This is a genomic window from Delftia sp. 60 (assembly GCF_002754395.1).
Taxonomy (GTDB): domain Bacteria; phylum Pseudomonadota; class Gammaproteobacteria; order Burkholderiales; family Burkholderiaceae_C; genus Comamonas; species Comamonas acidovorans.
In genome coordinates this window covers 4410470-4466201 of record NZ_PEFD01000001.1, presented here as the reverse complement: position 1 = coordinate 4466201, position 55732 = coordinate 4410470, and the positions used below count along the sequence as shown (strand labels likewise).

The 55732-nt window shown below is 66.3% G+C and carries 52 protein-coding genes, 2 pseudogenes and 2 riboswitches (2 of these 56 cut by a window edge); of the genes and pseudogenes, 21 read left to right on the top strand and 33 right to left on the bottom strand.

The features are described 5' to 3' along the window. From ligD to gcvT, 14 genes are all read right to left on the bottom strand, one after another. A protein-coding gene (gene ligD, locus CLV01_RS20250; protein WP_099733369.1) for a DNA ligase D crosses the window boundary here: on the bottom strand, positions 1–2056 show its 5' portion. 572 nt of this gene lie to the left of the window's left edge; only the first 2056 of its 2628 coding nucleotides appear in the window; the start codon lies at positions 2054–2056; the stop codon falls past the left edge of the window. A 141-nt stretch (positions 2057–2197) separates the two neighbouring features. Then, complete coding sequence (locus CLV01_RS20245; RefSeq protein WP_063325598.1) at positions 2198–3196, bottom strand: hypothetical protein; 999 nt, start codon at positions 3194–3196, stop codon at positions 2198–2200. Between the two features lie 290 nt (positions 3197–3486). Beyond that, positions 3487–4263: an SDR family NAD(P)-dependent oxidoreductase gene (locus CLV01_RS20240; RefSeq protein ID WP_099733370.1), complete on the bottom strand. Its 777-nt coding sequence runs from the start codon at positions 4261–4263 to the stop codon at positions 3487–3489. After that, on the bottom strand, positions 4260–5171 hold the full coding sequence (pdxK, locus tag CLV01_RS20235) for a pyridoxine/pyridoxal/pyridoxamine kinase (protein WP_099733371.1): 912 nt from the start codon (positions 5169–5171) through the stop codon (positions 4260–4262). The genes CLV01_RS20240 and pdxK overlap by 4 nt, the downstream gene beginning before the upstream one ends. Positions 5172–5338: 167 nt before the next feature. Further along, on the bottom strand, positions 5339–6040 hold the full coding sequence (locus CLV01_RS20230; RefSeq protein WP_034398706.1) for an ABC transporter ATP-binding protein: 702 nt from the start codon (positions 6038–6040) through the stop codon (positions 5339–5341). Between the two features lie 8 nt (positions 6041–6048). Beyond that, on the bottom strand, positions 6049–6816 hold the full coding sequence (livG, locus tag CLV01_RS20225; protein ID WP_012206137.1) for a high-affinity branched-chain amino acid ABC transporter ATP-binding protein LivG: 768 nt from the start codon (positions 6814–6816) through the stop codon (positions 6049–6051). A gap of 52 nt (positions 6817–6868) precedes the next feature. Beyond that, entirely contained in the window at positions 6869–8107 is a 1239-nt protein-coding gene (locus CLV01_RS20220; RefSeq protein ID WP_043824703.1) for a high-affinity branched-chain amino acid ABC transporter permease LivM, read from the bottom strand. Further along, a complete protein-coding gene (gene livH / locus CLV01_RS20215) occupies positions 8107–9033 on the bottom strand; it encodes a high-affinity branched-chain amino acid ABC transporter permease LivH (protein ID WP_012206135.1) in 927 nt (308 codons plus the stop codon). Before livH ends, CLV01_RS20220 begins: the two co-directional genes overlap by 1 nt. A gap of 97 nt (positions 9034–9130) precedes the next feature. Beyond that, complete coding sequence (locus tag CLV01_RS20210; protein ID WP_012206134.1) at positions 9131–10252, bottom strand: branched-chain amino acid ABC transporter substrate-binding protein; 1122 nt, start codon at positions 10250–10252, stop codon at positions 9131–9133. 340 nt (positions 10253–10592) lie between these two features. Then, positions 10593–11291: an RluA family pseudouridine synthase gene (locus CLV01_RS20205; RefSeq protein WP_099735089.1), complete on the bottom strand. Its 699-nt coding sequence runs from the start codon at positions 11289–11291 to the stop codon at positions 10593–10595. Between the two features lie 32 nt (positions 11292–11323). Beyond that, on the bottom strand, positions 11324–13543 hold the full coding sequence (locus CLV01_RS20200) for a PAS domain-containing hybrid sensor histidine kinase/response regulator (RefSeq protein ID WP_097205113.1): 2220 nt from the start codon (positions 13541–13543) through the stop codon (positions 11324–11326). Positions 13544–13697: 154 nt separating this feature from the next. After that, positions 13698–16589, bottom strand: coding sequence for an aminomethyl-transferring glycine dehydrogenase (gene gcvP / locus CLV01_RS20195; RefSeq protein ID WP_099733372.1), 2892 nt, complete (start codon positions 16587–16589; stop codon positions 13698–13700). Between the two features lie 71 nt (positions 16590–16660). After that, on the bottom strand, positions 16661–17035 hold the full coding sequence (gene gcvH, locus CLV01_RS20190) for a glycine cleavage system protein GcvH (protein WP_012206130.1): 375 nt from the start codon (positions 17033–17035) through the stop codon (positions 16661–16663). A 136-nt stretch (positions 17036–17171) separates the two neighbouring features. Further along, positions 17172–18305 carry a glycine cleavage system aminomethyltransferase GcvT gene (gene gcvT / locus CLV01_RS20185; RefSeq protein ID WP_441306980.1) on the bottom strand — a complete coding sequence of 378 codons (1134 nt, stop codon included), beginning with the start codon at positions 18303–18305 and terminating at the stop codon, positions 17172–17174. A 59-nt stretch (positions 18306–18364) separates the two neighbouring features. Continuing rightward, positions 18365–18483, bottom strand: a riboswitch (glycine riboswitch). A gap of 15 nt (positions 18484–18498) precedes the next feature. Then, positions 18499–18610: riboswitch (glycine riboswitch) on the bottom strand. 169 nt (positions 18611–18779) lie between these two features. Between gcvT and CLV01_RS20180 the strand changes: the two genes are divergently transcribed. From CLV01_RS20180 to CLV01_RS29710, 4 genes are all read left to right on the top strand, one after another. Beyond that, entirely contained in the window at positions 18780–20381 is a 1602-nt protein-coding gene (locus CLV01_RS20180) for a fatty acid--CoA ligase (RefSeq protein WP_099735090.1), read from the top strand. Positions 20382–20544: 163 nt separating this feature from the next. Then, positions 20545–21114: a hypothetical protein gene (locus CLV01_RS20175; protein WP_097202085.1), complete on the top strand. Its 570-nt coding sequence runs from the start codon at positions 20545–20547 to the stop codon at positions 21112–21114. 32 nt (positions 21115–21146) lie between these two features. Beyond that, positions 21147–21425 (top strand): hypothetical protein, encoded by a 279-nt coding sequence (locus tag CLV01_RS29715; RefSeq protein WP_257221422.1) that lies wholly within the window; start codon positions 21147–21149, stop codon positions 21423–21425. Then, on the top strand, positions 21422–21739 hold the full coding sequence (locus CLV01_RS29710; protein ID WP_257221420.1) for a hypothetical protein: 318 nt from the start codon (positions 21422–21424) through the stop codon (positions 21737–21739). The genes CLV01_RS29715 and CLV01_RS29710 overlap by 4 nt, the downstream gene beginning before the upstream one ends. A 130-nt stretch (positions 21740–21869) precedes the next feature. Here the strand turns inward: CLV01_RS29710 and CLV01_RS20165 are convergent, their stop codons facing one another. Next, positions 21870–22787 carry a LysR family transcriptional regulator gene (locus tag CLV01_RS20165; protein ID WP_099733375.1) on the bottom strand — a complete coding sequence of 306 codons (918 nt, stop codon included), beginning with the start codon at positions 22785–22787 and terminating at the stop codon, positions 21870–21872. 98 nt (positions 22788–22885) lie between these two features. Here CLV01_RS20165 and CLV01_RS20160 point away from each other — a divergent pair, with 98 nt between their 5' ends. Then, positions 22886–23377 (top strand): DMT family transporter, encoded by a 492-nt coding sequence (locus CLV01_RS20160; RefSeq protein WP_046985421.1) that lies wholly within the window; start codon positions 22886–22888, stop codon positions 23375–23377. Positions 23378–23428: 51 nt separating this feature from the next. On the opposite strand, the gene CLV01_RS20155 is transcribed toward CLV01_RS20160, so the two are convergent. Next, complete coding sequence (locus tag CLV01_RS20155; protein WP_257221419.1) at positions 23429–25150, bottom strand: sensor histidine kinase; 1722 nt, start codon at positions 25148–25150, stop codon at positions 23429–23431. Positions 25151–25518: 368 nt separating this feature from the next. On the opposite strand from CLV01_RS20155, the gene CLV01_RS20150 reads away from it, so the two are divergent. From CLV01_RS20150 to CLV01_RS20140, 3 genes are all read left to right on the top strand, one after another. Continuing rightward, complete coding sequence (locus CLV01_RS20150; RefSeq protein ID WP_099733377.1) at positions 25519–25974, top strand: Lrp/AsnC family transcriptional regulator; 456 nt, start codon at positions 25519–25521, stop codon at positions 25972–25974. A 5-nt stretch (positions 25975–25979) separates the two neighbouring features. Beyond that, positions 25980–26747 (top strand): DUF6597 domain-containing transcriptional factor, encoded by a 768-nt coding sequence (locus CLV01_RS20145; protein WP_099733378.1) that lies wholly within the window; start codon positions 25980–25982, stop codon positions 26745–26747. Between the two features lie 84 nt (positions 26748–26831). After that, entirely contained in the window at positions 26832–27194 is a 363-nt protein-coding gene (locus CLV01_RS20140) for a VOC family protein (protein WP_063325944.1), read from the top strand. Positions 27195–27246: 52 nt separating this feature from the next. On the opposite strand, the gene CLV01_RS20135 is transcribed toward CLV01_RS20140, so the two are convergent. Next, complete coding sequence (locus CLV01_RS20135) at positions 27247–28728, bottom strand: amino acid permease (RefSeq protein WP_013801947.1); 1482 nt, start codon at positions 28726–28728, stop codon at positions 27247–27249. Between the two features lie 255 nt (positions 28729–28983). Further along, on the bottom strand, positions 28984–29874 hold the full coding sequence (locus CLV01_RS20130) for a LysR family transcriptional regulator (RefSeq protein ID WP_099733379.1): 891 nt from the start codon (positions 29872–29874) through the stop codon (positions 28984–28986). Between the two features lie 99 nt (positions 29875–29973). Between CLV01_RS20130 and CLV01_RS20125 the strand changes: the two genes are divergently transcribed. From CLV01_RS20125 to CLV01_RS20115, 3 genes and pseudogenes are all read left to right on the top strand, one after another. After that, entirely contained in the window at positions 29974–31332 is a 1359-nt protein-coding gene (locus CLV01_RS20125) for an MFS transporter (protein WP_257221417.1), read from the top strand. 155 nt (positions 31333–31487) lie between these two features. After that, a pseudogene (locus CLV01_RS20120) lies at positions 31488–32299 on the top strand (AraC family transcriptional regulator). 76 nt (positions 32300–32375) lie between these two features. Then, positions 32376–32762 carry a cupin domain-containing protein gene (locus tag CLV01_RS20115; protein WP_099733381.1) on the top strand — a complete coding sequence of 129 codons (387 nt, stop codon included), beginning with the start codon at positions 32376–32378 and terminating at the stop codon, positions 32760–32762. A gap of 38 nt (positions 32763–32800) precedes the next feature. Here CLV01_RS20115 and CLV01_RS20110 read toward each other — a convergent pair whose 3' ends face one another. The 5 genes and pseudogenes from CLV01_RS20110 to CLV01_RS20090 form a co-directional block, all read right to left on the bottom strand. Then, positions 32801–33733, bottom strand: coding sequence for an ankyrin repeat domain-containing protein (locus CLV01_RS20110; RefSeq protein WP_099733382.1), 933 nt, complete (start codon positions 33731–33733; stop codon positions 32801–32803). A 102-nt stretch (positions 33734–33835) separates the two neighbouring features. Then, complete coding sequence (locus tag CLV01_RS20105; protein ID WP_012206116.1) at positions 33836–34630, bottom strand: ABC transporter ATP-binding protein; 795 nt, start codon at positions 34628–34630, stop codon at positions 33836–33838. A 169-nt stretch (positions 34631–34799) separates the two neighbouring features. Beyond that, positions 34800–35684, bottom strand: a complete 885-nt coding sequence (locus CLV01_RS20100) for an ABC transporter permease (protein ID WP_012206115.1) — start codon at positions 35682–35684, stop codon at positions 34800–34802. Between the two features lie 123 nt (positions 35685–35807). After that, positions 35808–36779, bottom strand: a complete 972-nt coding sequence (locus CLV01_RS20095; RefSeq protein WP_012206114.1) for an ABC transporter substrate-binding protein — start codon at positions 36777–36779, stop codon at positions 35808–35810. Between the two features lie 404 nt (positions 36780–37183). Further along, positions 37184–38883: pseudogene (locus CLV01_RS20090) on the bottom strand (electron transfer flavoprotein-ubiquinone oxidoreductase). A 218-nt stretch (positions 38884–39101) separates the two neighbouring features. Between CLV01_RS20090 and CLV01_RS20085 the strand changes: the two are divergent. Continuing rightward, the gene (locus CLV01_RS20085) at positions 39102–39539 is read left to right on the top strand and encodes an acyl-CoA thioesterase (protein WP_099735091.1); all 438 of its coding nucleotides are present in this window, start codon (positions 39102–39104) and stop codon (positions 39537–39539) included. A gap of 148 nt (positions 39540–39687) precedes the next feature. Here CLV01_RS20085 and argC read toward each other — a convergent pair whose 3' ends face one another. Then, positions 39688–40674, bottom strand: coding sequence for an N-acetyl-gamma-glutamyl-phosphate reductase (gene argC, locus CLV01_RS20080; RefSeq protein WP_099735092.1), 987 nt, complete (start codon positions 40672–40674; stop codon positions 39688–39690). Positions 40675–40793: 119 nt separating this feature from the next. Between argC and CLV01_RS20075 the strand changes: the two genes are divergently transcribed. After that, on the top strand, positions 40794–41678 hold the full coding sequence (locus CLV01_RS20075; RefSeq protein WP_065346636.1) for a LysR family transcriptional regulator: 885 nt from the start codon (positions 40794–40796) through the stop codon (positions 41676–41678). A gap of 54 nt (positions 41679–41732) precedes the next feature. On the opposite strand, the gene CLV01_RS20070 is transcribed toward CLV01_RS20075, so the two are convergent. Next, on the bottom strand, positions 41733–42692 hold the full coding sequence (locus CLV01_RS20070; RefSeq protein ID WP_099735093.1) for a LysR family transcriptional regulator: 960 nt from the start codon (positions 42690–42692) through the stop codon (positions 41733–41735). Between the two features lie 125 nt (positions 42693–42817). Between CLV01_RS20070 and CLV01_RS20065 the strand changes: the two genes are divergently transcribed. The 7 genes from CLV01_RS20065 to CLV01_RS20035 all read left to right on the top strand — a co-directional run bounded on the left by CLV01_RS20065 (position 42818) and on the right by CLV01_RS20035 (position 50529). Continuing rightward, positions 42818–43669 carry an aldo/keto reductase gene (locus CLV01_RS20065; protein ID WP_099733383.1) on the top strand — a complete coding sequence of 284 codons (852 nt, stop codon included), beginning with the start codon at positions 42818–42820 and terminating at the stop codon, positions 43667–43669. A 9-nt stretch (positions 43670–43678) separates the two neighbouring features. Then, complete coding sequence (locus tag CLV01_RS20060) at positions 43679–45109, top strand: MFS transporter (protein WP_099733384.1); 1431 nt, start codon at positions 43679–43681, stop codon at positions 45107–45109. Further along, complete coding sequence (locus tag CLV01_RS20055; RefSeq protein ID WP_099733385.1) at positions 45106–46323, top strand: (R)-mandelonitrile lyase; 1218 nt, start codon at positions 45106–45108, stop codon at positions 46321–46323. Before CLV01_RS20060 ends, CLV01_RS20055 begins: the two co-directional genes overlap by 4 nt. Beyond that, a complete protein-coding gene (locus CLV01_RS20050; RefSeq protein WP_373681070.1) occupies positions 46323–47402 on the top strand; it encodes an alpha/beta hydrolase in 1080 nt (359 codons plus the stop codon). Before CLV01_RS20055 ends, CLV01_RS20050 begins: the two co-directional genes overlap by 1 nt. Positions 47403–47457: 55 nt before the next feature. Beyond that, positions 47458–48558: an alpha/beta hydrolase gene (locus CLV01_RS20045; protein ID WP_099733386.1), complete on the top strand. Its 1101-nt coding sequence runs from the start codon at positions 47458–47460 to the stop codon at positions 48556–48558. A 352-nt stretch (positions 48559–48910) separates the two neighbouring features. After that, positions 48911–49837 (top strand): NAD-dependent epimerase/dehydratase family protein, encoded by a 927-nt coding sequence (locus CLV01_RS20040; protein WP_099733387.1) that lies wholly within the window; start codon positions 48911–48913, stop codon positions 49835–49837. Continuing rightward, the gene (locus CLV01_RS20035) at positions 49834–50529 is read left to right on the top strand and encodes a type 1 glutamine amidotransferase domain-containing protein (protein ID WP_099733388.1); all 696 of its coding nucleotides are present in this window, start codon (positions 49834–49836) and stop codon (positions 50527–50529) included. Before CLV01_RS20040 ends, CLV01_RS20035 begins: the two co-directional genes overlap by 4 nt. Before the next feature lie 25 nt (positions 50530–50554). On the opposite strand, the gene CLV01_RS20030 is transcribed toward CLV01_RS20035, so the two are convergent. The 3 genes from CLV01_RS20030 to CLV01_RS20015 all read right to left on the bottom strand — a co-directional run bounded on the left by CLV01_RS20030 (position 50555) and on the right by CLV01_RS20015 (position 52336). Beyond that, complete coding sequence (locus CLV01_RS20030) at positions 50555–51049, bottom strand: MerR family transcriptional regulator (protein ID WP_099733389.1); 495 nt, start codon at positions 51047–51049, stop codon at positions 50555–50557. 391 nt (positions 51050–51440) lie between these two features. After that, complete coding sequence (locus CLV01_RS20020) at positions 51441–51848, bottom strand: VOC family protein (RefSeq protein WP_013801980.1); 408 nt, start codon at positions 51846–51848, stop codon at positions 51441–51443. After that, a complete protein-coding gene (locus tag CLV01_RS20015; RefSeq protein WP_088165458.1) occupies positions 51845–52336 on the bottom strand; it encodes a helix-turn-helix domain-containing protein in 492 nt (163 codons plus the stop codon). Before CLV01_RS20015 ends, CLV01_RS20020 begins: the two co-directional genes overlap by 4 nt. Positions 52337–52472: 136 nt before the next feature. Here CLV01_RS20015 and CLV01_RS20010 point away from each other — a divergent pair, with 136 nt between their 5' ends. Further along, complete coding sequence (locus CLV01_RS20010; protein ID WP_012206106.1) at positions 52473–52964, top strand: hypothetical protein; 492 nt, start codon at positions 52473–52475, stop codon at positions 52962–52964. An 86-nt stretch (positions 52965–53050) separates the two neighbouring features. On the opposite strand, the gene CLV01_RS20005 is transcribed toward CLV01_RS20010, so the two are convergent. From CLV01_RS20005 to CLV01_RS19985, 5 genes are all read right to left on the bottom strand, one after another. After that, positions 53051–53659 carry a DUF4337 domain-containing protein gene (locus CLV01_RS20005; protein WP_012206105.1) on the bottom strand — a complete coding sequence of 203 codons (609 nt, stop codon included), beginning with the start codon at positions 53657–53659 and terminating at the stop codon, positions 53051–53053. A 100-nt stretch (positions 53660–53759) separates the two neighbouring features. Beyond that, the gene (locus CLV01_RS20000) at positions 53760–53939 is read right to left on the bottom strand and encodes a DUF2256 domain-containing protein (RefSeq protein ID WP_013801983.1); all 180 of its coding nucleotides are present in this window, start codon (positions 53937–53939) and stop codon (positions 53760–53762) included. A gap of 20 nt (positions 53940–53959) precedes the next feature. Beyond that, positions 53960–55030: an NAD(P)/FAD-dependent oxidoreductase gene (locus CLV01_RS19995; RefSeq protein WP_099733391.1), complete on the bottom strand. Its 1071-nt coding sequence runs from the start codon at positions 55028–55030 to the stop codon at positions 53960–53962. Beyond that, the gene (locus CLV01_RS19990; protein WP_099733392.1) at positions 55027–55659 is read right to left on the bottom strand and encodes a lipocalin family protein; all 633 of its coding nucleotides are present in this window, start codon (positions 55657–55659) and stop codon (positions 55027–55029) included. The genes CLV01_RS19995 and CLV01_RS19990 overlap by 4 nt, the downstream gene beginning before the upstream one ends. Next, positions 55620–55732 carry the 3' portion of a MerR family transcriptional regulator gene (locus CLV01_RS19985; protein ID WP_099733393.1) on the bottom strand. The gene runs 871 nt beyond the window's last position, so only the last 113 of its 984 coding nucleotides appear in the window; its start codon lies off the right edge, out of view; its stop codon occupies positions 55620–55622. Before CLV01_RS19985 ends, CLV01_RS19990 begins: the two co-directional genes overlap by 40 nt.

Sequence of the window (55732 nt, the reverse complement as noted above, 5' to 3'; positions counted from 1 at the left end):
GCCATTCGATGGTGTTCATCTGCGCCGCCGCCACCAGGCCTTCGCGCCGGGACACCTCCATCAGCGGGGCATGGCCGGGGTCCAGTTGCGGCGTCAGGGCGGCGATGCCCTGCAGCGGCGCCTGGTCGAGGTGCTTCTGGAAGAACAGCTCGCCCTCGATGCCGTCCGGCGCCCGCACCATGGCCACGGGCCGGGACTTGAGGTGGGTGATCATGAAGGGCGCCACCGTGGCGTAGTAGCGCGCCAGATCCATCTTGGTGATGCCGGTGGAGGGATCGATGACCCGCTCGGGATGGGTGATGGTCATCGAGGCGGGCAGTCGCGCCGCCCTGGCGTTGCGGGTTTGCGTTCGTGCGGCGCCAGGCGTGGCTGCAGCGCTGGCGGAAGATGCGGTCGATGGCACGTGCTGTGGCTCCTCTTTGACAATGCTGCGTGCAGGCTTGTCCGCACGCAGGCCCTGGAATACGGCATGGCGGACCTGGCCGTCCTCGGTCCACTGCGCGAACGAGACCTCGGCCAGCAGCGTGGGGCGCACCCAGTGCACCCCGCTGCCAAGGCCCCGGCTGTCCGCCAGCGGCGAGGTGCCGGTGGCAAGGCGCCCCAGGCGCTGGCGCAGATCGGCCAGGGTGCGCCTGTTGAACCCCGTGCCCACCTTGCCTGCCGCGCGCAGCTGGCCGTCCTCGCCATGCACGGCCAGGACCAGGGCGCCCAGGCCCGTGCGCGTGCCCTGGGGATCGGTGTAGCCCGCGATCACGAATTCCTGGCGCAGGCCGCACTTGAGCTTGATCCAGTCCGCGCTGCGCCGCGAGGCATAGGCGCTGCCGCGCCGCTTGCCGATCACGCCCTCCAGGCCCAGCTGGCAGGCGGCGGCCACCAGGTCGGCGGGCGGGGCGTCAAAGGCCTCGCTGAAGCGAAGGCGGTCCGAAGGCGCCTTGTGCAGCAGGGCCTGCAACTGCTGGCGTCGCTGCTCCACGGGCTGGGGCCGCAGGTCCTGGCCGTCCTGCCACAGCAGGTCGAACGCGAAGAACACCAGGTGGTCGGTGCGCTCGCCGTCAAAGGCGTTTTGCAGGGCCTGGAAGTCAGGGCGGCTGTCGCTGTCCAGCATCAGCACCTCGCCATCCACCCAGCCCGATTGCAGGGGCAGCGCGGCAAAGGCGCGGGCCAGGGCGGGCATTTTGGTGGTCCAGTCCTTGCCGTTGCGCGTGAAAAGGCGAACGGCGCCGTCCTCGATGCGCGCCAGCAGCCGGTAGCCGTCGAACTTGCTCTCGAAGATCCATTGCTCGGCATCTGCAGGTGCATGGTCCACCAAGGTTGCCAGCTGCGGGGCGATGCTCTGCGGCATGGGCGCGGTGACGTGCGTAGCGACGGGCGTGGTGACGGGTGTGGTGATGGGCGCTGTGGCGGTGGGCAGGGGAAGGCCGGCCACGCTGTCGGGCATGTCCTCGACCACGTTGAATTCGCTGGCAGCACGTTCCAGGCCGTCGTGCTCCTTGATCAGCAGCCAGGCGGGCTTTTTGGCGTCGTCCTTGCCGCGCATGCGCACCAGGGTCCAGCGGCCCTGCAGCTTGTGGCCGCGCAGTTCGAACTTGAGCTTGCCCTTGCGATAGCCTTCGGCCGCATCGCCCTCGGGCAGCCAGATGCCACGGTCCCAGATGATGACCTTGCCCGCGCCGTACTGTCCCGGTGGAATCTGGCCCTCGAAGCGGTTGTAGGCCATGGGGTGGTCTTCCACCTGGACGGCCATGCGCTTGTCGGCCGGGTCGTAGCTGGGACCCTTGGGCACGGCCCAGCTTTTCATGCTGCCGTCCAGCTCCAGCCGAAAGTCGTAGTGCAGGTGGCTGGCCCAGTGCTTTTGAATGACGAATTGCAGGGCGCCCGCGCCGGGCTGCCCTGCAATCGTCTCACTGGAAGGTTCTGCCGAAGGTTCCGGTGTGCGCGTGAAGTCGCGCTTTTGCCGGTACAGCGCGAGCGAGGCCTGGGGTGTCGCCGCCTTGGCCGCCCCTTTGGTGGGGCGGGCCGGGCGGGATGCCTGGGACTTGCTGCGCGTGGCCGGCATGGCGGCATCCGTCAGTGGATGAGCGCAATCAGGATGATGATGGGAATGGGAACGCCCAGGAGAAAAAGCAGTATGGATCGCATGGCAAGCCTCCGTTGAATGGATTGAATTGGATTGATTGGGTTTCAGTGCCGGGGATTATCAAAAGGCATCGCGTTGACGACCACCCCAGGTGGCGCACAGGCTGCCCACAAAAGCGCCCAGCATCAGCGAAACAAACAGCCAGAGCATGGAATGGGCCGTGGCCTTGCGTGCCTCTTCGGCAGCCTGCTTGGCCTTTTGCTTGGCTTCTTCAGCCTTTTGCTCGGCCTGCTTTATCTGCATTTGCACGGAATCAAAGGTGCTACGCACTTTCTTTTGCGCATCTTCCACGGACATATCGGAGTTGCGCGCAATCAGCTGGGCCAGGTATTGCTCGTCGGCGGGAGACAGCTGGCCGGTGCGCAGCGACTGGGCAAAGATCACGCCGGCCTCGCGGGTGGCGCTGGCCAGGTCGGCGGGGGTGGCATTGCTGGTGGAGGTAGCGGCGCCGGAGTTGCGGAACAGGCTGCCGGTCCAGTAGGCCAGGCCCTGGGGCGAGGCGTCGGCGCCCGAGGCACCGGCCATGGCTGCGGCACCGCCAGCAGCCGCACCGCCCGCGGCGCCGATCGCGCCGCCCACCACGCTGGAGGCGCTGGTGGCCACGGTCTGCGCGGCCTTGAAGGCGCCGGAGACGGCACCGCCTGCAGCGGCGCCCATCAGGGCCACCATGGCCAGCGTGGCCAGTGCCCAGGACAGAAAGCCATGGGCCGTGTCGCGGAAGTAGACCTCGTCCGTGTGCACGCCTTGCCAGCGTGTGCGCAGCCGCCCGGCCAGATAGCCGCCCACGCCGGCCGAGGCCAGCTGGGTGAAGGCGATCCAGGCCACGGCCGTCAGGCCCAGGGCGCCGGCATCCAGGCCTTCACCGGACCATACCGACACCGACGACAGGCCCAGGCCGGTGCCCAGAATGAACAGCAGCAGCGACAGCGATGCCGCCGCCATGGCGCCGGCAAATATCGCGGCCCATGAAACGCCGCTGCGTGAGGTATCTACGGTGGCGACCGTGTTGACCACTGGCGCTTCAGCCAGGGGCGCGGATTCGGAATAGGCAATGGACATGGCCGACTTTCTTGGAGTTGAGTGCCCCATTCTTGCCAGTCGCAATAGACGCCGCTGTAGGAGGATTGGAAATGCAGGACTGGCAAACGCAGATGAAAAACGTCATCCTTTGCCAGATGACGATTTTCGAGCGAATGCGCAGGATGGATATGGAAAATGCTGCCTGCAATCGGTAATTCTTGCAGAACATTTTCCAGGGCGGATATTCGGATTATTCAGGTCAGTGCGGCGATGCCTTTTTCCATTGCCGGATATTCATCGCCGCATTGAAGCTGCCCTCCGGAAAATGCTCAGGGCTGGCGCACGTCGGCCACCACCTGCTCGCCAAAATCGGCACGCTGCAGCCAGCCCAGCACCTGGGCTGCCGCCTGCTCGGGCGTGGACAGCTTGCCGCCCTCCTTGAGCTGGGCGAAGTTGCCTGCATCGGGGAAGGCGGCGGTATCCGCGCTGCGCAGCTGCACCTGCATGTCGGTGTCGATGACGCCGGGCGCCAGCGAGCAGATGCGCGCGCCGTGGGGCTTGAGCGCCTCGTCCAGCGCCACGCTGCGGCTGAAATGGTCCATGCCGGCCTTGGCCGCGCAGTAGGAGGCCTGCGAGGCAATGGCGCGCCGGCCCAGGCCCGAAGAAATGTTGAGCACCTTGCGCGGCACGGCCGTCCAGCCCTCGGTGGCGGCCAGGAAGGCGGCCGTCAGCAGCATGGGCGCCTCCAGCCCCACGCGCATGGCCTGGGCAATGTCGGCGGGCTGCAGCTGCGACAGCGGCGCAATCTGCGGAATCACGCCCGCGTTGTTGATCAGGGTGACGCTGGCGTAGCGCGCGGCGTCCAGGCCGGCCAGCCAGTCGCCCAGCCTGCGGGCCGCGGCCTCGGGCTCGCCCAGGTCCACGCTCCACTGCTGCAGCGGCGCGCCCGCCGTGGCGGCCGCCTGGGCCAGGTCTTCGCTGGTGGAGCGCGACAGCGTGACCAGTTCATGGCCGGCATCCAGCAGTTGCCGGGCCATGGCCAGGCCCATGCCGCGCGAGGCGCCGGTAAGAATCGTCAGGGAAAGAAGAGGCGATGCATTGTTCATGCGGGCGATGGTATCGCTTGTGCCCGTGCTGCCGGCCCGGCCGCTGCCTGGGCGGCGACAGGGTCCGATGGCAGCAGCAGCTCGGCGCTGTGCGCCTGCCGGGTGCGCTCCAGCGCCTGCACGATGCGTTCGCAGGCACGCTCGGCCGCCTCGTGAAGGCTGGCGCCCTGCAGCCAGTGGCCGGTGAGCGCGGCACTGAACAGATCGCCCGTTCCCTTGGGCACCGCATCCACCCGCGCGTGGGTGATCACATGCACGTCATCGCGCGTGACCAGGGCCACGCGCATGCGCTGGGCAGGGTCGCCGTCCAGCTCGGGCGATGCGCTGGTCACGGCCACCCACTGCGTGCGGCCGGTCAGCAGGCTGCGCGCGGCCTGGACCACATCGTCCATGCCGCGCACAGGGCGCGCGGTCAGCCGCTCCAGCTCGAAATGGTTGGGCGTCAGCCCGTCGGCCAGCGGCAGCAGGTGGCGCTGGTAGGCCTCGACCATGGCGGGGTCCACATAGATGCCGCTGTCGTGGTCGCCGATCACCGGGTCCACCACCACGCGCAGGCCGGGCCGCTGCGCCAGCAGGCCGGCAACCCAGTCCGCCAGCAGCGTGGCCTGGGCCGGCCCGCCCAGGTAGCCGGCCAGCACGGCCTGCAACTGCCGCAGCCCGCCGCGCGCGCCCAGGTCCTGCAGATAGCCAGCAAACCACTCGGCGGCAATCGCCCCGCCGTGGATGCTGGGATAGTGCGGCGTGTTGCTGAACACCACCGTGGGCACGGCCGCCGCCGCCAGCCCCAGCGCCTGCAGCGTGGGCATGGCCACGTTGTTGCCAACGCGGCCGTAGACGACCTGGGACTGCACGGACACCACGTCGATGGCCAGGGGTTGCAGCATGTCTTGGGGGGCGCAGGCGTTCATGGGCGTGGGGAAGCAATGAGAGGCAGGGACGTGTTTTATAACGCCTGCGCCCAGGCCGCAGACCCCACAATCGGCCGCGCATGACCAGACCACTGTGCGATCTGCGCGTGAAAAGAAAAAGGCCCGCCGAAGGGCGGGCCCGTGGGGCGCCAGGCGCCTGTGCGTTGTCAGGCGCCCAGGTAGGCGCGGCGCACGGCGTCGTTGGTCAGCAGGTTGGCGCCGGTGTCTTCCAGCACCACCTTGCCGGTTTCCAGCACATAGCCGCGGTCGGCGATCTGCAGGGCGCGGTTGGCGTTCTGCTCGACCAGGAAGACCGTGACGCCGGCCGTGCGGATGGTCTGGATGATCTCGAAGATCTGCGCAATGATCAGCGGCGCCAGGCCCAGCGTGGGCTCGTCCAGCAGCAGCAGGCGGGGCTTGCTCATCAGCGCGCGGCCGATGGCCAGCATCTGCTGCTCGCCGCCCGACATGGTGCCGGCGCGCTGGTGGGCGCGCTCACGCAGGCGCGGGAAGAGGCCGAACACATGTTCGATGCCGGCCTCGATCTGCGGCTTGTCCAGGAAGAATCCGCCCATCTTCAGGTTGTCCGTGACCGTGAGGTCCGAGAAGATGCGCCGTCCCTCGGGCGAGACCGCGATGCCCTTGCGCATGATGTGGTGCGAGGGCAGCTGGGTGATGTCCTCGCCCTCGAACGAGATGCGGCCCGAGCTGGCGCGCGGGTTGCCGCACACCGTCATCAGCAGCGAGGTCTTGCCGGCGCCGTTGGAGCCGATCAGCGAGACGATCTCGCCCTGGTTGACGTGCAGGCTCACGCTGTCGACCGCGCAGATGGCGCCGTAGTGGGTGGAGATGTTCTCCAGTTGCAGCATGGCAGGCATCAGGCTTCTCCCAGGTAGGCCTTGATGACCCGTTCATCGTTGCGGATGGCGTCCGGCAGGCCCATGGCGATGGGCTTGCCGTACTCCATGACGAGGATGCGCTCGGACACGCCCATGACCAGGCCCATGTCGTGCTCGATCAGCAGCACGGCAATGCCGTACTGGCGCCGCAGCTGGTCGATCAGGCCCTGCAGGTCCTTCTTCTCCTGCGGGTTCAGGCCGGCGGCGGGTTCGTCGAGCATGAGCACGCGCGGCTTGGTGATCATGCAGCGCGCGATCTCCAGGCGGCGCTGGTGGCCGTAGGCCAGGTTGCCGGCCTCGCGGTTGACGAACTCGCGCAGGCCCATGACGTCCAGCCAGTGCAGGGCGCTCTCGATCTTTTCCTCTTCGCTGCGGCGGTAGCTTGCCGTGTTGAACAGGCCCGACAGCAGGTTGACGCCCGAGCGGCGGTGCTGTGCCACCAGCAGGTTTTCCAGCACCGTCATGGACTTGAACAGCCGCACGTTCTGGAAGGTGCGCACCACGCCGTGGTTGGCCACGTGGTGGCTGCTGCGGCCCTCGATGGCGCTGCCGTCCAGCGTGACGGAGCCGCTGCTGGGCTGGTAGAAACCGCTGATGCAGTTGAACACCGTGGTCTTGCCGGCGCCGTTGGGGCCGATGATGGCAAACACTTCCTGCGGGCGCACGTTGAAGCCCACATGGTCCACGGCCAGCAGGCCGCCGAAGCGCATGCACAGGTCTTTGACTTCTAGCAAATACTCGCTCATTGCCGGCCCTTGCTGCTATCTGTTGTCCCAAAAATCATGGTGTCGGCATGCCTCATGAGCGCACCTCCACATGGTGGCGGCGCATGGGCAGCAGGCCCTGCGGGCGCCAGATCATCATCAGCACCATCACCAGGCCGAAGATCAGCATGCGGTACTCGGAGAACTCGCGCGCCAGCTCGGGCAGCACCGTCAGCAAGATGGCCGCGATGATCACGCCCAGCTGCGAGCCCATGCCGCCCAGCACCACGATGGACAGGATCAGCGCCGATTCGATGAAGGTGAACGATTCGGGGTTGACGATGCCCTGGCGCGCCGCGAAGAAGGCGCCGCCCAGGCCGGCGAACATGGCGCCCAGCGTGAAGGCGGACAGCTTGATCTTCATGGGGTTCAGGCCCAGGGAGCGGCAGGCGATCTCGTCCTCGCGCAGCGCCTCCCAGGCGCGACCTATGGGCATGCGCACCAGGCGGTTGGAGATGCACAGCGTGATCACGGCCAGCAGCAGCGCCATCAGGTACAGGAAGATCACCATGTGCAGCGAGCTGAACTCCAGCCCCAGGAACTGGTGGAAGGTCGTGCCGCCCTCGGTGGAGGGATTGCGCGTCATCTCCAGGCCCAGCACCGTGGGCTTGGGGATGCTGGAGATGCCGTCCGGCCCGCCCGTGATGCTGGTCAGGTTGACCAGCATCAGGCGGATGATTTCGCCGAAGCCCAGCGTCACGATGGCCAGGTAGTCACCGCGCAGCCGCAGCACCGGAAAGCCGAGCACGAAGCCGAACATCGCGGCAGCGGCGCCGGCCAGCGGCAGCGCTTCCCAGAAGGACCAGCCGGCCCAGTGGAACAGCAGCGCATAGGTGTAGGCGCCCACGGCGTAGAAGCCCACGAAGCCCAGGTCCAGCAGGCCGGCAAAGCCCACGACGATGTTCAGGCCCAGACCCAGCATCACGTAGATCATGGCCAGCGTGGCGATGTCCACCGCGTTGCGGCCCGCGAAGAAGGGCCAGGACACGGCGATCAGCAGGGCGGCCAGGATCAGGCCGTTGCGGTGGCTGGGGCGTGCGTGTGGCAGCGAGGGCAGCGAGACCTTGGGCATCTTCGCCGCGATCAGCGGGCGCAGCAGCTGCACCAGGAAGACCAGGGCGCAGGCCCAGGCCACCACCGTCCAGTCGGGGTTGATGATGGTGCGGGTGCCGGCGCGCTCCAGGTGCAGGCCGAAGATGGGCGTGACGACCACGGCCGTCATCACCGTGGCGATCAGGGCGTCGCGCAGGTTCAAGGTGGGTTTGGCTTTCATCAGACCTTCTCCACTTCAGGCTTGCCCAGCAGGCCCGTGGGGCGGAACAGCAGGATCAGCACCAGCAGGCCGAAGGCCACGATGTCCTTGTACTCGGACGAGATGTAGGCTGCCGCAAAGGTCTCGGCCACGCCCAGCAGCACGCCGCCCAGCATGGCGCCGGGAATGGAGCCGATGCCGCCCAGCACCGCCGCCGTGAAGGCCTTGATGCCGGCCAGAAAGCCGATGAACGGGTTGAGCTTGCCCACGGCCAGCGCGATCAGCACGCCGCCCACGGCCGCCAGCATGGCGCCCAGCACGAAGGTGAACGAGATCACGCGGTTGGTGTCGATGCCCAGCAGGCTGGCCATGTGCATGTCCTGGGCGCAGGCGCGCGAGGCGCGGCCCATGCGGGAATGGCGGATGTACAGCGTCAGCAGCACCATGAGCACGATGGCGACCACGATGATCAGGATGCGCGAGTAGGGCACATAGATCTCGAAGCCACCTTCGGCGCCGAAACGCAGCGCGCCCGGCAGCAGCGAGGGCACGGCCATGTCGCGCGCGCCCTGGCCCAGGGCCACCCAGTTCTGCAGGAAGATGGACATGCCGATGGCCGAGATCAGGGCCACCAGGCGCGGGCTGCGGCGCAGCGGCTTGTAGGCCACCTGTTCCACCACCAGGCCGTAGACGCCGGTGACGAAGACCGACACCACTAGCATCAGGCCGATGATGGCCCACACGGGCAGGCCGCTTGTCGTGCCGATGGCCGACAGCGTGACCAGGCCGATGTAGGCGCCGATCATGTAGATGTCGCCGTGGGCGAAGTTGATCATCCCGATGATGCCGTAGACCATTGTGTAGCCGATGGCGATCAGGGCATAGATGGCGCCCAGGGACAGTCCGTTGAACAGCTGCTGTATCAGCTGAGGTAAGAGTTCTGACATGGTGTAATGCCGCCCCAAAACAGGAAAAGGCCTAAAAGGCCAGGATGCAGACAACCGGGACACGCGCAAGCGTGCCCCGGCCAGTCAACGAGGGGGATTACTTGGCAGCGACCGACTTGCTGCCGTCCTTGTGCCATTCGAACACCTGGAAGTCGAAGGACTTCAGGTCGCCCTGCTTGTTCCAGCCCACCGAGCCCAGAACGGTCTCGAAGTTGGACTTGTGCAGGTGGTCAGCCACCTTGGCGGGGCTGTCGCCCACGGCCTTGATGCTGTCCAGCAGCACTTGCGTGGCGGCAAATGCGGTCAGCTGGAAGGCGCCCGAGGGATTGCGCTTCTTGTCCTTGAAGGCCTTGACCACGGCGGCGTTCTTGGGGTTGGCCGAGAAGTCTGCGGGCAGGGTCACCAGCATGCCTTCGACGGCGTTGCCGGCGATGGCATTGACTTCGGGGTTGCCCACGCCTTCGGGGCCCATCATGCGGACCTTCAGGCCCTGCTCGGAAGCCTGGCGCAGCAGCAGGCCCATTTCAGGGTGGTAGCCACCGTAGTAGACGAAGTCCACACCGGCGCTCTTGAGCTTGGTGATGACGGCGGAGTAGTCGCTGTCGCCGGCGTTGATGCCTTCGAACAGGGCCACTTCCACGCCGGCCTTCTTCAGGTCGTCACGCACGGAGGAGGCAATGCCCTGGCCATACGACTGCTTGTCGTGCAGCACGGCAACCTTCTTGGGCTTGGCCTTGTCCAGGATGAACTTGGCGGCGGCCGGGCCCTGCTGGTCATCGCGGCCGATGGTGCGGAAGATGAAGTGGTAGTTCTTGCCGTCGGTCAGCGCCGGGGAAGTGGCCGAGGGGGTCACGACGACCACGCCTTCGTTGTTGTAGATCGGGGCGGCGGCAATCGATGCGCCCGAGCAGACGGGGCCGATCACGTAGCCGATCTTGGCGTTGACCACGCGGTTGGCGGCCACGGGGCCTTGCTTGGGTTCGCAGGCGTCATCGACGGACACCAGCTCGATCTTCTTGCCATTGACGCCGCCAGCCGCATTGGCCATTTCCACGGCGGTGTTCACGCCTTCCTTGACCATGTCGCCGTACTGCGTCAGCGGGCCGGTGGTGGGAACCACCATGGCGATCTTGATTTGCGCATGCGCTGTGGAGAACAAGGCGGCACCAGCCAAACCCAGGGCGGCGACGACGGTGTGCATGCGGAACGGAATGCTCATGAGTACTTCCTTCAACTTTGGGTAAAGCGTTCTGAAAAACGCGGTGGCTCCTGTAGGGGCGATCCGCGCAAAGAAGCACAGATTAATCTCCTGGTTACCAATGGCAACAGGGTATCCCGGGGCTGGCGCGCATGCAGGCTTTTCGCTAAGGGCTGGATGCCATCGCAGGCCGCTTGTCAACGCCGGTTTTGGGCGACGAAAACGCCTGATGCCGACGGTGCACCCGGACGGTGCTGCATGAAACCAATATGACCGACTGCAAGAAGGGGAAACACGTACACGGAATGTTGCATTGCAGCAACGCACCAGAGGGCGCCGGTTTGCGTGTTTCTGCGGTGGATCAAAACGGCACGGCGGATTCGAAACGCAGCGTTTGGCCCGACAGGGGATGGGCCAGCTCCAGCTGGTGCGCATGCAGCAGCAGGCGCGGCGACAGGGCCTGCACGGCGGCATCGGCGTAGAGCGCATCGCCCAGGATGGGATGGCCCAGCGCCGCCATGTGCACGCGCAACTGGTGGGTGCGGCCCGTCACGGGCTGCAACTGCACCCGCGTGGTGGGTGTGCCCTGGCCTTCGGTGGCTGCGGGCATGGCGCGCCACAGAGTCTGGCTGGGCTTGCCCTGCAGGGCGTCGATGATGCGCAGGGGGCGCCGCTCCCAGTCGGCGGCTATCGGCAGGTCGATGCTTTGCCAGGCGTCGGCCTGCTGCGCGGCAGGGCGGCCGGCGACCACGGCCACATAGCGCTTGTGCACGCGGCGCTGCGCAAAGGCTTCGCTCAGGAGGCGCTGGCTGGCCAGGCTGCGCGCCATGACCACCAGGCCCGAGGTGGCCTGGTCCAGCCGGTGCACGACCAGCGCATCGGGCCAGCGCTGCAAGGCGCGGCCGCTCAGGCAGTCCTGCTTGTCGGGACCGCGCCCGGGCACGCACAGCAGGCCGGAGGGCTTGTCCAGCACCAGCAGCTCGGCGTCCTCGTACAGGCAGGAGACACCTGCATTGGTATCTGCATCTGCATCGGCATCGGCAGCAGTACCAGCACCGATGCACTCCTGCGGCGTTTCAGTGTTCAAGCCGCTCACCGTTCATTGAGGAGCCTGTGCACGGTGGCGCACAGCTCCTCCACGTCATTGGGCTTGTGCACCAGGGCCCTGGCGCCAGCGGCCATGGCGGCCTGCTCGATCTCGGCGGTGATGTAGCCCGAGGCCAGGGCGATGGGCAGCAGGGGCTGGATGGACAGCGCCTCGTACACCAGGTCGATGCCGCTGTAGCCGGGCATGTTGTAGTCGGTGACCAGCAGGTCGTAGTCCTGGGGGGCGGCGCGCAGCGCCTCGGTGGCCTCGTGCGGATCGGTGAAGCCGCTGACCTGGTAGCCACGACGGCGCAGCAGGCGCTGCACGAGGAAGACCAGGGCCTGGTCGTCGTCCACGTACATCACATGCTGCTGTGCGGCCTGCGGGTCGGGCAGCAGGGCGAACTGCGGGCCGGTCGGGGTTTCTGCGGCTGCCAGCGGCTCCGGCAGGCTGGGCGGCGTTTCGGCTGCGGGCGCCTGGGGTGGTGCGTGCTCGGCGGGCGCCAGGGCGTCGGCCGGGGGAAAGTACAGCGTGAAGCGGCTGCCTTGCCCTGGAATGCTGTACACGTCCACGGCGCCGCCGTGGTTGCGCATGACGCCGTGCACCACGGGCAGGCCCAGGCCCGTTCCCTGGCCCACGGGCTTGGTGGTGAAGAAGGGCTCGAAGATGCGCTGCAGCGTGCGCGCATCCATGCCGGGGCCGTTGTCCTGCACCGACAGCGCCACGTAGCTGACGGGCGGCAGGCCCAGGCGCTCGCACAGGCGCTGGTCGGGGCGCACCAGGTCGGCGTCCATCTGGATCAGGCCGCGCCGCTCACCCAGGGCGTGCATGGCGTTGGTGCACAGGTTGAACAGGGCCTGCTCCACCTGCATGGCGTCGGCCAGCATGGGGGGCAGCTGCGGCGGCACATGCACCTGCAGCTCCACGGCGGGCGGCAGGGTCACGCGCAGCAGCCGCGCCGTGTCGCCCATGACTTCGCGCGCCTGCACGGGCTTGCGCTGTGGCGGCTCGTTGCGGCTGAAGGTCAGGATCTGGCGCACCAGGTCGCGCGCGCGGCGGCCGGCCTTTTCGATCTCCTGCAGGCTTTCGATGGCCGCGGCATTGCCGCCGCAGTCGGCCTTGGCCAGCTCCACGTTGCCCAGGATGGCGCCCACGATGTTGTTGAAGTCGTGCGCAATGCCTCCGGCCATGGTGCCCAGGGCCTGCATCTTGTGCGATTCGCGCAGCTGGTCTTCCAGTTCGTTGCGCTGGGCCTCGGCCTTCTTGCGGCTGGTGAGGTCGCGCGCGAACACGGTGGTGGTCTCGCCGCCGCTGTGGTGCTCGAAGGAGACACTGACCTCGACCGGAATCTCGCGGCCGCTGGCCGTGCGCGCCGTCATCTCGCCCAGCACGGCCTGCGTGGTCAGCGGTGCAAAGGACAGGGCCTGTGCCGCATCGGGCAGGAAACGCTCCAGCGGGCTGCCCAGCGCGTCGTGCGGCGGGCACAGGAACAGGGCGGCTGCCGTGGGATTGAAGACGGTGATGCGCTGGTCCGAGTCCAGGCAGATGATGGCGTCCAGCGCCGAGTTGATGACCGATTCCAGCCGCCGCTCGCTCAGGAACAGCTGGTGGTTGCGCTGCTGCAGCGCCAGGCGCTCGGCCAGCAGCGGGCCCTGGTCCACCACGGCGCACAGGTACTGGGCAATGGGCGGGCCGCTTTGCTGGGGGATGGCGATGCAGGCCACGTGCAGGTCGGCGCGCAGCTGGTGCTGCTCGGTGATCTCGAAGCAGACCTCGTGGGCCTCGGTGCGGCCCAGCTCGCGTGCGGCGGAGAAGGTCTCGCGCACGCGCTCGGCGTCGTCCGGGTGCACGAAGGGCGCGAAATTGACCAGCAGCCGGTCATGCTCGGAGGGCTGGAAGGCGCTGTGCGCCATGGCGTTGGCCTGCACCACCATGTCGTGCTCGTCCACCACCAGCAGGGGCAGGGGAATGCTGGCGAACAGGGCCTCGAAGCGCTCGGAGGCGCTTTCGGCCACGGCCTGGCTGTAGTCCAGCACGCGGTTCTGGATTTCCAGTTCGCGCTGGTAGTTGCGCAGCTCGGCCACCAGGGCCTGCAGCGGGTCGTCTTCGGGCTGGAAGAGGGGGAAGCGTTCGACGGGGGGCAGGTCGGCGCCGGGCGCCAGCAGCGCATGCAGGGGCAGGTGCTCGTCGTCGCGAGGCGGATCGGAATGGTCTGGGCTGCTCATCGCGGGCTGGCGCTGGGGAAAGCGGCACATGCCGCACAAATCCTGGTGGCCCGCGCCCGGCGTCCGGCAGATTACCGGAGCCCGGCGCGGGCAGGGCCGCAGTGTACGCGCGCCAGGCGGGGCGCCACAAGCGCCCCTTTCGGTGGCAGGTGCTTCAGCTCAGGTAAGCGTCCACGGGGATGCAGCTGCAGTACAGGTTGCGGTCGCCGTAGACGTTGTCCACGCGGCCCACCGGGCACCAGTACTTGGACTGGCGCAGGGCGGCCACCGGGTAGGCAGCGGCCTCGCGGCTGTAGGGGTGGGCCCATTCCGAGGCCAGCAGCGTCTCGGCCGTGTGCGGCGCGTTCTTGAGCGGGTTGTCGTCCTGGGGCAGGCGGCCCTGCTCGATGGCGCGGATTTCCTCGCGGATGGCGATCATCGCGTCCACGAAGCGGTCCAGCTCGTACAGGCTTTCGCTTTCGGTGGGCTCCACCATCAGCGTGTTGGGCACGGGGAAGGACAGCGTGGGCGCATGGAAGCCGTAGTCGATCAGGCGCTTGGCCACGTCCTCGGCCATGACGCCCGTGCTTTCCTTGAACTGGCGCAGGTCCAGGATGCACTCGTGCGCCACATGGCCGTGCTCGCCCGCGTACAGCGTCGGGTAGTGGTCGCGCAGCCGGGCGCTGATGTAGTTGGCGCTGAGGATGGCGGTCTCGGTGGCCAGGGTCAGGCCCTGGGCGCCCATCATGCGGATGTACATCCAGCTGATGGGCAGCACGGCCGCATTGCCCAGCGGTGCGGCACTGATCGCACCCGTGCCGCCCGCAAGGCCCGCCGTGGCATGGCCGGGCAGGAACGGAACGAGGTCCTCGACCACGCAGACGGGGCCCACGCCTGGGCCGCCGCCGCCGTGCGGAATGCAGAAGGTCTTGTGCAGGTTCAGATGGCTGACATCGCCGCCGAAGCTGCCCGGCGCGGCCAGGCCCACCAGGGCGTTCATGTTGGCGCCGTCCACGTAGACGCGCCCGCCGTGGTCATGCACCAGCTTGCACAGCTCCTTGACCTGGGTCTCGAACACGCCGTGCGTGCTGGGGTAGGTGATCATGATGCAGGCCAGGTTGGCACTGTGCTGCTCGCACTTGGCCGCCAGGTCCGCCATGTCGACGTTGCCGTTGGCATCGCAGGCGGTGACCACCACCTGCATGCCCACCATCTGCGCGCTGGCGGGGTTGGTGCCGTGGGCGCTGCTGGGAATCAGGCAGACGTTGCGGTGCGACTGGCCCCGGCTCGCATGCCAGCCCTTGATGGCCAGCAGGCCCGCGTACTCGCCCTGGCTGCCGGCATTGGGCTGCAGGCTGATGCCGGCGTAGCCCGTGGCCTGGCACAGCCAGTCGCGCAGCTGCTTGTCCAGTTCCGCATAGCCTTGCTGCTGGTCGGCCGGGGCAAAGGGGTGCACCTGGGCGAACTCGGGCCAGGTGATGGGAATCATCTCGCTGGTGGCGTTGAGCTTCATGGTGCAGGAGCCCAGCGGGATCATGCTGCGGTCCAGCGCCAGGTCCTTGTCCGACAGCTGGCGGATGTAGCGCAGCATGGCGGTCTCGGAGCGGTGGGTGTTGAACACCGGGTGCGTGAGGAAATCGCTGCTGCGGCGCAGGCCGTCAGGGATCAGCGGCTCCACGCCCTTTTCGAAGGCGGCGAAGCTGGGCAGGGCCTGGCCGTCCCGGGCGAAGATCTTCCACAGCAGCTCGACATCGGCGCGCGTGGTGGTCTCGTCCAGCGAGATGCACAGGTATTCCTTGAAATACACGCGCAGGTTGGCGCCCAGGGACACGGCACGCTCCACGATGGCCTGGGTGGCCGCACCCGTGTGCAGGCTCAGCGTGTCGAAGCTGGGCACCTCGCGCAGCGGCGCGCCCAGCTCGGCCAGGCCGCGCGCCAGGATGGCCGTGTACGAGGCCACGCGGCGGGCGATGCGCTCCAGGCCCTCGGGACCGTGGTAAACGGCGTACATGCTGGCCACGACGGCGGGCAGCACCTGGGCCGTGCAGATGTTGGAGGTGGCCTTTTCGCGGCGGATGTGTTGCTCGCGCGTCTGCAGTGCCAGGCGGTAGGCGGGCTTGCCATGCACGTCCACGCTCACGCCGACCAGGCGGCCGGGCAGGGAGCGCTTGAACTCGTCGCGGCAGGCCATGAAGGCAGCGTGCGGGCCGCCCGCGCCCATGGGCATGCCAAAGCGCTGGGTGGTGCCCACCACGATGTCGGCACCCCATTCGCCGGGCGGCGTGATCAGGGTCAGCGCCAGCAGGTCGGTGGCCACGATGAAGGCGGCCTGCTTGCAATGGGCCTTGTCCACGTCGGCGCGCAGATCGTCGATGCGGCCGCTTGTGGCGGGGTACTGGGCCAGCACGGCGAAGTAGTCGCCCTCCATCAGCTGGTTCCATTCTTCCAGCGAGTTGGCCAGCAGCACCTCGATGCCCAGCGGCGCGGCGCGCGTCTGGATGACTTCGATGGTCTGCGGGTGGGCATCGCCGGCCACCACGAAACGGTTGCTCTTGTTCTTGACGGAGCGCTTGGCCAGCGTCATGGCCTCGGCGGCCGCCGTGGCCTCGTCCAGCATGGAGGCGTTGGCAATCGGCATGGCCGTCAGGTCGCAGACCATGGTCTGGAAGTTGACCAGGGCCTCCATGCGGCCTTGCGAGATCTCGGCCTGGTAGGGCGTGTAGGCCGTGTACCAGGCGGGGTTCTCCAGAATGTTGCGCAGGATGACGCCGGGCGTGTGCGTGCCGTAGTAGCCCTGGCCGATGAAGCTTTTGAGCAGCTGGTTGCGGCCTGCCAGCGCCTTGAGCTCGGCCAGCGCCTGTGCCTCGGTGGCCGCTGGCGGCAGCGCCATGGGCTGGTGGCGCCGGATGGAGGGCGGGACGATGGCGTCGATCAGCGCATCGCGCGATGCCGCGCCAATGGCGCTGAGCATGTGGGCCTCGTCTTCGGGCGCAATGCCGATATGGCGGGCCACGAATTCGGTGGCGTTCTCGAGGGCGGCAAGGGGCTGGGTGGAGGACATCAGCATGGAGGGACCTGTCTCAAAAGCTGAAAAGCGCCAGGGCGGGCCCTGGCGCCCGTCCTGGCCGGAAAGTGGCGTCAGTTGCTCTGTGCGAAGGCCGTGTAGGCGGCTTCGTCGAGCAGCGCGGCCAGCTGGCCTGCGTCGCTGAGCTTGACCTTGAAGAACCAGCCTTCGCCCAGCGGGTCGCTGTTGGCCAGGGAGGGGTCGTCGCGCAGGGCTTCGTTGACTTCGACGATCTCGCCGCTGACGGGCATGTAGACATCGGCGGCGGCCTTGACGGACTCGACCACGCCGGCCACATCGCCCTGGTTGAAGCTGGTGCCCACGGCGGGCAGATCGACGAACACCACGTCGCCCAGCGCATCCTGCGCGTGGAGGGTGATGCCGACGATGGCCGCGTCAGGGTTGGCGGCGTTGATCCATTCGTGGTCCTTGGAATACTGGATGCTCATGGCTTGCTCCGATAGAAACTGAAAAAGAAACCTGTGAAAGGCGGTTTGAGAAAGGTCAGTGCGCACTGTAGCGGCATGCGATGGCAGGAAAAACGAATCCGCCGAACTCGATCCACGCCAAGCGCGCAGGCTGTCCTCAACCGCGGTGATAGCGGGGCGCCAAGAAGGGCGTGGCCTGCACCTGCATGGGCACGGCCTTGCCGCGCACCATGGCCTGCAGCGTGGTGCCGATGGCGGCGCTGCCCGGCTCCACATAGGCCAGTGCCACGGGCTGGTTCAGCGTGGGCGACAGCAGGCCGCTGGTGACCTGGCCGACCTTGCGGCCGCTGGCATCCAGCAGCTCCGTGCCTTCGCGCACGGGTACGCGCTCCAGGGCCACCAGGCCCACGCGCTTGCGCGTGAGCAGCTCGGGCGACTGCAGCTGGGCCAGCACGGTGGCCGCGCCGGGAAAGCCGCCTTCGCGCTCGCCACCAATGCGGCGGACCTTCTGCACGGCCCAGTTCAGGGCGGCCTCGGCCGGGGTGGTGGTCGTGTCCAGATCGTTGCCGTACAGGCACAGGCCGGCTTCCAGGCGCAGCGAATTGCGCGCGCCCAGGCCCACGGGCCTGACTTCGGGCTGGGCCAGCAGGGCACGGGCAAAGGCTTCGGCGTGGCTGGCGGGCAAGGAGATCTCGAAGCCGTCCTCGCCGGTATAGCCGCTGCGCGTGATGTACAGCTCGGCGCCTTCCCAGTCGAAGTAGCCGCCCGTCATGAACACCAGCCCGGCCGTGTCGGGCAGCAGGCGCTCCATGGCGGCTGCTGCCTGCGGGCCCTGCAGCGCCAGCAGGCCCCGGTCGAACTGGGGCTCGATTTCACAGCGCTGGCCGATGCGGGCTTCTATGTGCGCCAGGTCTTCGTGCTTGCAGGCGCCGTTGACGATCAGGAACAGGTCTTCCTCGCGGCGAACGAACATCAGGTCGTCCAGAATGCCGCCCGCGTCGTTGAGCAGCAGGCCGTAGCGCTGGCGGTGTTCGCCCAGGCCCAGCACGTCCATGGGCAGCAGCGATTCCAGCGCCGCGCCGGCATCCGGGCCGCGCAGGCTGATCTGGCCCATGTGCGAGACATCGAACAGGCCTGCCGCCTCGCGGGTGTGCAGGTGCTCGGCCATCAGCCCCTGCGGGTATTGCACGGGCATGGAGTAGCCGGCAAACGGCACCATGCGCGCGCCCAGTTCCTGGTGCAGGTCGAACAGCGGGGTCTTGAGCAGATCGGTGGTGGAGGCAGCGGTCAAGGAGGGACTCTCTTTTCGGCAAGGGGCAAGGCACAACGCCATCCCGGAATCCCGGGATGTCCTGCCCTGCTGTCCGCTTTACCTGAGAGATTCACCCGCACCTTCCATGCGTGGGGCTTGCTCCTTCGGTGGATGGGGCACACCGCCGTGCCCTGCATCTCTCTCCAGCTAGGAACGCCTGCGGCCGTGGCGGCAGGCGGTGCCAGTCCTTTTGCCTGAGCGTTCGGGACGAACCCTGCGCCTTCGGCGGTGCCGCTGCCTGTGACCATTGCGGCCGGGCGGGCACTCTCTCCTGACCGGCGCATTCTAGCTGCGGCCAGCGTCCGCGCGGCTTCGGGATTTCCGCGGGCCGGCCGCAACTCCATGCGCTTGCCTGCATGGATGCATTTGCAAATCGCATAACTGTCTAAAAAATCTCCTACATTGAGATGCATCGATATATGAAATCTCGTGAGCGAGAAGGAAGAAGCGCACATGCAGCAGACGCTGGGAGACACATTGGCCTGGCCGGCACGTTACCTGCCGAACAAGGAAGCCCTGGTCGCTTGGGAGGGCGGCGAGCGCCGCGCCTGGACCTACGCCCAGCTCGATGCCGAAGTCAACCGCCACGCCCACGGCCTGGCCGAGCTGGGCATAGGCCATGGCGACGTGGTCGCGGCCTTTCTCTACAACACGCCGGCCTTTGTCTTCACCATGCTGGCGGCCGCGCGCCTGGGCGCCATCTTCAACCCCATCAACTACCGGCTGGCGGCGCAGGAGCTGGCCTTCATCCTCAAGGACGGCGCAGCGCGCGCCCTGGTGTTCGAGCACGAGGGCGGCGAGGTGGCCGCACGCGCCCAGGCCCTGCTCAAGGCCGAAGGCGGGGGTGGCACTGGCGCAGGCACCGAGCACTGGATCTTTGCCGACGATGCCCCGGCCGACCCGCTGCCGATCTGGGCCACGCAGCGCCTGTCCGCCCTGGCCAGGGGCCGCAGCAGCGCGCCGCCCCATGCCCATGTGCGCGAGAGCGACCCCTGCATCCTCATGTACACCAGCGGCACCACGGGCCGGCCCAAGGGCGTGCTGCATACGCACCGCAGCAAGCTGGCGCACAACGCCCTCATGCACCAGACCATGCAGTTCACGCGCGACGACGTGGGCCTGGCCATGGCGCCGCTCAACCACACGGCCGAGCTGCACACCAGCTTTTTGCCGCGCCTGCAGGCCGGTGCCACCCAGGTGCTGCTGCGCCGCTTTGACGTGACCGAGGCCTGGCGCCTGATCCGCGAAGAGCGCGTGAGCTTCTTCTTCGCGGCGCCCACCATGGTCACCATGCTGCTGGCCGACCCCATTGCCTCGCCTGAGCAGGCGCCCGCGCTGCGGCTGGTGGAGTACGGCGGCGCCTCCATGGCGCCGCACCTGATCCGCGAATGGACGCGCAAGGTCGGCAGCGACCTGGTCCAGGTCTACGGCACCACCGAGATGGGGCCCTGCATGTCCATCCTCCTGCCGCGCGAGCAACTCTCGCACGCGGGCTCGGCGGGACTGCCCTCCATGGGCCATGACCTCATCGTGGCCCGCCTGCGCGAAGACAACGCCCCCACCGATCCGGCCGAGGCCTGCCTGCCAGGCGAGGTGGGCGAAATCCTGGTGCGCGGCCCCTGCATGATGGCCGGCTACCTCAACCGCTCCGACGCCAACACCCGCGCCCTGGCGCACGGCTGGTACCACACGGGCGACCTGGGCCACATCGACGACGACGGCTACCTCTGGATCCGCGACCGCATCGACTACATGATCAATTCGGGTGCCGAGAACGTCTATCCGCGCGAAGTGGAAGACGCGCTGGTCGAGCATGCCGACGTGCTCGAAGTCGCCGTCATCGGCGAGGCCGACGAGCGCTGGGGCCAGATCGTCGCCGCCCACGTGGTCGCCAAGCCTGGTGCCACGCCCACGGCCGAGGCGCTGGACGCCTTCCTGGTCCACGGCGACCGCCTGGCTGCCTACAAGCGCCCGCGCCGCTACCACTTCCGCCAGGCCCTGCCCAAGACGGCCAGCGGGAAGATACAGAAGCAGTTGCTGCGGGTGGTGGACTGAGAAGGCTTCGATCCAGCATGCTGACTGCATGACGATGCGCGGTCCGGCCCTACCCCTTCATCGGACTCATCCGAAAGCAGCCTTTCCTTAGGAAATTTTGAATTGAAGCGGTTACTTTGCATTACATTTGCTTCCTTCAAATAATCTTCGGGGAGAGAGAGAAATGATCGCGTCTTACGTTCGCGCCTTGGCAATCTGCGCGGTGACGGTTCTGGCTACGGGATGTGCCCAACTGAAAGCTCCGCCTTACGGGGCAGACTACGCAGCGCTGGAGCAATTGAAGGCGGCCAAGCCGGGATCCGCCAATGTTCTGAAGGTGGAGCCGACAGATCCTGCTGCTCCGGTCAACAACCTCTCCTTGCGTGGAACGCCTCTTAATTCGGCGAGCGGCACCTTTTCCAAGTATCTGGAAGAGGCGCTGGTTCAGGACTTGAAGGAGATCTCCGCCTACGATCCCCAGTCGCACACCCAGATTGACGCGAAGATTCTTGCCAACGATATCGATATTCGCGGTTTCAGCACGGGCTCGGGTGTGATGGAGATTGAGCTTCGGGTCTTGCGCAGCGGAGAGCAGCGGCTCAAGAAGACCTACAAGGCAGAGACTAGCTTCGAGTCCAGCTTCATGGGCGCTGTAGCCATTCCTGCAGGACAGGCTGCCTATCCTCAGCTTGTTCGGGAATTGCTGCGCAAGGTGTACGCCGATCCTCAATTCCTTGCCGCGTTGGCTCCCTGACGGCTTCACAGTGAGTCGCCGAGGATAAAACCATGCGCTTTTTTTCCGCAATCATTCGAGCGGTTCTGGCATCCGTCACTTTGGCAACGTTGGTGGGATGTGCCCATCCCATCAACATCGGTGGCGATACACGACCTGAGCGTATCGAGTCGGAGTTGATCCAGAAGAAGGTTGCCTACGCCATCAGCGAGACTCAGCGAAATACCGCCTTCGTTTCACCTGCGGGAGGGGGGACAGTGTTAGATACTTCCCTTATCGCGACCTCGAAAAAACAATTCGGGACGCATTGCGCTCTGTTTACCAGGATGTGACGCTGATTGCAGCGCCAAGCGATACGCAGGCCGTAGAGGCGGCCCGTGCGGCCTTGATTTTCATCCCCGAGATCAAAACCGATTCGGGATCGCCATCGGCGCTTACGTGGCCCCCGACCTACTTCGTTACAGAGATCGCGTGTGTGGTCACTGATGCCAACGGCAACGAAATTGGAAGAGTGAAGGCTTCTGCGCGGGGCGAAGCGGAGTTCAGCGAGTTTCTGGATGACTTCGGCTTGGCCGCCAAGCGTGCAGCCACGCAAGTAGCTCAGCAGTTGAGCAGTGAAATTCGCAAGAACGAAAAGCTGCGTTAAGGCGGCCGCGGCTGTTCGAGGCCACGGGGCTGCCTTCAAGCTTTCGCTCCAATGCCAGCCTGTCCACATGCAGGCTGGCATTTTTCATGGCCGGTTCGGTGCCGGTAGAAGTCGGCTCAGACATCAGCGACTACTGTACGGTACGACAACTCCTGGCTACCGCCTGCCGCAGCCACCGATGCATGGCATCCCCCTGCTTGCGCACATGCCAGGCCTGCTGGTAGGCGAACTCGGGCAGTTCCAGCGGAGGAGCGAAACGGCGCAGCGTTTTGTGGCGGCGCAGGTCGCCAATGGCGCGGCTGCCCACGGTCAGCACGAGGTCGGTGCCTGCCAGCACCTCCAGCGCCGCGCTCCAGTGGGGCAGGGCCAGCACCACGCGGCGGCTCAGGCCTTGGGCGGCCAGCGCCTTCTCGATTTCTTCGCTGGCGTCGGGCCGCATGGCCAGCATGACGTGCGGGCGCTGCAGCCAGTCCTGCAGTGACAGCCCGCCGCGTGCAGGCAGCACGGCCTGGTCGGCCACGCTCACGAACTGTTCCTGGAACAGATCCTGCACCTCGATGCCTTCGGGCAGGTCGGGTGCGTCGGGGAAGGGCCCCAGGGCCAGGTCCAGTTCGCCATCGGCCAGCTGGGCCAGCATCACCTCGCGCGTGGACTGGCTGATGGCCAGGTCCAGCCCGGGTGCGTGCTGGCGCAGATGCCGCATCAGCGGCGGCAGCACGATGCGCGATGCGTAGTCCGACAGCGCCAGCCGCAGCCGTCCGCGTGCGTGGGCCGGGTCGAACTCCGCCTGTGCCAGCAAGCCGTTGAGGCTGCCCAGCGCATCCGCCAGCGGTTGCACCAGGCCTTGCGCGCGTGCCGTCAGCGCCATGCGGCCACCGCGCCGCACCAGCAACGGGTCGCCCAGATGCTCGCGCAGCTGCGCCAGCGAATGGCTCATGGCCGGCTGGCTCTTGTGCAGGCGCAGGGCCGCGCGCGTCACATGTTTTTCGGCCAGCAGGGCGTGCAGGGCCAGCAGCAGGTTGAGGTCGATCCGGCGCAGTTCATCCATGCCATGAATATAGACCGTGCACACAAACGATTTCCATCAACAAGCTGGATGCGAGAGCATGCAGGCATCGATTGACAGAAGAAGAAAGGTCTTGCTGCATGACAGGTAAAAGCACATTCACCGCCCTTGCTCCCGTGGCCCTGGCGCTGCTGGCGGGGGCCATCCTGCCATTCCAGGCCGCCAGCAATGCCCTGGTGGGCCGCCTGCTGGGCCACCCGCTGTGGGGCGCGCTGGTCTCGCTGGCCGTGAGCGTCATGGTCGTGGTGCCTGCACTGTGGGTGCTGCGCGCGCCCGCTCCGGCCATGGCCCAGGCGGCAGCGGGGCCATGGTGGCTATGGATAGGCGGTGTGCTGGGGGCCATCTATGTGGCCAGCGCGGCCGCCGTCACGCCCAGGCTGGGTGCAGGCGGCTTCCTCGTTTGCGTGGTGGCGGGGCAGATCGTGGTCTCGGTGCTGGTGGACCACTTCGGCCTGATGGGCCTGGGCGCACGGCCGGTCAATGCGACGCGCCTGGCCGGCGTGGCCTTGATCCTGGGTGGCGTGCTGCTGGTGGTGCAGGGCGGGACGGCCCGTGCAGCGGCGGCCCCATGAGCGCCGCGAGCACGCCCTGCTTCAGCGGTGAAGGCCCCGGCCTTGCCCGCGTCAGGCGGGCATGCCCGGCGGCACGGCGGCCGGCCTTGCCGCTGGCGGACGTTCCTGGCGGGCATCTGCCGTGCCGGGCAGGAGCCGGCCCAGCCGGATGACAAAGCAGGCCCCGCCTCCGGCAGCCGGCTGGAAGAACGCGTCGCCTGCGTGCAGCCTGGCAATGCGCCTGACCACGGACAGGCCCAGGCCATGCCCGTTGACGTGCCGGGTGGCGCTTGCGCGTTCATAGGGCTCGAAAACCTGTCCTGCCGCTTCGGGCGCAAGGCCCGGTCCCTGGTCGCTGACGGAAATCAGCAGGTCACCGGACGCATCGCAGCGGGCGGCCAGTGTGATGTCGCCCGCCTTGGCATATTTGATGGCGTTGCCGACAAGGTTGGAGATGGCGATGCGCACCAGGACAGGGTCGCATTGCCATTGCTGCGGGCCGTGTTCCAGATCCAGTTTCAGGCGATGCCGCCGGGACCAGCCGACGAGCTCTGCAGACTCCTCCAGGAGTTCATCCAATGGCGTCTGCTCCAGTTGCAGCCGGAACGCGCCCGCGTCCAGCCGGTCGTTGATCAGGCAGGTGTCCACCAGGGTCATCAGCCGGCGCGAAGCCCTGCGTATCTGCGACGCCTGCTCGATGAGGGAATCCGCGTCTGTCGTCGGGAACGTCTGCAGCTCGGTCGCGGCGCCGTCCACGATGGTGAGCGGGGTGCGGAACTCGTGGTTGATCATGTTGAAGAACTGGCGCTGCTCCAGCCGCATCTCGCGCTCGCTGTGCAAGGCGGTCTGCAAGGCCTGCTGGGCCGTTTGCAGTTGTGCGGTGCGCTGCAGGACCTTGGATTCCAGCTCGCGCTCGGCCGCCTGGGCGCGTGACAGGGCCTGCATCCGCTCACTGCGCAGGGCGCGCTCCGCCACCCGCGTGCGGTTGGTCACCGCCATTCCCAGCAGGATGGCCTCGGACACACGCCCGGCAAACCAGAGCATCTGGGCCGATGGCAGCGCAAGATCCGGCAGCAGGCCCTGGGTTCTCAGCAGGTTCAGGATGCCCAGGGCGGAAGGCACCGCAAACGCCAGCGCGCCCGGCAGGTATTGCCACTGCCTTCGGACCACCAGCAGGTACAGCACGAAGACCGCACCGAACGATGTGGACACCAGGGCCGTGAACACCACGGCACGCGAGATCTGCGGATAGCCACCCAACAGTGCCAGGCCCAGTGCGATGGCATTCAGCCAGGCCACCACGCTGAAGAGGTGCGCAGCCCAGATCCAATGGCGGCGGAACTCGAACAATTGGCTGAAAAACACCGTCGCCACCACACAGAAGCTGCAGTAGGCGATGGACAGCGCATGCTGGGGCTGGTCGGCGCCGGGCAGCCACAGGCCTTCGGGCCGGTAACGGAAGGCGGCGTAGGCAAAGCCGGCTGCCAGGAGCGCGGCGCAAAGAATGTAGAGCCTTTCCCTGAGCCAGCACCACAGGATCAGGCTCATCAGCGTGATGGCCAGGGCCGAGCCCATGTACGCGTAAAGCAGCATGGCGGCCGGCGCCATGCTTCTGCCGGGAAAGACCGCAATGCCCTGGTCTGCCTGGGGGTTGGGCAGCAAGCGGGCGAGCAGCGCCAGAAGCGCTGCAGCTGCCAGGGCCTGCACCAGGACCTGCATCAGCCATTGCGCTGCAGCACCCGTTGGCCAGTGCCTCCGGCGGCCTTCAGTGGGATTGTCTTGGGTGTGGATCAAGGGTCCGATGGGTTGAAGTGGCGTGCGCCCGTATATGTCCGCCGTGCAGGCTTGCGGGGGGGCCATTGTGCACCGGCGGCCATTGCGGGAAAGCGCTGTCTGCCGTCTGCCAGGTGCCCCAATGCAACAGGCCGCCCCGCTGCGGATAAGCGGGGCGGCCTGTAACGGGCTCCTGGTCTGGATCACGCATCCGGGCGCTGGCGGTAGTCGGCGGGGCTGGGTGAATGGTTTTGCTGCGCCGGTAAGCGTGCTCCCATGCAGACAAGTGTGCGCGTTTGGTCTCAGAAAATGCTGCTTTATTTCTTCAAAACAGGCGTTGCTACAGAAAATTATTCTGCGCCTGCCTGTTTTGCAGTAGATTGCCGGCCATGGACATCCTCGACAGAAAGATTCTTTCCGCTCTGCAGGCCAACGCGCGCGTCAGCCTGCAGGAAATCGGCGCGGCCGTGGGCCTGAGCGCCTCGCCCTGCTGGGCACGCATCAAGAAGCTGGAAGAGGCGGGGGTGATCGAGGGCTATACCGTGCGCCTGAACCCGCTGGCGCTGGGCCTGGGCGATACGGTGCTGGTGCAGGTCACTCTGGACAGCCATTCGGACAACACGCTGGAGAAATTCGGCGAGATGCTGGCGACCATTCCCGAGGTGGTGGAGGCGCATCTGGTCTCGGGCGAGTACGACTACCTGCTGCGCGTCGTCGTCAAGGACACGCGCGACTACGAGCGCCTGCTGCGCGAGAAGCTGTACAAGATCAAGGGCATACGCCACAGCCAGTCCAGCTTTGTGCTGCGCACGCTGAAGAAGGCCGACCTGCCGCTGGGGGTCTGAAATCCATGCCCTCTGGCCAGGCGCCGCCGCCCGCCCCCTACCGCGAACACTCCCCGCCGCCCGCCCTGCAGCCGCACTTCCAGTGCCTGTGGAGCAGCACCGTGGCCCCGGACTATGCCGGCGGCTTTCTCGTGGTGCCCGATGGCTGCGTGGACATCGTCTGCAAGGGCGGGCGGCTGCTGGCCGTGGGGCCTGACAGGGTGGCTGCGCGGCCCGCGCTGGTGCCGGGGTCCGAGGTATGGGGGGCGCGCTTCGGCCCCGGTGCGGCCAGCGCCTGGCTGGGCCTGCCCATGGACGAGATCGTGGGGCAGGCGGTGGAACTGGGCGATCTGCTGGGGCCGCGCGCGCGGAAGTGGGTGCAACGCATCAACGATGCGCAGCCGGGCGCAGGGCAGGCCGTGTTCATCCATGGACTGGTGCAAATGGGCCGCGACGCCCCGGCGCCGGACCGGCAGGCCATGGAGCTGTTCAATGTGGCGGCTGCAGCCGGGCGGGATGAATCCGGTGTGCTTGCCGCCATGCGCGCGCAGCTGGACATGTCCGAGCGCAGCCTGCGCCGCCTGTGCCACGCGCAGTTTGGCTACGGCCCCAAGACCCTGGAGCGCGTGCTGCGCTTTCAGCGCCTGCTGGCCCTGGCACGGTCTGATCGGCAGGCAGGTCTTGCGGCGCTGGCGGCGGACGCCGGGTATGCGGACCAGGCGCATCTGTCGCGCGAAGTGAGGGCGCTGTGCGGCATCACGGCGCAGGCCGCCATGGCGCAGCTGCTGGATTGAGCAGTCCGGCTGGCCGTTTTGTTCAAGACCGCTGCCACGGCGTGGCCGATGATGGAGGCTTACCAGCATTCAACGGAGCATCACATGGGCATCAGGGGCAAGAACCACCAGATCGACAACATCGAGTTCAACGTGGCCGATATTGCGCGCAGCAAGGCGTTCTACGGCGAGGCCTTCGGCTGGACCTTCACCGACTACGGCCCGAGCTACACCGAGTTCAGCGACGGCCGGCTGACCGGCGGCTTCACCACCGGCGAGGAGGTGCGGCCCGGCGGCCCGCTGGTCATCCTCTACGCCGACGATCTGGCCGAGGCACAGCGCCGCGTGGAAGCGGCCGGGGCCGGGGCCGTGATCAGCCGCGCGGTGTTCGCGTTCCCGGGTGGCCGCAGGTTCCACTTCACCGATCCGGATGGCTACGAGCTGGCCGTGTGGTCGGCCGATGCCTGAAAGCCAACAGCCCGCATCTGCGGGCTGTTTTTCATGGGGACTGGGCCGGGCGTCAGTCGACGTTGGAGCCCAGCTGCATGTCCTTGTACTTCACGATGTGCGTGCCCTTGACCAGGCGGTAGCCGCCCCAGATCAGCAGGAACAGCGGCAGGCCGATGTAGGTGGCGACCACGCCGGTCCAGTCGATGCGGTCGGCCATGAAGGCCTCGTAGTTCTGGCCCAGCGTGATCACCATGCACAGCACGAAGGCGAAGATGGGGCCGAACGGGAACCAGGATGCGCGGTAGGGCAGCTGGTTCAGGTCCAGGCCCTGGGCCTCGAAGCCCTTGCGAAAGCGGTAGTGGCTGATGGCAATGCCCAGCCAGGCGATGAAGCCCGTCATGCCCGACAGATTCAGCAGCCAGATGTAGACCAGCTGCGGGCTGAAGATGTTGGTCAGGAAGCACAGCGCCGCCACCACGGTGGTGGCCAGCAGGGCCAGCGTGGGCACGCCGCGCTTGTTGACATACGAGAACATGCGCGGCGCCATGCGCTGGCAGGCCAGCGTGTAGAGCATGCGCGTGGAGGCGTACATGCCCGAATTGCCGGCCGACAGCACCGAGGTCAGCACCACGGCGTTCATCACGGCGGCGGCCGACAGCAGGCCAGCGCGCTCGAAGACCAGGGTGAAGGGGCTCACGCTGATGTCGCCCAGATCATTCTTGAGCAGGTGCGGATCGGTGTAGGGGATCAGCAGGCTGATGACCAGAATGGCGAAGACGTAGAACAGCAAAATGCGCCAGAACACCTGGCGCACAGCGCGGGGCACGTTCTTGGCGGGGTTCTCGGATTCGCCGGCAGCAATGCCGATCAGTTCCGTGCCCTGGAAGGAAAATCCCACGATCATGGCCACGCCGATAAGCGCCGAGAAACCGCCCGCAAAGGGCGCGTCGCCCTGGCTCCACAGGGCAAAGTTGCCCCAGACGCCTTCAGGCGCGCCGCCCCGCACGATGCCCAGGATCATGAGCACGCCCACGCCGATGAAGAGGATGACGGTGGTCACCTTGATGGCGGCGAACCAGTACTCGGCCTCGCCGAAGCCTTTGACCGAGATGGCGTTGAGGCCGAACATGATGGCCAGGAACAGGGCGCTCCACAGCATGCCGTTGCCGTCGGGGAACCAGTAGGCCATGACCAGCTGGGCGGCCACCAGGTCCACGGCAATGGTGACGGCCCAGTTGTACCAGTAGTTCCAGCCCAGCGCGAAGCCGAAGCCTTCGTCCACATAGCGCGCGCCGTAGGTGGCGAACGAGCCCGAGACGGGCAGGTTGGCGGCCATTTCGCCGAGGCTGGTCATGAGGAAGTAGACCATCAGGCCCACGATCATGTAGGCCAGCAGGGCGCCGCCGGGGCCGGCCTGCGAGATGGTGGCGCCCGAGGCAACGAAGAGGCCGGTGCCGATGGAGCCGCCGATGGCGATCATGGACAGATGCCGCGCCTTGAGTTCGCGCCTGAGCGCGGTGGGAGCGGCATTCTTGGAGTTGTCTGCTGCCATGGATGTGTCGATTGGTGGATCAGATCCCGCGCGGCCGCTGGCCGGCGCGGGGGCAGGAATGCAAAACAGGAAAAACAAAAGAGCCGCTGTGTCGCGGCCCCATCAAGGTGCATGCACCACGAAAAGGCGTGATTGTCCGAGAACGCTGCCATCGTGGAAAGGCAGGAGTTTAATCCCCCTTCACCCACATAAGCGGAACTGAATCCGAACCCACTGTGTGCATGGCGCCACGCCGTCTGCGGCCCGCCTGCCTACCTACCACTGTGTCTGCGCCAGCAGCAGCTGGGCCAGTGCCTTGATGCGCGGCGAGGCCTGGCGCGTGCGCGGGTAGACCAGGGACAGTTCGCGGGCGCGGCCCTCGTGCTGGGGCAGCAGCCGCACCAGCCGGCCCGCCTGCAGGTGCTCGCGCACCGCGAACTCCATGACCTGGGCCACGCCCAGGCCGCCCAGCGAGCCTTCCACCAGCGGGTCGCCGCTGTCGAAGGTCACGGTCTGCGGCGCAGGCCAGTCCAGCATCTCGCCATTGCCGGCCAGGAACTGCCAGGGCACGCGCCGGCCCAGGTAGTGGTTGTAGACGGCCATGCAGCTGTGCTGCGTCAGCTCCTGCAGCGTCTGCGGCGTGCCGCGCGCCGCCAGATAGGCGGGCGAGGCCACGGTCACCCAGCGCAGCGGCGGCAGGGCGCGGGCAATCATGCGGCTGTCTGCCAGCGGGCCTATGCGCACGGCTGCGTCAAAGCCTTCTTCCACCATGTCCACCATGCGGTCGGTGAAGCTGGTGTCGATCTGCAGCTGCGGATGCTCGCGCAGCAACTGCCCCAGCAGCGGCACCAGCACGATGCGGCCCAGCATGGACGGCGCCGTCATGCGCAGCACGCCGCTGGGCGCACAGCGCCGGTCGCTGACCAGCTGGCGCGCCTCTTCCAGCCCGGCGATCAGCGGGGCGCAGCGGTCCACCAGCGCGCAGCCATCAGGCGTGAGCGAGACGCTGCGCGTATTGCGGTGCAGCAGCCGCGTGCCCAGGTCCTTTTCCAGCTGCGCCACGGCGCGCGAGATGCGTGGCTGGCTGGTGCCCAGCAGCGTGGCGGCCTGGGTGAAGCTGCGGCTTTCGGCCACCTTGATGAGCAGGTGCACGGCGTTGAGATCCATGGCATGTCTCCAGATTCGATTAATGCAGTTTTGCATAAGAAAAATGAAAATCTGCTGTTTATCTTCACAAGTGCATTAATTAGGATCGGCGCCATGCCAATGACCGATTCCCCCGGCGCCCTGCGCCACCCGCGCGCCGCGCTGGCGCTGCTGTCCCTGTCCCAGCTGCTGATTGCGCTGGATGCCACCATCGTCTTCGTCGCGCTCGACGCCATGGGCCAGCAGTTGCAGATGGACGCGCACCATCTGCAATGGGTGGTCAGTGCCTACAGCGTGGCCTTTGGTGGCTGCCTGCTGCTGGGCGGGCGCTGCGCGGACCTGCTGGGCAAGCGGCGCATGTATGTGGCGGGCATGGCGCTGTTCGGCCTGGCCTCCCTGGTCGGCGGCTTTGCCTCGCAGCCCTGGCAACTGGTGCTGGGCCGCGCAGGGCAGGGCGTGGCCGGGGCGCTGCTGTTTCCGGCCACGCTGTCGCTGATCAACACCTTGTATGCGGCCGGGCCCGAGCGCAACCGCGCCCTGGCCGTGTGGAGCATGGCGTCGGCCGGCGGGCTGGCGGCCGGCGCGCTGCTGGGCGGCGTGCTCACGCAGACGCTGGGCTGGAACTGGGTGCTGTGGGTGCTGGTGCCCGTGGCCTGGCCGTGTGCCATGGCAGCGCTGCGCTTTCTGCCGCCCTCGACCCAGACCGGGCGCGCCGCGCCGGGCCAGGGCTTCGATCTGGCCGGCTGCCTGAGCGTGACCGTGGGCAGCAGCCTGCTGGTGACGGCCCTGGTGCAAGGCCCTGAATGGGGCTTTGCCAGCGCCGCCACGCTGGGGACGCTGGCCGTGGCCATGGCGGCGCTGGCCCTTTTCTGGCGCATCGAGGCGCGCATTGCCTCGCCACTGATGCCGCTGTCCCTGCTGCGCGTGCCCAGCCTGCGCGCGGCCATGCTGCTGACCATGATCTTCATGAGCAGCTTTGGCGTGCAGTACTACTTCCTGGCGCTGTATTTCCAGCAGATCTTCGGCTGGAGCCCGCTGCAGGCCGGCATGGCCTTTTTGCTGCCCACGGCGGTCTGCACGCTGGGCATCCGCTGGGCCGAACACTGGCTGCACCGCTCCACGCCGCGCGCCGTGCTGATGGGGGCTGGGCCGCAGGCACCATCGGCCTGGCCTACATGGCCTGGGCGCTGCCGCTGGGCGGCAGCTATGTCTGGCTGGTGCCGGGCTTCGTGGTGCTCAGCCTGGGCCAGGGCGCGTGCTGGACCGCCATGTGGGTGGTGGCCGGCCAGGGCGTGGCGGCTGCGCAGCAGGGCGTGGCCTCGGGCATTGCGGCCACGGCCCAGCAAGTGGGCGCGGCGCTGGGGTTGGCCCTGCTGGTCATGGTGGCCACGGCGCCGCTGGCCGGCATCACTGCGCCCGATGCGCTGCGCGAGGCCACGGCACGGGGGCTGCAGCAGGCCGAATGGGGTGCTGCGCTGATCGCGCTGCTGGGGTGGGTGGTGTCTGCGGGCATGCGCCGCGCACCGGCAAGCCAGGCCGTGCCGGGCGCGGAGCAGCCGGCCTGCTCGCCTTGAGGTCACTGGCCCGCAGTTACCATCTGCGGCTGCTTTGCACACCCCTCACCACCAACCCACATGGCAGAAACGAGCATCTCCAGCGACTGGGTCCGGCATTCGCAGCTGGGCGCAGGCCTGGAGCGCATCGAGGCCTATTCGGCGGGCACGGCTATGCGCCCCACAGGCACGACACCTATGCACTGGGCCTGACGCTGTCCGGCGTGCAAAGCTTTGCCTACCGCCGCAGCCAGCGGCACAGCCTGCCGGGCGGTGCCATGGTGCTGCATCCCGATGAATTGCATGACGGCCACGCGGGCACCGACGCAGGCTTTCGCTACCGCATGGTCTATGTGGAGCCGGCCCTGATCCAGCAGGTGCTGGGCGGCAGGCCCTTGCCCTTTGTCGAGGGCGGGCTGTCTGCCGATCCGCGGCTCAAGGCCGCGCTGCTGCCGCTGCTGCAGGGCCTGGATGAAGACCTGGAGCCGCTGGCGCGCGACGACGCCATCTACGACCTGGCATGGGCGCTGGACGCCGTGGCGGGCCGGCGCAACATCCGGCGCCTGCCCGACCTGGGGGCTGTGGAGCGCGCCCGCGCCTGCATCCACGACGCGCTGGTGCAGGGCGTGACCCTGGATGCTCTGGCACAGGCCAGTGGCCTGGACCGCTGGCGGCTGTGCCGTGACTTCCGCGCGCTCTACGGCACCAGCCCCTACCGCTACCTGACCATGCGCCGGCTGGACACCGTGCGGCGCCTGCTGCTGGCGGGGCAGGGCGTAGCCGATGCCGCACTGCAGGCCGGCTTCTTCGACCAGAGCCACATGGCGCGCCAGTTCGCCATGGCCTATGGCGTGCCGCCGGCGCGCTGGCTCAGGCGCCTGGGCGCGGCCTGAGCTGCACGATCGTGCAAGACCGGAGGGATGGCGCTTCCTAGCATGGAGGCTTCACACGCTTTCATCAGGTCTGCCCATGACGTTCCCCGTTGGAAACCGCCCCTACGAGGCCATCAACTTCCCCGAGAAATTCAGCCGCTTCACCGGCCAGTGGAGCCCCCGCGTCGTCGCCGAGATGAACGACTACCAGTTCAAGATCGTGCGCGTGCAGGGCGAGTTCATCTGGCATTCGCATGCCGAAACGGATGAAGCCTTCCTGGTGCTGGATGGCGAGCTGCGCATCGACTTCCGTGATGGCCATGTGCTGCTGCGCCAGGGCGAGCTGTACGTGGTCCCCAAAGGCACGGAGCACAAGCCCAGCGCCGAGCGGGAAGCCCGCCTCATGCTGATCGAGCCGCGCGGGGTGCTGAACACCGGGGAGGAAGGCGGCGAGAGGACGGCGCTCAACGATGTGTGGGTTTAGCGGGACGGCGGCTGGCTGTCGCCGGGATGGCCGGCCAGCTAGAGAATGTCGCGCTCCCACTTCTGCGTTCCGTGCAGGCGGCGCGCCAGGCTGTCGATGCGCCACTGTCCCGCCTTGCGATGTACGGAGAAGCGGTGTTCGTATGCCATGGACTCGTTGGCGCGAAGAACGATGAGTTCCATCCTCGATGCGGATTGCTGGGTCACCGACAGCAGCAGGTCTTGCGCGGAGTGGTGGGTGGGTGTGCCAAAAGAGCTGTGGGCGTAGGCGCGCGGCTTGGAGGTGCAGTACTTGGCCACGATGTCCAGTTGCTCTGCCCAAAACTCAGGTGCGGATGCGGATGCGGCGTGCCTGGCGACGCCTTTGCGTTCCCAGGCTTCCATGGCCAGGATGTAGGCGCGAACCACTCGTTCAGGCGTCTGCGTTTCGGTGCCCGGTGATGTGTCTGGCCAATCCTGAGCCTGCGGTGCTACAGGCGGCGGCGGGCTGGCACTGCCAGACCTCTCCAGCAGTGCCATGACCTGCGTATGTCCCTTGGCCCGGGCCAGCGCCCAGGCGTTTTCCTGACGGAAATCCAGCGGTGCGGGATCGGCACCTGCCTCCAGAAGCAAGGCCACCAGTTCCGCGTGGCCGGCCTGCGCTGCGCTCATCAGTGCCGTGCGGCCCAGCTCGGGCGAGGCGATTTCGATGTCAGCCTTGTGCGAGAGCAGCATTGCGGCGATGGCCGCATCGCCCAGGCTCGCCGCCCAGGCCAGTGCCGTGCTTCCAAGCGCCTTGCATTGCAGGTTGAGCGATGCTCCATGGCGCAGCAGGGCGGCCACGGCCTGCGGCTGCCGCTGGATGCTCGCCTCGATCAGTGCCGTCCTGCCGGTTCCCTTGTGGCGCCAATCTATGTCTGCACCGCGGGCCAGCTGGGCCTCGATTGCAGCGACATCACCGGCACTTGCGGCCTTGAAAAGGAGATGGGACATGGGGGATCGGCTTTCTGAAGTCAAAAGGCCAGGGCAGGGGCCGTGAAAAAGGGCGCCGCAGCGCCCTTTCATCTTAGGCGGGCTGTTTCAGCCCAGCCCAGCTCAGCCCAGCAGCAGCGCGTCGTCGGCGAGCTTTTCGCCGCGCACCTTCTCGAACATGTGCAGCAGGTCGGGCACGTCCATGCGGGCGCGTTCCTCGCCGCTGACGTCGAGCACGACCTGGCCCTGGTGCAGCATCACCGTGCGCTCGCCCACGTCCAGCGCCTGGCGCATGCTGTGGGTGACCATCATGGTGGTGAGCTTGGCCTCGGAGACGATGCGCGCCGTCAGCTGCAGCACGAAGTCGGCCGTGCGCGGGTCGAGCGCGGCGGTGTGCTCGTCCAGCAGCAGGATGCGCGAAGGCTGCAGCGCCGCCATCAGCAGGCTCACGGCCTGGCGCTGGCCGCCAGAGAGCAGGCCGATGCGGTCGGTAAGGCGGTTTTCCAGGCCCAGGCCCAGGATGGACAGGCGCTCACGGAAGTTGTCGCGCATCTCGGCCTTGACGGCGCGGCTCAGGCGGCGGAAGGTGCCGCGGCGTTGGGCCAGGGCCATGTTTTCCTCGATGGTCAGGTCCTCGCAGGTGCCCGCCATGGGGTCCTGGAAGACGCGGGCCACGCGCTCGGAGCGGGCCCACACGGGCAGGCGCGTCATGTCCTGGCCGGCGATCTCGATGCGGCCCTTGTCCACGGACAGGTCGCCCGAGACGGCGTTCAGGAAGGTGGACTTGCCGGCGCCGTTGGAGCCGATGACGGTGACGAACTGGCCGTCGGGAATGTCCAGCGACATGCCGCGCAGCGCCCGCGTTTCGATGGGCGTGCCGGGGTTGAAGGTGATTTCGAGTTGTTGTGCGCTCAGCATGAGTGCAATCTCCGGTATTTCTTCGTTCAGTCGCTCAAGGCGTGGTGCTTGAACTGACGCGGTCCAAACTCAGGGACGCCTAGCAAGGGCCGCCCCGCAGCGATGGCGTCGTTCCCCTCCCTCGCGGAGCGAGTAGAGAGGGGGAAGCGGCATAGCCGCTCAGGGGGTGTCATTTCCTTTGCGCAAACTTGCGCTTCAGTTGGGGGATCACCAGGGCGACGGTCACCAGCAGGGCGGTGACGAGGTTCAGATCCTGGGCCTTGAGGCCGATGAAATCGCTGTTGAGGGCCGCTGCAATGAAGAAGCGGTAGACGATGGCGCCCACCACCACGGCCAGCGTGGCCCAGACGATGCGGCGCGAAGGCAGGATGGACTCGCCCACGATCACGGCAGCCAGGCCGATGACGATGGTGCCGATACCCATGGAAATGTCCGAGCCGCCCTGGGTCTGCACGAACAGCGCGCCGGCCAGGCCGACCAGGCCGTTGGAGATCGCCATGCCCAGCAGGATCATGGCGCCGGTGTTCACGCCCTGCGAGCGTGCCATGCGGGCGTTGGAGCCCGTGGCGCGGATGGCCAGGCCTCGCTCGGTGGCGAAGAACCAGTCCAGGCCCAGCTTGGCGATCACGACGATCACGAACAGGATGACCGGGCGCATCACATAGTCAGCCACGCTGTCTGGCTGCAGCAGGGTGAACAGCGTGGTCTCGTTGATCAGCGGCACGTTGGGGCCGCCCATGATGCGCAGGTTGACCGAATACAGGCCGATCATCATCAGGATGGAGGCCAGCAGATCCATGATCTTCAGGCGCACATTGAGCCAGCCCGTGATCAGGCCCGCGACGGCGCCTGCGGCCGTGCCGGCCAGCGTGGCCAGCCAGGGATTGGTGCCCGTGGAAATCAGGATGGCGCAGACGGCGCCGCCCAGCGGGAAGCTGCCGTCCACCGTGAGGTCGGGAAAGCGCAGCAATCTGAACGAGATGAAGACGCCCAGCGCCACCAGGCTGAAGATCAGGCCGATCTCGACGGCACCGAGCAATGAGAAAAGAGACATAGGAGGAGCGACAGGCGCGTGGGACAGAAAACGACTTAAAAAAAGGGCAGGGCCATGTTGCCATGGCGCCTGCCACCGTGGGCGCACTGCCCGGGTTGGTCCCGGGCAGGCAAACCCCGGGTATTACTTGATCACCTGGGCGGCCGACTTGACCAGCGCGTCGGACAGCTTGACGCCTTGCTTCTCGGCGGCGCCCGGATTCACGAACAGCTCCATCTTGGTGCTGACTTCGGTCTTCATGTCGCCGGGCTTTTCGCCCTTGAGGATGCGCACGACCATGCGGCCGGTCTGCTCGCCCAGATCGCGGTAGTTGATGCCCAGGGCAGCCACGGCGCCGCGCTTGACGGAGTCGGTGTCCGAGGCCACCAGCGGGATCTTGGCGTCCTGGCCGACCTTGACCAGCGACTCGTAGGCCGAGACCACGTTGTTGTCGGTGTTGGTATAGATCACATCGACCTTGCCGACCAGGCTGCGCGCGGCGCTGCTGACGTCCACGGAGCGGGGTGCCGCGGCTTCCACCAGGGTCATGCCCAGCTTGGGCAGCAGAGCCTTGAGTTCCTTGACCACCACGGCGGAGTTGGCCTCGCCGGGGTTGTAGACCATGCCCACGCGCTTGGCGTTGGGCACGACCTGCTTGACCAGATCCATCTGCTTGTCCAGGGCCAGCAGGTCGGACACGCCGGTCACGTTGTTCTTGGACGGCTCCCAGCTGGGCACCAGCTTGGCGGCCACGGGGTCGGTCACGGCGGAGAACACCACGGGCACGGTCTTGGTCGATGCGACCACGGCCTGGGCCGAGGGCGTGGCGATGGCCACGATGGCGTCAGGCTTGTCGCCCACGAACTTGCGTGCGATCTGCGCGGCCGTGCCGGTGTTGCCCTGGGCACTCTGGTACTGCCACTTGAGGTTCTTGCCGGCTTCGTAGCCTGCTTCCTTGAGCGCGGCCTGCACGCCGTCGCGCACGGCGTCGAGTGCAGGGTGCTCGACGATGGCGGTCACTGCGACCGACTTCTCGTCAGCGGCGTGGGCGCCGCCCGCGATGGCGGAAATTGCCAGGGCCAGCGCGCCCAGGGGCGCCCAAGACAAGTGCTTCATACGTGTATCTCCAACGTGCTTGTGTTTGTTCCTGTTTGCTCAGCAGAAGGCCGCACAGGACGGTCGCGGCGCTTCGCGGCAAAGTCTACTGCAGCCGCCCTGTACGCCTTGGCGTTTGGACGACCCGGTTTTCACCTATAGGTTTGTATCTAAAAATTGGCATGAAATCTGCGGGGAATGCCCTAGGTGCAACTTTTTCATGCGTGTTGGACAGGTTTGGCGGTGCAGGTTTGCGTCTTCAGGGGCTTGTTTTGGGCTTTGTCGTGCATTTTTATTGCGTGCAAGCGCCTTTCGGATGGCCTTCTATGCTTTCTGGGCCTGCATGGCTTTGACGGCGCTCAAAGAAAAAGCCTGCACAAGCAGGCTTGGGCAGGCTTCAGAGGAAGGCCGGTGTGGCGTGCGGATCACATGCCCGCGTAGTTCGGCCCGCCGCCGCCTTCGGGCGTGACCCAGACGATGTTCTGCGTGGGGTCCTTGATATCGCAGGTCTTGCAGTGCACGCAGTTCTGGGCGTTGATCTGCAGGCGCTTGCCGCCCTGGGCCGTGTCGTCCACGAACTCGTAGACGCCGGCCGGGCAGTAGCGCTGCTCGGGCCAGCGTACTTGGCCAGGTTGATGGCCACGGGCACCGAGGCGTCCTTGAGCGTCAGGTGGGCGGGCTGGTCTTCGGCGTGGTTGGTGTTGCTGATGAAGACGCTGGACAGGCGGTCGAAGGTCAGCTTGCCATCGGGCTTGGGGTAGTCGATGGGCTTGCACTCGGCCGCAGGCTTCAGGTAGGCGTGGTCGGGCTTGTCGCGGTGCAGCGTCCAGGGGATGTTGCCCTTGAGCACGAACTGCTCGATGCCGTTCATCAGCGTGGCCGTGGTCAGGCCCTTCTTGAACCAGGCCTTGAAGTTGCGCGACTTGTTCAGCTCTTCGTACAGCCAGCTGTTCTCGAAGGCCTCTACATAGGCGCCCAGCTCGTCGCCCTGGCGGCCCGCGACGATGGCGTCATAGGCGGCCTCGGCGGCCAGCATGCCGGTCTTGATGGCGGCATGGCTGCCCTTGATGCGGCTGACGTTCAGGAAACCTGCGTCGCAGCCCACGAGCGCGCCGCCCGGGAACACGAACTTGGGCAGGGACAGCAGGCCGCCGGCCGTGATGGCGCGCGCGCCGTAGCCCAGGCGCTTGGCCGGCTTGATGCCCTTGGACTCGTCGCCTTCCAGGTAGTAGCGGATGTTGGGATGGGTCTTCCAGCGCTGGAATTCCTCGAAGGGGCTCAGGTAGGGGTTGGCATAGTCCAGGCCCGTGATGAAGCCCAGCGTGACCTTGTTGTCGTCCAGGTGGTAGAGGAAGGCGCCGCCGTAGGTCTTGCTGTCCATGGGCCAGCCGGCCGTGTGCATCACGAAGCCGGGCTTGTGGCGTGCCGGGTCGATTTCCCACAGCTCCTTGATGCCCAGGCCGTAGCTTTGCGGGTCCTTGCCGGCGTCCAACTGGTACTTGGCAATGATCTGCTTGCCCAGGTGGCCGCGGGAGCCTTCGGCAAAGATCGTGTACTTGGCGTGCAGCTCCATGCCCAGCTGGAAGTCGCCCGTGGGTTCGCCGTCCTTGCCGATGCCCATGTTGCCGGTGGCCACGCCCTTGACCGAGCCGTCCTCGTTGTAGAGCACTTCGGCGGCAGCAAAGCCCGGGAAGATTTCAACGCCCAGTGCCTCGGCCTGCTCGCCCAGCCACTTGACCACGTAGCCCAGGCGAACGATGTAGTTGCCATGGTTCTGGAAGCAGGCCGGCAGCAGGAAATTGGGCGTGCGCAGGGCGGATTTCTCGCCCAGGAAGACCATGGCGTCATCGGTGACGGGCTGGGTCAGGGGCGCGCCCTTTTCCTTCCAGTCAGGGATCAGCTCGGTCAGCGCACGCGGGTCCATGATGGCGCCCGACAGGATGTGGGCACCGGGCTCCGAGCCCTTTTCCAGCACGACGACGGAGACATCCTGGCCTTTTTCGGCCGCCAGCTGCTTGAGGCGGATGGCCGTGGCCAGGCCGCCGGGGCCGCCGCCAACCACCACCACGTCGTATTCCATGGCTTCGCGCGGCCCGTACTGGGCCAGGATTTCTTCGTTCGTCATCGGGGTGTCTCGCTTGGATATTGAAAAAACAGGATGTTCGGCAGACCGAACGTTCGTTCGGCTGCAGCGCAAATGCCGCAATGCGGTGGATTCTATGACGTGCGTGGACCCCGTCGTTGCTGATAGGTGACAGCGCGGGAATCCGCCCTGCTGCACAGTGACCGGGGGCTGCGGGGCATGGTGCCTTGCGGTGGCGCTACAACAAGGAGACTGCAGGCATGCGCATAGAGATTCCAGAATATAAAAAATGCGTTCACGAGATGCGATTCAAAGTGCGCTGGGGCGACATGGACGCCATGGGCCATGTCAACAACGCCATGTACTTCCGCTATCTGGAGACTGCCCGCATCGACTGGATGGTTGAAGCGGGCATGGCGCCTACGCCGGGCGGGCAGGGGCCGGTCATCGTCAATGCGTTCTGCAACTTCCACCAGCAGCTGGCCTATCCCGACGAGGTGCTGCTCAAGATGTACGTCAGCGACCCCGGCCGCACCACCTTCGAGACCTGGGGAACCATGGAACGCATCTCCGAGCCCGGCGTCATCTGCGCGGCCGGCGGCGGCACCGTGATCTGGGTGGACTTTCCCAGGCAGAAGGCCGTCGAGCTGCCGGGCTGGGTGCGGGAGATGGTGGGCGCAGGCACCAGTCCCGGCTGAGCGCCCGCCCGGATTCAGGCCGACTTGCGCAGCACCAGCTTCGGTCTGGCCAGCAATTGCTGGCGGGGCAGCCTGGATGAGCCATGCGCGCCAGCAGCAAGGCGGCGGCCAGCTCGCCGCGCTCGGCAGGGCGCGCATGCCCCTTTGCTCAGAGGGGGAGGGGAATTCGCGACGGATTCGTTGAGCCTTGGAGCAGTGGCTGCAGCAGTGGCTGCAGCCCGAGCATCAGATCAAGGTTCTGCACCGCCGCACCGGCAGCGCCCTTGCCCAGGTTGTCGAACACGGCGGTCAGCAGTACCTGCTGCTCCTGCGGCTGTCCGAACACCGCGAGCCGCATCCGGTTGCTGCCATTGAGCGCGCGCGGATCGAGCCGCTGCGCATCGGCATCCTCCTCCAGGGGTTGCAACTCGATGCAGGGCTGGCCCTGGTACCGCGCCTGCAGGGCAGCGTGCAGGCTGCGGGCGGTCACACCAGCGGGCAGCAGCCGCAGATGCAGGGCGATGTTCAGCACGATGCCTTGCCGGTAGTGGCCATAGGCCGGCACGAACACCGGCGCATGGGCCAGGCCGGCATGCTGCTGGATCTCGGGCACGTGCTTGTGATGCAGTCCCAGGCCATAGACCTGCAGGGGCACGGCAGTCGCGGCGGCAGCGCCCTCATGGTCCAGCAGTCCTGCGCGGCCCCGTCCCGAGTAGCCCGATACCGCGTGAATGGCCAGCGGGTAGTCGGGCGGCAGCAGGCCCGCGTCGATCAAGGGCCTGAGCAGTGCCAGCGCACCTGTCGGATAGCAGCCGGGATTGCTGACGCGCCGGGCATGGGCGATGCGTTCGGCCTGGCCTGCCTCCAGTTCCGGCAGGCCATAGACCCAGCCCGGCGCGGTGCGATGCGCAGAACTCGCATCGATCACGCGCACGCCGGGCCGGCGCACCAGCGCCACGGCCTCGCGCGCAGCCTCGTCCGGCAGGCACAGCAAGGCGATGTCGCAGTCGTTGAGCGCCTCGGCGCGGTGCGCCGTGCTTTTGCGCTGGTCGGCCGGCAGCTGCAGCAGGCGCAGGTCGGTCCGATCCGCCAGCCATTCGCGCACCTGCAGGCCGGTGGTGCCTTGGTCGCCATCGATGAAAACAAGAGAGGTCATGGGTTGCTCCGATTGGGTGTGGAGCGCATGGTGCAGCGCCTGCCGCATGCAGGCCAGTTGAATCTGACAAACTACGGATTCATGGTTTCTGAATTGCTTGCAACCTGGGACACCGCACCATGCGCGAAATCAATCTGGACCGTCTGCGCACCCTGCTGACGGTGGCCGACCTGGGCTCGTTCGCTGCCGCCGCCAAGGTGCTGCACCTGGCGCCGCCCACGGTGACGCTGCATGTGGCGCAGCTCGAAGAGCGTCTGGGAACTCGTCTATTGCACCGCGCACCGGCCGGCGTCACCGCCACATCGGCGGGCAGCCTGCTGATAGACAAGGCGCGCCAGCTCCTGGCCGAGGCCGACGATCTCCTGCAGACCGTGCAGCGCCAGATCGCCACGCGCGGGGGCCGCGTGCGCCTGGGCGCCTCCACCGGCGCACTCGCGCACCTGTTGCCCCAGGCGCTTGAAACCCTGGCCGCCCGGCATCCCGAGATCGACGTGCAAGTGGCGGTGATGACCAGCGAGGAGGCCCTGGCGCGCCTGGCTGCCGGCAGCCTGGACATCGGCATCGTCGCGCTGCCACAGCCCGTGCTGCGCGGGCTGCAGGTGCAGGCCTGGCGCCAGGACCCCGTGCTCGCCTTCATCCCGGCCGCCTGGAAGCCTCCGCGGCACATCACGCCCGCGTGGCTTGCGGCCCGCCCCCTGATCGCCAACGACCGTGGCACCCGGCTGTCGCGCCAGACCGCCGAATGGTTTGCCGCAGGCGGCGCCCGGCCGCAGGCACGGATCGAGCTGAACTACAACGACGCAATGAAGAGCCTGGTGGCGGCGGGCTACGGCGCCGCGCTGCTGCCCCATGAGGCCGGCGCACCGCAGCCTGACCCCCGCATCACCACGCGGCCCCTGCGGCCGGCACTGTCAAGGGCGTTGGGCATCGCGCATCGCAAACGGCCGGATGACGACGCGACGTCGGTGACGATTGAGGTTTTGATGGGGATGCGGGGGCGTTGAAGGGGGAGGGGGCGCCGTGCGTTCAGGGCCATGGCTGATGTTGCTTGCGCCGCATCAAGCGCGGCCTGGTCGCCCGACTTTGCCCAGGAGCTCGCTCGGGTTGAGTACGTACTCCGGGTTGTCCGCCAGACGTTGAACGGCCAAATCGATGAATGCACGGGCTCGTACTGGCTGGGACGACCTGCTTCCGAAGTAGACGAAGTAGCTGGCGTAGTCCGGCATGTGGTCCACGAGGATCGGGATCAGCTTGCCGGAGCGGATAAACGGTGCCGCGGTGACGCCCGCGAGCTGGGCCAGCGCCTTGCCGGCCAGGACGGCTTGCAGCTCAAACAGCTCGTCGTTGCTGCAGATCGTCGGGACGACTGGCTGGTCGGCGGCCTGGCCGTCGATCTTCACCCGCCACGGCAGCACTTTCCCCGTGCTCGGATGCCGATAGGCGCTGCAGCGGTGTGTGGCCAGGTCAGCCAACGACTCGGGCACACCGTGTTTCGCGAAGTAAGAAGGTGCACCGCAGATGGGCAACTGAACCGGGAACAGCCGCCGTGCAATCACGCCCTCATGGGGCGACGGGCCGAGGCGAAAGCCCACGTCCACGCGATCCTCCACCCAGTTGCCGATACGGTCGTCCAGCAGGACGTCGGGCTGGATCCCTGGATGCATATCGCAAAACTCGTCGACCAGGCGCCAGAGAATCGGCTGGAACGTGGTGCGAGGGCCCGTGATGCGCAGCGGGCCCGCAAATTCATCCCGTGCCGACTTGGCGGACTGCAGCGCTCTGTGCATTCCCGTCACGGCCGGCCGCACGTCTTCGAACAGCCGCTGTCCTGCATCGGTCAGCGACATCACACGCGTTGTCCGATGGAACAGGCGCACGTCCAGATGGGCTTCCAGCTGGGCCAATGCCTTGCTCGCCGCCTGGGGGCTGATGCCAAGGTCTGCTGCGGCTTTGCGCAGGCTGCCAAGTTCCGCTGCCTTGATAAAGGTCGTGATGGATCGAAGCTCGTTGATCGCCATGAGTGGCCTCCTCGCGGCTTTCATTGTCATTGAATTGATGCTAATTCAACAACTCAAATGCATCTATTCAGATGCCAGTCCGTTGCCTAAAGTTCGTGCCATCGAACTTCTACAAGGCAAAGCTCATGCAACACGTCGTTCTGAACAACGGTCTTCACATGCCCATGGTCGGGTATGGCGTCTTCCAGATCGCCGATGCCAATGAGTGCCAGCGCAGCGTCGTCGACGCCATCGAAACCGGCTACCGGCTGATCGACACCGCAGCCTCCTACATGAACGAAGAAGCGGTCGGCAAGGGATTGCGCTCCAGTGGCGTGCCGCGTGACCAGCTCTTCGTCACCAGCAAGCTCTGGGTGCAGGAGGCCGGCTACGAGCGTACGCAGCAAGCCATCGACAAGTCCCTGCGTCGGCTGCAGCTCAGCTATCTCGACCTGTACCTGATTCACCAGCCCTTCGGCGACGTCCACGGTTCGTGGCGCGCGATGGAGGACGCCTACCGCGCGGGCAAGCTGCGCGCCATCGGCGTCAGCAACTTCCAACCGGACCGCCTGATGGACATCAAGGCGTTCAACGAGATCGCACCGGCGGTCAACCAAGTCGAAGTGAATCCCTTCCAGCAGCAGTTGGAAGCCGTGCCGTTCATGAGAGAGATGGGTGTGCAGGCCGAGGCCTGGGCTCCGTTTGCCGAAGGCCGCAACGGCCTCTTCCAGAACGAAGTGCTGCTCGGCATCGCCCGGCACTACGGCAAGTCGGTCGGCCAGGTGGTGCTGCGCTGGCTGGTACAGCGCGGGATCGTCGCGCTCGCCAAGTCGGTCCGCAAGGAGCGCATGGCAGAGAACATCGCCATCTTCGACTTCGCACTCAGCGACGCCCACATGGCAAGCATCGCCACGCTCGACACCAACACGAGCAGCTTCTTCTCTCACCGCGACCCGGCCATCGTCAAGTGGATGTCCGAGCGCAGGCTGGACATCTGAGTGACCGCGATGAACGCCGCGCAATCCTGCCCCATCCGCAACGAGAACAAGGTCCTGGCCATCATCGTTGCCAGCTACCTGATGATCGTCGTGGACATTTCCATCGTCATCACGGGTCTGCCCCGCATCCAGGCAAGCCTGGGCTTCACTTCGGCGCAACTGTCCTGGGTGACCAATGCCTACACGCTGGCTTTCGGTGGCTTGCTGCTCCTGGGTGCCCGCGCTGGCGACATCCTGGGCCGCCGGCGGATGTTCATCCTGGGGCTGGCGCTGTTCACACTCGCCTCCGTCTCCATCGGCCTGGCGCCTGGCGCAAGCTGGTTGCTGGTCTCCCGCGCAATTCAAGGTGTAGGCGCCGCCGTCCTTGCACCGTCCACGCTCGCACTGCTGTCCACGCATTTCGCGGAGGGGCCGGGCCGCACCCGGGCGCTCTCGCTGTACGCGGCGGCTGCCGGTGTCGGCGCAACCCTGGGCCTGGTATTGGGCGGCCTGTTCGCTGATTTGGTGTCCTGGCGCGCAGGCTTTTTCATCAACCTGCCGATAGGGTTGCTGTTGATCGTCGCTGCGCGTGGCCACATTGCCGAGACCCAGAAGCATGAAGGCCAGTTCGACGTAGGCGGCGCCATCAGCTCGACCATAGGGATGACGGCGCTGGTCTACGGCCTGGTTAGAGCAGCCGAAGCTGGCTGGCACGATGGCCTCGCACAGGGGGCCCTGGTCGGCGGCATGCTGATGATCCTGCTCTTCATCGGCATTGAGCGCCGGGTCCGGCAACCCATCCTGCCGCTGCGCCTGTTCACCAGCCCGCAGCGAGCCGGTGCGTACATCACGCGCATGCTCTTCCTGGGCGGCGCCGTTGGCTTCTGGTTCTTCTGTACGCAGTTCCTGCAGGGCGTGCTGCATCTGCGGCCCATGCAAGCCGGCATTGCCTTCCTGCCCGTGACGCTGCCCAACTTTGCCTCGGCCATGGCCGTGCCCCGGCTGGCCCGCCGCTTCGGCAACGAGACGCTGCTTCTCGCCGGCCTGCTGCTCGGAGTGGTGGGCCTCGCCTGGTTGGGTCAAGCGCATGCGCTATCGAGCTATTGGACGGGCATCGCCCCGCCCATGGTCCTGATCGGACTGGGCCAGGGCTTGTTGCTGGCGCCGCTGACCGCGGCCGGTGTGGCGGGAGTGGCGCGTGAGGACGCGGGTGCTGCCTCCGGCCTGGTCAACGTGGCTCACCAGTTGGGGGGAGCACTGGGGCTTGGGCTGCTGGTTCTTGTCTTCGCCAGCGCTGGTTCGTCCATCGAGCAACAAGACAGTGCTGCCCTCGCGCATCGCATTGCTGCCGTCATGGACGTGGCCGCTCTGCTGCTCGGCCTGGCGCTGATCGTCTCGTGGTTCTTTATCGTCAAGCCGCACCGCGGCCATCAGGCGACACAACAGGAGGCGCTCTCGTGAAATCACTGCTTTCAATGGCCCTGAGCGGTGCGGTGACCGCCGCTGCGGCGCAGTCTGCCGGTCCTGGCGCAATGCCGCCCGTCGTCGAAGTTCGCTCCGCGTCTGCGCAGCAGGTCAGCGTTGGATCGGCCGAGACGTTCACCGGCGACGTCCGCATCAGCTCACCCTTTCAGGCGCTGCTCCCCGGAACGGCCGGTGGAGCGACCGTCACGTTCACGGCCCGTGCGCGGACGGCCTGGCATACCCATCCGCTCGGTCAGACGCTGATCGTCACCGAGGGACAGGGCCTTGTGCAACAACAAGGCCAGCCGGCGCTCATCATTCGCCCGGGCGATGTCGTGACCATCCCGCCCAACGTGCGCCACTGGCATGGCGCCGGGCCTCAAGGCTCCATGACCCACATCGCCATTGCCGAGAAAGAAAACGGCAGCTCCGTGGCCTGGCAGGACAAACTCTGCGAGCAGGACTACCAGGCCGCCGTGGTGAGCGCAGGCCTTTCCGCAATGACCGGCCAGAGGGCTCAGCAGCCACAGAAGCCACAGAAGCCACAGAAGGTCGTGCAGCCTGCGTCCGATTCGCTGAGCCCCAGGCAACGCGCCATTCCGCTCATCGCCGCCTTCACGGCAATCAGCGACATGCCCCGGCTGGGCATGGCACTGAACCAGGGGCTGGACGCGGGCATGACAGTCAGCGAGGCCAAGGAAGTCCTGGTGCAGCTCTATGCCTACGCGGGCTTCCCCAGAAGTCTCAATGCGCTCGGCGAACTGCTCAAGGTCGTCGAGCTGCGCAAGCAGCGCGGCCTGCAGGACGCTCCGGGTCACGACCCCAGCCGAGCCGTGTCCACCGGCCGTGAGTTGGTGCTGGCCGGCCAGGCCAATCAGACCGAGATTTCAGGTGGACCGGTCCAGGGCCCGGTGTTCGAGTTTGCGCCGATCATCAATCAGTTTTTGCAGGCGCACCTGTTTGGCGACATTTTCGAGCGCGACAACCTCGATTGGCGCAGCCGCGAGCTGGCCACGGTCGGAGCGCTGGCTGCGACACCGGGTGCAGAAAACCAGCTGCGGTCCCACATGCGAGCCAGCCTGCGCGTGGGTCTGACCGCATCGCAACTGCGGCAGCTGAGCCAAGCGCTTGCGCAAGAGGTCGGCCCCGAGGTGGCAGCCCGCGCCAATGACGCACTCGTGCAGGTCCTCGACGCTGCATCAAAAGGCTGATGATGAGCATCACCCGCCTCTTCCGCGCAGGAGCACTTGTCTTGGCTGTATCGCTGGCAGGTTGCGCCTCTCATTCGGACAGTTCGCCGAGGCCCCTGGTCATTCAGCGCCAGGGCAGCTTCGCGGTCGGTGGCGTTGTGAAGACGGTGCCCGGCGTCTACGACAACGACAAGCCGACAAGCGCAGGGCAAAGCTTCCACGGCGATCACCTCTACGCCTTCTATCAGGTCCCGCAGAATCCGAGGCCTTTGCCCATCGTGATGCTGCACGGCGCCTTCCAGTCGGCTCGGAGCTGGGAAACGACGTCGGATGGCCGCGAGGGCTTCCAGAACCTGTTCCTGCGCCGCGGCTTCCCGGTCTACCTTGTCGATCAGCCGCGCCGAGGCAGGGCCGGCAACAGCACCGTCGCCACGACGACCGAGCCGACGCCCTACGACCAGCTGTTCTTCGACCAGTTCCGTTTTGGCAAGTGGCCGAGCTATTTCGACAACGTGCAGTTCGACCGCCAGCCGGAGACACTGAACCAGTTCCTGCGCTCGGTGACGCCGAACACCGGCGCCTATGACGCCAACGTGATCGCCGAGGCGATGGCTGCGCTCTTCACCAAGACAGGCCCGGCCATCCTCTTCACGCACTCGCAGGGCGGCGGACCTGGCTGGCTGACAGCCATCAAGAGCGCCAACGTCAAGGGCGTCGTGGCGTTTGAGCCGGGCAGCGGCTTCATCTTCCCGCCGGGGGAGCTGCCGGCCGCCATGCCCAGCGCTGCGGGAACCCTGGCGCCGGAGGCTGTCTCGGCACAAGACTTCCAAAAGCTCACCCGCATCCCCATCGTCATTTACTACGGCGACAACTTCCCGACTGAGCCCACCACCGAGCGCGGCCAGGACAACTGGCGCGTCCGGCTCGCCATGGCTCGCCTTTGGGTGGACGCCGTCAACAGGCACGGCGGAGATGCGCAGCTCGTGCATCTGCCGGAGATGGGCATACGCGGGAACACCCACTTCATCATGTCCGACCTGAACAACGTCCAGATCGCGGACCTGGTGTCTTCCTTCCTCACCCGGAAGAGGCTCGATTGACCCTTTCGCCTGGTTCGCAAGAACCGCACAGATGTCTCAGTAGATCGGACGACCCATGACCCACGTATCCATTGACACGAAGCGCCGCGAGTTCCTGGGCACTTCGGCCATCGCAATTTCTGCAGCAGCCCTCGGAGTTACAGCCATGGCCCTTCCCTCGCCGTCAACAGCGGCCGATTACAAGAAGAACCCCTTCACGCTCGTCTATGGCGACGCCATCACGCAGAACCTGCCTGGCAAGGTGAACATCCACCCGGTGAAGTACAAACTTGGCGGCTTGGACATCGTGGCCAATGTCTATACGCCGGCGAACTTCGACCCGGCAAGGAAGTACCCCGCTGTCGTCGTTGCACACCCCAACGGTGGTGTGAAAGAACAGACCGCCGGTCTGTATGCCCAACGCTTGGCCGAGCATGGCTACGTGGCGATCACGGCCGATGCAGCCTATCAAGGCGGCAGCGGTGGCCTGCCGCGTTCAGTGGACACGCCGATGAACCGCATCGAGGACATTCATGGCATGGCGGACTTCATCACCACCTACGCGGGCGTCGATGCGGATCGTCTCGGCCTCCTCGGCATCTGCGGTGGCGGCGGCTATTCGCTGGCAGCGGCGAAGACGGACAAGCGCTTCAAGTCCGTCGCAACGCTGAGCATGTTCAATTCCGGCAGGGTCCGCCGCAACGGTTTCGCAGACTCGCAGCTATCCACGGTCCAGCAGCGCCTGAAGCAGGCCTCGGATGCCCGTGCTCAGCAGGTGGCAGGTGGCAAGATCCTCTACTCGGGCGATGCGGACATGACGGACGAGCAGATCGCAGCGCTGCCGTTCGAGATGTACCGACAGGGCTATGAGTACTACTGGCGCACGCATGCCCATCCCGGCTCGACCTTCAAGTACACGACGAGCAGCCTGCTGGACCTGATGCGCTGGGACGCCACTGACCAGATCGAACTGATCGAGCAACCCTTGTTGATGATTGCCGGCAGCAAGGCGGACAGCCTCTACATGACCGAGGAGGCGTTCGCCAAGGCCAGCGGTGCCAAGGACAAGGAGCTGTTCAAGATCCAGGGCGCAACCCACATTGAAACCTATTGGGTCCCTGAATACGTTGAGGCCGTGGTGGCCAAGCTGGTCCCGTTCTACGGGAAGAGCATGTGACAGGGCGGGGTGAAACACTCCGATGCAACACGGGCGTGTGAAGGCGGCTGAGTCCAATGAGAGTGAACGCCAATGCAGCCTGGCGACTGCTGGAGGGCCGCCATCGCGGCTCATGGATGGGTGCTGCCGGCCCGAACCGGGCCTTCACCAGGTGCACCAAAGCAGGTCGCAGTGTCCAGGCCCCAGGCTCCCCGGCATGATGGAGATGCCTGGGTTTTGCAGACAGCCAGCGAGCCGGCGGGTTTGTCTTCGACCTGGTATCAGGGATCTGTAGTTTGCCGCTTGACCTTCAACTCAAGTTGAAGCTTAAGCTCCATATCCTCTCATCACACAAGATGCTGCAAGGATCGATATGCAAACCATTTTGGGCGCCAATGGCCAGATCGCTGTGGAGCTGGCGCGCGAGCTCCAGCGCAACTACACGCAGAACCTGCGCCTGGTCAGCCGCAAGCCGCGCAAGGTGAACGATACGGACGAGCTGGTGTCTGCCGACCTGATGAATTCCGCGCAAACCCTGGAGGCCGTGCGTGGCAGTGAGGTCGTGTACTTCACCGCTGGCCTGCCACCAGACACCGAGTTATGGGAGCGGCAATTTCCTGCCATGCTGCGCAACGCACTTGATGCCACGCGGGCAGCGGGGGCCAAATTTGTCTATTTCGACAACACCTACATGTACCCGCAAACCGCGCAGCGGCAGACCGAGGAAACCGCATTTGCCCCGGTGGGCCGCAAGGGGCGCGTGCGCGCCTTGATGGCCGAGATGGTGCTGGCCGAGATGCAGCGCGGCGATATCCCCGTCGCCATTGCCCGCGCGCCAGAGTTCTACGGCCCCGGCAAAACCCAAAGCATCACCAATACCCTGGTGATCGGCCCGCTCAAGGCGGGCCAGAAGGCCAAAGTGCCGGTCCGTGACGACAAGCTGCGCACCCTGATCTGGACGCCCGATGCAAGCCGCGCCATGGCTGCCATTGGCAATGCGCAAGATGCGTATGGTCAGACATGGCATCTGCCTTGCTGGGACGAGCGGCTGACCTATCAGGCCTTTGTGAACCTGGCGGCTGCAACCTTTGGGGTTGAGCCGCGCTACAAGGTACTGAGCCACCTGGCCATGGTGGTTGCTGGCTGGGTCTCCAAGCCTGTGCGCGAACTGCGTGAACTACTGCCACGCTACGCACACGACAATGTGTTTGATTCGTCCAAGTTCAAGCGCCGCTTTCCCGACTTTGCTGTCACCAGCTACGCACAGGGCCTCAAGCAAATCGCGCAGGAGTCTTCATGAGTACGCCACGTGTCTTGCATGTCGTCACCAATGTCGCTCATTACGACGACCCTGCGCACGCCACAGGGCTGTGGCTGTCGGAGCTGACCCATGCCTGGGATGTGTTTGCTGCGCAAGGGTACCCGCAGCAACTGGTGAGCCCGCTGGGTGGCGCCGTACCACTGGAGCCGCGCGCACTCCAATGGCCGCACTTCGATGCTTCGGCCAAAGCCTGGCTCGATGATCCCGCGCGCATGGCCCTGCTGGCGAACACTGCGGCACCTGCCGATATCGATGCAAACGATTTCGATGCCATCTACTTCACTGGAGGGCATGCGGTGATGTGGGATTTTCCCGATAGTGCGGGGCTGCAGCGCATCACACGCAGCATCTGGGAGCGAAGTGGCATCGTCGCATCGGTTTGCCACGGCTACTGCGGCCTGCTCAATACGCAGCTCAGCGACGGCTCTTTGCTGGTCGCGGGCAAACGGGTCACGGGTTTTTCATGGACGGAAGAAATCCTGGCCGGAGTGGCCCGGTCCATGCCCTACAACGCGGAGCAGGAAATGAAGATGCGCGGTGCGCGCTATCAAAAAGCCTTGCTGCCTTTTATCTCGTATGTGGTGGCCGATGGCCGCCTCATCACCGGGCAAAACCCGGGGTCGGCCAAAGCGACTGCAAAACAGGTGGTGCAGGCTCTGGCAAGGCGCTAGGGCCGCGTTCCAAACTGCCGCAGGCCTATGCCACGCTTGCCCGCTTCCTGTGTCCGGTGCGCATGAGCTTGCCCATTTTTTCTTCAGCCGCTGCTTCAGAGGCCAGGGATTCGGATTGCTGGGCCAGTACATGGGAGAGCACGCGGCGTGCGTTGTCATGGCAATCCATGTTGTCTGGCCGCGCTTCAATATCGGACAACAAAGCCTGCAACTGCTTTTTGCTGGTTTGCAGCTTTTTCTCCATGGCCTTGATATCGGCAATTTTTTGGCGCAGCGCGCCCACGACGGCCTCATGGTCCCAGCCTTGCAGGCCGGGCGGCAAGAGTGCACGAATTTCATCCAGGCTGAAGCCCACCCCTTGCGCCATCGCAATCAGCTCCAGCATCTGCACCATCTCAGGCGGATAGCTGCGGTAGCCATTCAAGCCACGCTCAGCCGCTTGCAGCAGGCCGCTTTGCTCATAAAAACGAATGCGTGATGTGGACAGGCCTGTGCGTTTGCTCAGTTCACCAATGTTCATGCGCAACCTTCGGCAAGGGGTCCTTGACCTTCAACAAGACTTGAAGCTTATCGTACTCGCAAGCCCTTCGCTCCAGCGGCAATTTGCGGCGAGCGCGACGTGCCCTTGTCGAAGAATGCGTGCTGGCGGCCATTCAAGGGCCAAGATACCTATCTCGCATCGCCTGGCTTCCTTGTTCCACTGCGTCGCATGCAGACGTACGGCAGCACGAAGAGGTACAGACCGCTCAACAGCAAGAGAAAGAGCGGGGGCAGCGGCGAGTAGCTGACCCAGGAGGGAGGTTCCCCCTGCGCCCGGACAATGAAGTTGGCGAGGACGGTGACCGTGAAGGCGACGGACAGCCAGCGGTGGATCTGCCGGATCCGGTAGTTCTAGTTCAAGGCGGCCTCCCTTAGCGGCGCGCCTGGATCATCTTCCACCCGTTCCCCGACGGATCGCGGAAGCCTGCGTCCACGGTGCCGTACCGTGCCACGGGTTCCTGCGTGAATTCCACCCCGCTTGCGAGCATTCGGTCGTAGGCCGCGCGGCAGTCGTCCACGGTCAGTACGAGGGGCGGCATGGCGCCTTTGGCCACAATCGCGCGCACTGCCTGCGCCGTTGCTGCGTCGAGCACGGGCGGGCCGGGTGTGAACAGGCCGAGCTGGAACGACGGCTGTTCCGGGTGCTGCACCGTGAGCCAGCGATAGTCGCCGTTTGCCACGTCCGTGTGGACGCGGAACCCGAGTTTGTCGACATAGAACGCGAGTGCTTCGTCTTGATCGCGCACATACAAACCAACCACTTCAACGCCTTGAATCATGGGATCTCCTGTTGTTCGGGTTCGTTTGTATCGCTTGTTGCCCGGCGTCGCTTCTCCGAAACTGCGGTCGTGAGGTCGGGGCGATGCGCGGCGCTGACGATGCAGGCGGGCACGCGGCCCAGCTCGCGCATCGTCGCCCGGGCGCGCACCCGGACTGCGCTGGGACTGTCGCCTGTGATATCGCGGAAGGTGCGCCCGAAGGTGCCCAGGCTTGCCCAGCCTGTATCAAAGGCGATGTCGGTAATAGCCAGATCGGTTTCGCGCAGCAGCGTCATTGCCCGCTCGATGCGCCGCGTGAGCAAGTACCGGTGCGGCGGACTGCCGAAGGCCTGCTTGAACGACCGGGCGAAGTGCGCTTCGGACACGCCACTGACCTGCGCCAGTCGGCCGACAGGCCAGGCCTCGTGCGATGCGGCGTCAATGCTGTCCTTCGCGCGCAGCAGCCGGCGCAACAGTTCAGGATCCTGGTGTGCAAGGTCGTTGTTCATGCCGTCTCCGGTGCCATCGGGAAGCATTTTCGTCTCTTGGGAGTCCACGGTTTGGGAATAGACCCCTGCGCGCGAACTGTATGGATGGACAGTAGAATTTCGGGCTCGATAGTTTCCACAAGGGAAGGGTCTGGACATGTCCGCAGAACTCGAACAAGAAGTCGTCTCCATCTTCGAAGACCGCCTTTGGCATCACAACGGCTGGGAGGCCCGCGTCATCAAGAATGAAGACGACGATGGCTGGGCCGTTGCCATGACCCAGGACGGCCAGGTGGAGCCAAGCCTGGTCGGCCCGTGGACCATGGGCCGCGACAAGAAAAATCCCAAGCCGCTGGACGTTTCCGCCTTCAACACGCTGGTGAAGACGGCGCACGAGGTGATGCGCCGGCATGAGCAGCATCTGGCAGCGCAGTTGCACAAGGATGTGCAGATCGTGGTGGGCGGGTCACGCGTGACCGTCTCTCTGGATATCGAGCCCGATGAGGACAATCCCAGCGCCACGCTCACCGCCACTGCCGCCGACGGCAGCGAGCTGGCCAAGGTGGGAGTCAGGCCGGACCATCAGCTCACCCGGACGTCTGCGCAAGCCTGGGCAGAGGCAGGCTACCCCCGTCCCAGCGAGGACTGAGCCGCGGGCAAGGCCGGGGAATCAGGGGGCTGTTTCACAGCTGCCTTCCAAGGCGGATATGCGGCTTTGCGGCTTTGCCACACGCTCTAGATGTGCAGCATGGCCAGCCCGCCCACGCCAAGGCCTAGCGCGGCCACGCCGAGCATGGCGTATTCCAGCCATTTCTTCTTGGTCAGCAGCGCGATGGCTGCAAGGGCAATGGCGACCTGCAGCGCGGTGGTGGCCTGCGCCCAGCGGTGATGCAGGTGCATCTGCATCTCTGACTTCTCGTCCCATTGCCGGGCCTCGGCTTCCAGGCGGTCGGCATCGCGCTTGATGTCGTCCTTTTCCTTTTCGTAGCGCTCCACCTTGGCCTGGTAGGCCGCCCGCCTGTCCTCCGTGGTCGCCAGATCACGCGCGAACTCGGACAGCGATTGCTTGGTGCTCTTGGCCTGGAAGAAGGCCCATTGGTTGGCCGCTTCGGTCTTCTTGATGGCTGCGTCGTTCTTGTACAGCCCGGCATTGGCCTGGGTGGCGCCGCCCATGTACGCGAAGATGGCGCCCACCGTGGCGATGACTGCCGTGCACATGGCGATCTGGTTGGTCAGGCTGCCGCCGCCGATGCCGTGGTGGGCGGTTTGGCCATGCTCGCCCTGGGCAGCATGTTCGAGTTCGTGATCGTGTGGGCCGTGGACGTGAAAGCCGCCGGAAGACATAGGTGCCAATTCCTTGATGCAATGGGGTGGCGCATTATGGGGCCGGCCTGGCGGCAATCCAGGGCTCCAGGATGTGCGGGGCGCATGGCCCGCTTGGAGGTCAGCGCCTTGGCTGGCGGCCTGCAGATGGGGGAGTGGGATCAGGCGGCAGTCGCGCGGTGCGGCAGCGCTGCGAGCAGTATTTGACCTCGTCCCAATCACGTGCCCATTTTTTGCGCCATGTGAATGCAAGACCGCAGCACGCACACAGCTTGGAGGGCAGGTGGGGCTTCTTGTGCATGGTGCGGGCGTTCCTGTGGTTCAGCGCGTCAGCGTGGCCAGGGCGCGCCGGGCCAGCGCCCGTCCGCTGAGCCAGGCGCCTTCGACGCCTGCGCCGCACATCCAGTCGCCGCACAGGCCCAGGCCCGCAGGCGCGTCCCACCAGCAGCGGTTGACCAGGTGCGGTGCCGGCAGCGCATAGCGCCAGCGGTGGGCTGTGACGCGCAGGCCGCCTGGCAGAGAGTCGGACAGAGAGCCGGCCAGTGGCCCGGCCAGGGCCTCGAATGCCTGCAGCAGTTGCCGGGCCACGGATTCGGCGTCCGACTCGATGTGATCCTGGCTCCACCGTGCACTGGCATGCAGCACCCAGGTCTGAGGTCCTTGCGGCACTTGCGGCCCCTGCCGCCCTGGCTTGGCGCTGTCGCGTGCCATCCAGCACAGCGGGCCATCCGTGATTTCTGCCGCATCCCAGTCCAGCGGCAGGGGGGCGTCGGTGCGCAGCATGGCCACCCAGCAAGGCTGCATGCGCGCGCTGGCAGCCAGTGCCGCCGCATAGGGCGAGACCGGCTCCAGCAAGGCTGCCGCCTGCGGTGCAGGCACTGCCAAAACCAGGGCGCAGTATTCCGATCCGATCTGCCCGTGTTCAGCGCAGTGCACAGTCCAGCAGGCAGATTCGTACTGCAACTGCTGAACCGTGGCTTGCAGGTGCAGCCGTGCGCCATGCCCCTGTTGTGCAAGCCGCTGGACAAGAAACGCTGCGGGAGAGGTCATGCGCGGCACGCCCACCCAGCGGTCGGGGCCTGCATCTGCTGGCACCACGTCTTTGCCCTGCAGGCGCACTTCGCGCGGACGCCAGGCGGCGACAACGCCGAGCTGCTCCCACTGGCGCACCTCCTGCACAAACTCCGGGTCCTGTGCCGCAAACGATGGAGCACCGTGATCGCACTGCCACGCACCCTGCGGATCCTGCGCGCGCCGCGTGCTCATGCGCCCCGATGGGCCTCGGCTTTTCTCGAAGATATCCACGCGGCAGCCAGCCTCGGCCAGCAGCTGTGCACATGCCAGACCTGCCATTCCCGCGCCGATCACCGCGACGGGGGGTGCGCCGTTCACAAGGCCTCCTGGCTGTGCGCTTCCTGGTGGCGATCATGGCTGACCCAGATCAGCGCGCCGGTATCGACGCCCAGTTCCGCGGCCTTGGCGACGACGGATTGCAGCGTCTGCGGGGGCAGTTTCGGCTCCCTGGCCAGTATCCAGCAGTACTGCGTGTCCGGCCCGAGGACCAGCGCCCAGCGGTAGTCAGGGTCCAGGGCGGCCACATGGTAGCCGCCGTAGAACGGGCCGAAGAAGGAGACCTTGAGCGAAGCCGTGTCCGGCTTGCCCGTGAACAAGGCCTTGCCGACGGCGCGCTGCCACTGGCCCCGGGGCACGGAAAACCCCCGGTTCACCACCTTCACGCTGCCGTCTGCCTGCGGCGTGTACTCGGCGGTCACATCGGTCATGCCCCGCTCGAAACCATGGTCCAGCCGAGCCAGTTCGTACCACAGGCCCTGGTAGCGCTGCAGGTCGAACGGTGAGACGGGCGTGACCGAGCCGGGCGGGCGCATGCTGGCGCAACCGCTGGCCAGCAGGCCGGCGCCAAGGGCCGCTGCCAGCAGGGTGCGCCGCCTGGCGGTGAAGACGGGGCGGGGGGCGGGAAAGTTCATGCGTATGTCCTTGGTGTTCTTGTCGTCTGCCGCCATCGGGCGACCAGCGGTGGCAGATCCGTGAGATGGCGCACCGGCGTCATGCCCGCGACCGGGCTGGAATAAAGCG

Coding starts and splice junctions, on each gene's coding strand:
- CLV01_RS20245 (WP_063325598.1), bottom strand. CDS start 3,196: ATGTCCATTGCCTATTCCGAATCCGCGCCCCTGGCTGAAGCGCCAGTG.
- CLV01_RS20240 (WP_099733370.1), bottom strand. CDS start 4,263: ATGAACAATGCATCGCCTCTTCTTTCCCTGACGATTCTTACCGGCGCC.
- pdxK (WP_099733371.1), bottom strand. CDS start 5,171: ATGAACGCCTGCGCCCCCCAAGACATGCTGCAACCCCTGGCCATCGAC.
- CLV01_RS20230 (WP_034398706.1), bottom strand. CDS start 6,040: ATGCTGCAACTGGAGAACATCTCCACCCACTACGGCGCCATCTGCGCG.
- livG (WP_012206137.1), bottom strand. CDS start 6,816: ATGAGCGAGTATTTGCTAGAAGTCAAAGACCTGTGCATGCGCTTCGGC.
- CLV01_RS20220 (WP_043824703.1), bottom strand. CDS start 8,107: ATGAAAGCCAAACCCACCTTGAACCTGCGCGACGCCCTGATCGCCACG.
- livH (WP_012206135.1), bottom strand. CDS start 9,033: ATGTCAGAACTCTTACCTCAGCTGATACAGCAGCTGTTCAACGGACTG.
- CLV01_RS20210 (WP_012206134.1), bottom strand. CDS start 10,252: ATGAGCATTCCGTTCCGCATGCACACCGTCGTCGCCGCCCTGGGTTTG.
- CLV01_RS20200 (WP_097205113.1), bottom strand. CDS start 13,543: ATGAGCAGCCCAGACCATTCCGATCCGCCTCGCGACGACGAGCACCTG.
- gcvP (WP_099733372.1), bottom strand. CDS start 16,589: ATGCTGATGTCCTCCACCCAGCCCCTTGCCGCCCTCGAGAACGCCACC.
- gcvH (WP_012206130.1), bottom strand. CDS start 17,035: ATGAGCATCCAGTATTCCAAGGACCACGAATGGATCAACGCCGCCAAC.
- CLV01_RS20180 (WP_099735090.1), top strand. CDS start 18,780: ATGCAGCAGACGCTGGGAGACACATTGGCCTGGCCGGCACGTTACCTG.
- CLV01_RS20175 (WP_097202085.1), top strand. CDS start 20,545: ATGATCGCGTCTTACGTTCGCGCCTTGGCAATCTGCGCGGTGACGGTT.
- CLV01_RS29715 (WP_257221422.1), top strand. CDS start 21,147: ATGCGCTTTTTTTCCGCAATCATTCGAGCGGTTCTGGCATCCGTCACT.
- CLV01_RS20165 (WP_099733375.1), bottom strand. CDS start 22,787: ATGGATGAACTGCGCCGGATCGACCTCAACCTGCTGCTGGCCCTGCAC.
- CLV01_RS20160 (WP_046985421.1), top strand. CDS start 22,886: ATGACAGGTAAAAGCACATTCACCGCCCTTGCTCCCGTGGCCCTGGCG.
- CLV01_RS20150 (WP_099733377.1), top strand. CDS start 25,519: ATGGACATCCTCGACAGAAAGATTCTTTCCGCTCTGCAGGCCAACGCG.
- CLV01_RS20145 (WP_099733378.1), top strand. CDS start 25,980: ATGCCCTCTGGCCAGGCGCCGCCGCCCGCCCCCTACCGCGAACACTCC.
- CLV01_RS20140 (WP_063325944.1), top strand. CDS start 26,832: ATGGGCATCAGGGGCAAGAACCACCAGATCGACAACATCGAGTTCAAC.
- CLV01_RS20135 (WP_013801947.1), bottom strand. CDS start 28,728: ATGGCAGCAGACAACTCCAAGAATGCCGCTCCCACCGCGCTCAGGCGC.
- CLV01_RS20130 (WP_099733379.1), bottom strand. CDS start 29,874: ATGGATCTCAACGCCGTGCACCTGCTCATCAAGGTGGCCGAAAGCCGC.
- CLV01_RS20125 (WP_257221417.1), top strand. CDS start 29,974: ATGACCGATTCCCCCGGCGCCCTGCGCCACCCGCGCGCCGCGCTGGCG.
- CLV01_RS20115 (WP_099733381.1), top strand. CDS start 32,376: ATGACGTTCCCCGTTGGAAACCGCCCCTACGAGGCCATCAACTTCCCC.
- CLV01_RS20110 (WP_099733382.1), bottom strand. CDS start 33,733: ATGTCCCATCTCCTTTTCAAGGCCGCAAGTGCCGGTGATGTCGCTGCA.
- CLV01_RS20105 (WP_012206116.1), bottom strand. CDS start 34,630: ATGCTGAGCGCACAACAACTCGAAATCACCTTCAACCCCGGCACGCCC.
- CLV01_RS20100 (WP_012206115.1), bottom strand. CDS start 35,684: ATGTCTCTTTTCTCATTGCTCGGTGCCGTCGAGATCGGCCTGATCTTC.
- CLV01_RS20095 (WP_012206114.1), bottom strand. CDS start 36,779: ATGAAGCACTTGTCTTGGGCGCCCCTGGGCGCGCTGGCCCTGGCAATT.
- CLV01_RS20085 (WP_099735091.1), top strand. CDS start 39,102: ATGCGCATAGAGATTCCAGAATATAAAAAATGCGTTCACGAGATGCGA.
- argC (WP_099735092.1), bottom strand. CDS start 40,674: ATGACCTCTCTTGTTTTCATCGATGGCGACCAAGGCACCACCGGCCTG.
- CLV01_RS20075 (WP_065346636.1), top strand. CDS start 40,794: ATGCGCGAAATCAATCTGGACCGTCTGCGCACCCTGCTGACGGTGGCC.
- CLV01_RS20070 (WP_099735093.1), bottom strand. CDS start 42,692: ATGGCGATCAACGAGCTTCGATCCATCACGACCTTTATCAAGGCAGCG.
- CLV01_RS20065 (WP_099733383.1), top strand. CDS start 42,818: ATGCAACACGTCGTTCTGAACAACGGTCTTCACATGCCCATGGTCGGG.
- CLV01_RS20060 (WP_099733384.1), top strand. CDS start 43,679: ATGAACGCCGCGCAATCCTGCCCCATCCGCAACGAGAACAAGGTCCTG.
- CLV01_RS20050 (WP_373681070.1), top strand. CDS start 46,323: ATGATGAGCATCACCCGCCTCTTCCGCGCAGGAGCACTTGTCTTGGCT.
- CLV01_RS20045 (WP_099733386.1), top strand. CDS start 47,458: ATGACCCACGTATCCATTGACACGAAGCGCCGCGAGTTCCTGGGCACT.
- CLV01_RS20040 (WP_099733387.1), top strand. CDS start 48,911: ATGCAAACCATTTTGGGCGCCAATGGCCAGATCGCTGTGGAGCTGGCG.
- CLV01_RS20035 (WP_099733388.1), top strand. CDS start 49,834: ATGAGTACGCCACGTGTCTTGCATGTCGTCACCAATGTCGCTCATTAC.
- CLV01_RS20030 (WP_099733389.1), bottom strand. CDS start 51,049: ATGAACATTGGTGAACTGAGCAAACGCACAGGCCTGTCCACATCACGC.
- CLV01_RS20020 (WP_013801980.1), bottom strand. CDS start 51,848: ATGATTCAAGGCGTTGAAGTGGTTGGTTTGTATGTGCGCGATCAAGAC.
- CLV01_RS20015 (WP_088165458.1), bottom strand. CDS start 52,336: ATGAACAACGACCTTGCACACCAGGATCCTGAACTGTTGCGCCGGCTG.
- CLV01_RS20010 (WP_012206106.1), top strand. CDS start 52,473: ATGTCCGCAGAACTCGAACAAGAAGTCGTCTCCATCTTCGAAGACCGC.
- CLV01_RS20005 (WP_012206105.1), bottom strand. CDS start 53,659: ATGTCTTCCGGCGGCTTTCACGTCCACGGCCCACACGATCACGAACTC.
- CLV01_RS20000 (WP_013801983.1), bottom strand. CDS start 53,939: ATGCACAAGAAGCCCCACCTGCCCTCCAAGCTGTGTGCGTGCTGCGGT.
- CLV01_RS19990 (WP_099733392.1), bottom strand. CDS start 55,659: ATGGCGGCAGACGACAAGAACACCAAGGACATACGCATGAACTTTCCC.